The 54,935-nt window shown below is 70.5% G+C and carries 51 protein-coding genes, 1 tRNA gene and 1 pseudogene (1 of these 53 running past the window's edge); 30 read left to right on the top strand and 23 right to left on the bottom strand.

Annotated elements, in window-relative coordinates; all coding sequences use genetic code 11:
- From DRV85_RS17185 to DRV85_RS17205, 5 genes and pseudogenes are all read left to right on the top strand, one after another.
- The coding region (locus tag DRV85_RS17185; protein WP_147238879.1) for a DUF2924 domain-containing protein at positions 1-196 on the top strand (196 nt) is incomplete at its 5' end.
- Positions 193-1,503, top strand: a pseudogene (locus tag DRV85_RS17190) (recombinase family protein). The gene DRV85_RS17185 and the pseudogene DRV85_RS17190, both read left to right, overlap by 4 nt.
- Positions 1,500-1,880, top strand: a complete 381-nt coding sequence (locus DRV85_RS17195; RefSeq protein ID WP_113290710.1) for a hypothetical protein — start codon at positions 1,500-1,502, stop codon at positions 1,878-1,880. The pseudogene DRV85_RS17190 and the gene DRV85_RS17195 overlap by 4 nt, the downstream one beginning before the upstream one ends.
- Positions 1,881-2,181: 301 nt before the next feature.
- Positions 2,182-2,433, top strand: a complete 252-nt coding sequence (locus tag DRV85_RS17200) for a hypothetical protein (RefSeq protein WP_113290711.1) — start codon at positions 2,182-2,184, stop codon at positions 2,431-2,433.
- A gap of 14 nt (positions 2,434-2,447) precedes the next feature.
- The gene (locus DRV85_RS17205; RefSeq protein WP_113290712.1) at positions 2,448-4,577 is read left to right on the top strand and encodes a hypothetical protein; all 2,130 of its coding nucleotides are present in this window, start codon (positions 2,448-2,450) and stop codon (positions 4,575-4,577) included.
- Between the two features lie 102 nt (positions 4,578-4,679).
- On the opposite strand, the gene DRV85_RS17215 is transcribed toward DRV85_RS17205, so the two are convergent.
- Both DRV85_RS17215 and DRV85_RS17220 read right to left on the bottom strand, forming a co-directional pair.
- A complete protein-coding gene (locus DRV85_RS17215) occupies positions 4,680-5,900 on the bottom strand; it encodes a DNA-methyltransferase (protein WP_199526069.1) in 1,221 nt (406 codons plus the stop codon).
- Positions 5,901-6,384: 484 nt separating this feature from the next.
- Positions 6,385-6,474, bottom strand: a tRNA-Ser gene (locus tag DRV85_RS17220).
- A 207-nt stretch (positions 6,475-6,681) separates the two neighbouring features.
- On the opposite strand from DRV85_RS17220, the gene DRV85_RS17225 reads away from it, so the two are divergent.
- The 7 genes from DRV85_RS17225 to DRV85_RS17255 all read left to right on the top strand — a co-directional run bounded on the left by DRV85_RS17225 (position 6,682) and on the right by DRV85_RS17255 (position 13,166).
- Positions 6,682-7,569 (top strand): SPOR domain-containing protein, encoded by an 888-nt coding sequence (locus DRV85_RS17225; protein WP_113290714.1) that lies wholly within the window; start codon positions 6,682-6,684, stop codon positions 7,567-7,569.
- Positions 7,570-7,673: 104 nt separating this feature from the next.
- On the top strand, positions 7,674-8,861 hold the full coding sequence (locus DRV85_RS17230; protein ID WP_113290715.1) for a D-alanyl-D-alanine carboxypeptidase family protein: 1,188 nt from the start codon (positions 7,674-7,676) through the stop codon (positions 8,859-8,861).
- Positions 8,858-9,484, top strand: coding sequence for a dTMP kinase (tmk, locus tag DRV85_RS17235; protein ID WP_113290716.1), 627 nt, complete (start codon positions 8,858-8,860; stop codon positions 9,482-9,484). The genes DRV85_RS17230 and tmk overlap by 4 nt, the downstream gene beginning before the upstream one ends.
- Positions 9,481-10,605, top strand: a complete 1,125-nt coding sequence (locus DRV85_RS17240) for a DNA polymerase III subunit delta' (protein ID WP_113290717.1) — start codon at positions 9,481-9,483, stop codon at positions 10,603-10,605. Before tmk ends, DRV85_RS17240 begins: the two co-directional genes overlap by 4 nt.
- A gap of 35 nt (positions 10,606-10,640) precedes the next feature.
- A complete protein-coding gene (locus DRV85_RS17245; protein WP_113290718.1) occupies positions 10,641-11,426 on the top strand; it encodes a TatD family hydrolase in 786 nt (261 codons plus the stop codon).
- Entirely contained in the window at positions 11,423-12,223 is an 801-nt protein-coding gene (locus DRV85_RS17250; protein ID WP_113290719.1) for an MBL fold metallo-hydrolase, read from the top strand. The genes DRV85_RS17245 and DRV85_RS17250 overlap by 4 nt, the downstream gene beginning before the upstream one ends.
- A gap of 16 nt (positions 12,224-12,239) precedes the next feature.
- Positions 12,240-13,166, top strand: a complete 927-nt coding sequence (locus DRV85_RS17255) for an AEC family transporter (RefSeq protein ID WP_113290720.1) — start codon at positions 12,240-12,242, stop codon at positions 13,164-13,166.
- A 330-nt stretch (positions 13,167-13,496) separates the two neighbouring features.
- Here DRV85_RS17255 and DRV85_RS17260 read toward each other — a convergent pair whose 3' ends face one another.
- Positions 13,497-14,432, bottom strand: coding sequence for an MBL fold metallo-hydrolase (locus tag DRV85_RS17260; RefSeq protein WP_113290721.1), 936 nt, complete (start codon positions 14,430-14,432; stop codon positions 13,497-13,499).
- A gap of 142 nt (positions 14,433-14,574) precedes the next feature.
- Here DRV85_RS17260 and DRV85_RS17265 point away from each other — a divergent pair, with 142 nt between their 5' ends.
- Both DRV85_RS17265 and gltX read left to right on the top strand, forming a co-directional pair.
- Complete coding sequence (locus DRV85_RS17265; RefSeq protein ID WP_113290722.1) at positions 14,575-15,003, top strand: DUF1801 domain-containing protein; 429 nt, start codon at positions 14,575-14,577, stop codon at positions 15,001-15,003.
- A gap of 60 nt (positions 15,004-15,063) precedes the next feature.
- Complete coding sequence (gene gltX / locus DRV85_RS17270) at positions 15,064-16,389, top strand: glutamate--tRNA ligase (RefSeq protein WP_113290723.1); 1,326 nt, start codon at positions 15,064-15,066, stop codon at positions 16,387-16,389.
- Positions 16,390-16,648: 259 nt separating this feature from the next.
- Here the strand turns inward: gltX and DRV85_RS17275 are convergent, their stop codons facing one another.
- Positions 16,649-18,067 carry a protein adenylyltransferase SelO gene (locus DRV85_RS17275; RefSeq protein ID WP_113290724.1) on the bottom strand — a complete coding sequence of 473 codons (1,419 nt, stop codon included), beginning with the start codon at positions 18,065-18,067 and terminating at the stop codon, positions 16,649-16,651.
- Positions 18,068-18,174: 107 nt separating this feature from the next.
- Here DRV85_RS17275 and DRV85_RS17280 point away from each other — a divergent pair, with 107 nt between their 5' ends.
- A complete protein-coding gene (locus tag DRV85_RS17280) occupies positions 18,175-18,711 on the top strand; it encodes a CBS domain-containing protein (protein WP_113290725.1) in 537 nt (178 codons plus the stop codon).
- Between the two features lie 78 nt (positions 18,712-18,789).
- Here DRV85_RS17280 and DRV85_RS17285 read toward each other — a convergent pair whose 3' ends face one another.
- Genes DRV85_RS17285 through mazG form a run of 3 tightly spaced genes read right to left on the bottom strand, consistent with a single transcriptional unit; the run spans position 18,790 to position 21,044 of the window.
- Positions 18,790-19,239, bottom strand: coding sequence for a GNAT family N-acetyltransferase (locus DRV85_RS17285; RefSeq protein WP_113290726.1), 450 nt, complete (start codon positions 19,237-19,239; stop codon positions 18,790-18,792).
- Positions 19,236-20,177, bottom strand: coding sequence for a nucleoside hydrolase (locus DRV85_RS17290; protein ID WP_113290727.1), 942 nt, complete (start codon positions 20,175-20,177; stop codon positions 19,236-19,238). Before DRV85_RS17290 ends, DRV85_RS17285 begins: the two co-directional genes overlap by 4 nt.
- A gap of 54 nt (positions 20,178-20,231) precedes the next feature.
- Positions 20,232-21,044 carry a nucleoside triphosphate pyrophosphohydrolase gene (mazG, locus tag DRV85_RS17295; RefSeq protein ID WP_113290728.1) on the bottom strand — a complete coding sequence of 271 codons (813 nt, stop codon included), beginning with the start codon at positions 21,042-21,044 and terminating at the stop codon, positions 20,232-20,234.
- 60 nt (positions 21,045-21,104) lie between these two features.
- Here mazG and DRV85_RS17300 point away from each other — a divergent pair, with 60 nt between their 5' ends.
- From DRV85_RS17300 to DRV85_RS17325, 6 genes are all read left to right on the top strand, one after another.
- Positions 21,105-22,262, top strand: coding sequence for an amidohydrolase (locus tag DRV85_RS17300; protein WP_113290729.1), 1,158 nt, complete (start codon positions 21,105-21,107; stop codon positions 22,260-22,262).
- Positions 22,263-22,267: 5 nt separating this feature from the next.
- Positions 22,268-23,239, top strand: coding sequence for an agmatinase (speB, locus tag DRV85_RS17305; protein ID WP_113290730.1), 972 nt, complete (start codon positions 22,268-22,270; stop codon positions 23,237-23,239).
- Positions 23,240-23,298: 59 nt separating this feature from the next.
- Entirely contained in the window at positions 23,299-23,724 is a 426-nt protein-coding gene (locus DRV85_RS17310; RefSeq protein ID WP_113290731.1) for a DUF1499 domain-containing protein, read from the top strand.
- Positions 23,725-23,794: 70 nt separating this feature from the next.
- Positions 23,795-24,844 (top strand): peptide chain release factor 1, encoded by a 1,050-nt coding sequence (gene prfA, locus DRV85_RS17315; RefSeq protein ID WP_113290732.1) that lies wholly within the window; start codon positions 23,795-23,797, stop codon positions 24,842-24,844.
- Positions 24,841-25,689, top strand: a complete 849-nt coding sequence (gene prmC / locus DRV85_RS17320; RefSeq protein WP_113290733.1) for a peptide chain release factor N(5)-glutamine methyltransferase — start codon at positions 24,841-24,843, stop codon at positions 25,687-25,689. The genes prfA and prmC overlap by 4 nt, the downstream gene beginning before the upstream one ends.
- A 231-nt stretch (positions 25,690-25,920) precedes the next feature.
- Positions 25,921-26,511 carry a DUF4167 domain-containing protein gene (locus DRV85_RS17325; protein ID WP_113290734.1) on the top strand — a complete coding sequence of 197 codons (591 nt, stop codon included), beginning with the start codon at positions 25,921-25,923 and terminating at the stop codon, positions 26,509-26,511.
- A gap of 3 nt (positions 26,512-26,514) precedes the next feature.
- Here the strand turns inward: DRV85_RS17325 and rsmA are convergent, their stop codons facing one another.
- From rsmA to lptF, 6 genes are all read right to left on the bottom strand, one after another.
- Positions 26,515-27,354: a 16S rRNA (adenine(1518)-N(6)/adenine(1519)-N(6))-dimethyltransferase RsmA gene (gene rsmA, locus DRV85_RS17330; RefSeq protein ID WP_113290735.1), complete on the bottom strand. Its 840-nt coding sequence runs from the start codon at positions 27,352-27,354 to the stop codon at positions 26,515-26,517.
- A 97-nt stretch (positions 27,355-27,451) separates the two neighbouring features.
- Complete coding sequence (gene pdxA, locus DRV85_RS17335) at positions 27,452-28,423, bottom strand: 4-hydroxythreonine-4-phosphate dehydrogenase PdxA (RefSeq protein ID WP_113290736.1); 972 nt, start codon at positions 28,421-28,423, stop codon at positions 27,452-27,454.
- Positions 28,420-29,673, bottom strand: a complete 1,254-nt coding sequence (locus tag DRV85_RS17340) for a peptidylprolyl isomerase (RefSeq protein ID WP_113290737.1) — start codon at positions 29,671-29,673, stop codon at positions 28,420-28,422. Before DRV85_RS17340 ends, pdxA begins: the two co-directional genes overlap by 4 nt.
- Entirely contained in the window at positions 29,664-31,802 is a 2,139-nt protein-coding gene (locus DRV85_RS17345) for an LPS-assembly protein LptD (protein WP_113290738.1), read from the bottom strand. Before DRV85_RS17345 ends, DRV85_RS17340 begins: the two co-directional genes overlap by 10 nt.
- A complete protein-coding gene (gene lptG, locus DRV85_RS17350) occupies positions 31,802-32,893 on the bottom strand; it encodes an LPS export ABC transporter permease LptG (RefSeq protein ID WP_113290739.1) in 1,092 nt (363 codons plus the stop codon). Before lptG ends, DRV85_RS17345 begins: the two co-directional genes overlap by 1 nt.
- Complete coding sequence (gene lptF, locus DRV85_RS17355) at positions 32,890-34,023, bottom strand: LPS export ABC transporter permease LptF (RefSeq protein WP_233495571.1); 1,134 nt, start codon at positions 34,021-34,023, stop codon at positions 32,890-32,892. The genes lptG and lptF overlap by 4 nt, the downstream gene beginning before the upstream one ends.
- Before the next feature lie 135 nt (positions 34,024-34,158).
- Between lptF and DRV85_RS17360 the strand changes: the two genes are divergently transcribed.
- Together DRV85_RS17360 and DRV85_RS17365 are read left to right on the top strand one after the other, a co-directional pair.
- Entirely contained in the window at positions 34,159-35,640 is a 1,482-nt protein-coding gene (locus DRV85_RS17360) for a leucyl aminopeptidase (RefSeq protein WP_113290740.1), read from the top strand.
- Positions 35,641-35,753: 113 nt separating this feature from the next.
- Complete coding sequence (locus DRV85_RS17365) at positions 35,754-36,212, top strand: DNA polymerase III subunit chi (protein WP_113290741.1); 459 nt, start codon at positions 35,754-35,756, stop codon at positions 36,210-36,212.
- A gap of 145 nt (positions 36,213-36,357) precedes the next feature.
- On the opposite strand, the gene DRV85_RS17370 is transcribed toward DRV85_RS17365, so the two are convergent.
- The gene (locus tag DRV85_RS17370) at positions 36,358-37,245 is read right to left on the bottom strand and encodes a hypothetical protein (RefSeq protein WP_113290742.1); all 888 of its coding nucleotides are present in this window, start codon (positions 37,243-37,245) and stop codon (positions 36,358-36,360) included.
- Between the two features lie 260 nt (positions 37,246-37,505).
- On the opposite strand from DRV85_RS17370, the gene DRV85_RS17375 reads away from it, so the two are divergent.
- The gene (locus DRV85_RS17375) at positions 37,506-38,093 is read left to right on the top strand and encodes a TetR/AcrR family transcriptional regulator (protein WP_113290743.1); all 588 of its coding nucleotides are present in this window, start codon (positions 37,506-37,508) and stop codon (positions 38,091-38,093) included.
- A 154-nt stretch (positions 38,094-38,247) separates the two neighbouring features.
- Here DRV85_RS17375 and DRV85_RS17380 read toward each other — a convergent pair whose 3' ends face one another.
- From DRV85_RS17380 to DRV85_RS17405, 6 genes are read right to left on the bottom strand one after another with little or no spacing between them, the layout of a single operon-like run.
- Positions 38,248-39,627 (bottom strand): FAD-dependent oxidoreductase, encoded by a 1,380-nt coding sequence (locus DRV85_RS17380; RefSeq protein ID WP_233495572.1) that lies wholly within the window; start codon positions 39,625-39,627, stop codon positions 38,248-38,250.
- Positions 39,624-40,493, bottom strand: a complete 870-nt coding sequence (locus DRV85_RS17385) for an isocitrate lyase/PEP mutase family protein (protein ID WP_113290744.1) — start codon at positions 40,491-40,493, stop codon at positions 39,624-39,626. Before DRV85_RS17385 ends, DRV85_RS17380 begins: the two co-directional genes overlap by 4 nt.
- A complete protein-coding gene (locus DRV85_RS17390) occupies positions 40,493-41,113 on the bottom strand; it encodes a cysteine hydrolase family protein (RefSeq protein WP_113290745.1) in 621 nt (206 codons plus the stop codon). Before DRV85_RS17390 ends, DRV85_RS17385 begins: the two co-directional genes overlap by 1 nt.
- On the bottom strand, positions 41,110-43,176 hold the full coding sequence (locus DRV85_RS17395) for a hydantoinase/oxoprolinase family protein (protein ID WP_113290746.1): 2,067 nt from the start codon (positions 43,174-43,176) through the stop codon (positions 41,110-41,112). Before DRV85_RS17395 ends, DRV85_RS17390 begins: the two co-directional genes overlap by 4 nt.
- The gene (locus DRV85_RS17400) at positions 43,173-44,864 is read right to left on the bottom strand and encodes a hydantoinase B/oxoprolinase family protein (RefSeq protein WP_113290747.1); all 1,692 of its coding nucleotides are present in this window, start codon (positions 44,862-44,864) and stop codon (positions 43,173-43,175) included. Before DRV85_RS17400 ends, DRV85_RS17395 begins: the two co-directional genes overlap by 4 nt.
- Positions 44,861-45,427 carry a nuclear transport factor 2 family protein gene (locus DRV85_RS17405; protein ID WP_113290748.1) on the bottom strand — a complete coding sequence of 189 codons (567 nt, stop codon included), beginning with the start codon at positions 45,425-45,427 and terminating at the stop codon, positions 44,861-44,863. Before DRV85_RS17405 ends, DRV85_RS17400 begins: the two co-directional genes overlap by 4 nt.
- Positions 45,428-45,570: 143 nt before the next feature.
- Here DRV85_RS17405 and DRV85_RS17410 point away from each other — a divergent pair, with 143 nt between their 5' ends.
- The 6 genes from DRV85_RS17410 to DRV85_RS17435 all read left to right on the top strand — a co-directional run bounded on the left by DRV85_RS17410 (position 45,571) and on the right by DRV85_RS17435 (position 51,382).
- The gene (locus DRV85_RS17410) at positions 45,571-46,374 is read left to right on the top strand and encodes a GntR family transcriptional regulator (protein WP_113290749.1); all 804 of its coding nucleotides are present in this window, start codon (positions 45,571-45,573) and stop codon (positions 46,372-46,374) included.
- Positions 46,371-47,783, top strand: coding sequence for a 3-isopropylmalate dehydratase large subunit (leuC, locus tag DRV85_RS17415; RefSeq protein WP_113290750.1), 1,413 nt, complete (start codon positions 46,371-46,373; stop codon positions 47,781-47,783). The genes DRV85_RS17410 and leuC overlap by 4 nt, the downstream gene beginning before the upstream one ends.
- On the top strand, positions 47,780-48,403 hold the full coding sequence (leuD, locus tag DRV85_RS17420) for a 3-isopropylmalate dehydratase small subunit (RefSeq protein ID WP_113290751.1): 624 nt from the start codon (positions 47,780-47,782) through the stop codon (positions 48,401-48,403). The genes leuC and leuD overlap by 4 nt, the downstream gene beginning before the upstream one ends.
- An 86-nt stretch (positions 48,404-48,489) precedes the next feature.
- A complete protein-coding gene (dctP, locus tag DRV85_RS17425; RefSeq protein ID WP_113290752.1) occupies positions 48,490-49,509 on the top strand; it encodes a TRAP transporter substrate-binding protein DctP in 1,020 nt (339 codons plus the stop codon).
- 65 nt (positions 49,510-49,574) lie between these two features.
- Positions 49,575-50,081, top strand: coding sequence for a TRAP transporter small permease (locus tag DRV85_RS17430; RefSeq protein ID WP_113290753.1), 507 nt, complete (start codon positions 49,575-49,577; stop codon positions 50,079-50,081).
- Positions 50,081-51,382 carry a TRAP transporter large permease gene (locus tag DRV85_RS17435; RefSeq protein WP_113290773.1) on the top strand — a complete coding sequence of 434 codons (1,302 nt, stop codon included), beginning with the start codon at positions 50,081-50,083 and terminating at the stop codon, positions 51,380-51,382. Before DRV85_RS17430 ends, DRV85_RS17435 begins: the two co-directional genes overlap by 1 nt.
- Before the next feature lie 36 nt (positions 51,383-51,418).
- Here DRV85_RS17435 and DRV85_RS17440 read toward each other — a convergent pair whose 3' ends face one another.
- The 3 genes in view from DRV85_RS17440 to DRV85_RS17450 are tightly spaced (at most 56 nt apart) and all read right to left on the bottom strand, a layout consistent with a single transcriptional unit that may run on beyond the window.
- Positions 51,419-52,060, bottom strand: a complete 642-nt coding sequence (locus tag DRV85_RS17440; protein WP_113290754.1) for an ATP-binding cassette domain-containing protein — start codon at positions 52,058-52,060, stop codon at positions 51,419-51,421.
- Entirely contained in the window at positions 52,053-53,732 is a 1,680-nt protein-coding gene (locus DRV85_RS17445) for an ABC transporter permease (RefSeq protein WP_113290774.1), read from the bottom strand. Before DRV85_RS17445 ends, DRV85_RS17440 begins: the two co-directional genes overlap by 8 nt.
- A 56-nt stretch (positions 53,733-53,788) precedes the next feature.
- Positions 53,789-54,935: the 3' portion of an ABC transporter substrate-binding protein gene (locus DRV85_RS17450; RefSeq protein WP_113290755.1), read on the bottom strand. 50 nt of this gene lie beyond the right edge of the window; 1,147 of the gene's 1,197 nt are visible here — the last part of the coding sequence; its start codon lies off the right edge, out of view; its stop codon occupies positions 53,789-53,791.

Below are 54,935 nucleotides of genomic sequence, written 5' to 3' on the forward strand. Positions count from 1 at the left end.
CACCATGCCCATCGCCGGCACCCGCCTGATCCGCGAGTGGCAAGGTGTCGAGCACATCGTCACTGTCACCGCCGACGGCTTCGAATGGCAGGGGCGGCCCTACAAATCGCTGTCCGCCATCGCGCGCGCGATCACCGGCACGCGCTGGAACGGCTGGGTCTTCTTCGGCTTGCGCAGCCGGAGGTCGCGGACATGACCAAGCCCATCGTTCGCAAACAGCGCTGCGCCATCTACACCCGCAAGTCCTCCGAGGAAGGGCTGGAGCAGGAGTTCAACTCGCTCCACGCCCAGCGGGAGGCGTGCGAGGCGTTCATCGCCAGCCAGCGCGCCGAGGGATGGGTGCTCGTCCGCGATCAGTACGACGACGGCGGCATCTCCGGCGACACGCTGGAACGGCCCGGGTTGAAGCGGCTGCTGGAGGATATTGAGGACGGGCTTGTCGACGTGGTCGTGGTCTACAAGATTGACCGCCTCAGCCGGTCGCTCGCGGACTTCGCCAAGCTGGTCGAGGTGTTCGACCGTAACGGCGTGACCTTCGTTTCGGTCACGCAGTCCTTCAACACGACGACTTCCATGGGACGGCTGACGCTGAACATCCTGCTTTCCTTCGCCCAGTTCGAGCGCGAGGTTACCGCCGAGCGCATCCGCGACAAGGTCGCCGCCAGCCGCAAGAAGGGCATGTGGATGGGTGGCGTGCCGCCTTACGGATACCGGGTCGAGAACCGGAAGCTGGTGATCGATGACGAGCATGCCGATCACGTTCGCTGGATCTTCGCCCGCTTTCTCGAGATCGGATCCGGGACGGAACTGGCGCACGAGGTCGGCGTACGCGGCATCCGCACGCCGCGCGGAAACCGGATCGACAAGAAGTACCTGTACCGGTTGCTGAACAACCGCGCCTATATCGGCGAGGCGGTCCACAAGGGCGAAAGCTACCCCGGCGAGCACGACGCGATCATCGACCGCGAGACATGGGACCGGGTGCATGCCATCCTGAAGGAGAGCCCGCGCAAGCGGGCGATGCGGACCCGCGCCGAGACGCCCGCCTTGCTGAAGGGCCTGCTGTTCGGCCCGGATGGCGCGGCGTTCTCGCCGACCCACACGCGCAAGGGCGACAGGCTCTACCGGTACTATGTCAGCCAGACGGTGCTGAAGCACGGCGCGGGATCGTGCCCGGTGGGCCGCGTGCCCGCAGGCGAGATCGAGGCTGCCATCATCGACCAGCTCCGCGCCGTTTTTCGTCAGCCCGAGATCGTGGCAGGGACATGGAAAGCGGCGCGTGCCCACGCCAAAGATGTCACTTAGGCCGATGCACGCGCAGCCTTGCAGCAACTCGATCCGCTGTGGGACGAGCTCTTCCCTGCCGAGCAGGCACGCATCGTGGCACTTCTGGTCGAGCGCGTCGACATCGGCACCGATGGGCTCAACGTCGCCCTGCGTGTCGACGGGCTCGGCGGCCTCGCCCGCGAGATGCTGGCCGGCGGCATCGAGGCTGCCGCATGACCCGCGAGGCTCCGATCCCGGAGACCGTGACTCTCCACGTCCCGTTCCGCATCGTGAAACGCAGCGGGAGAAAGGAGATGCAGTTGCCCGAAGGGGCCGCGCAGCCTCGGCGGACCGACAACACGCTGATCAAAGCACTGGCGCGGGCATTTCGCTGGAAGAGCATGCTGGAGTCGGGCGAGTTCGCCACCATTGCCGAACTGGCCGCGCGCGAGGGGATCGCACCCTCCTACATGACCCGCGTCCTGCGGCTCACGCTGCTCGCGCCTGACATCATCGAGGGCATCCTGGACGGGAAGCAGGGGCCGGAGGTGACGTTGGCGCGCGTGCTAGAGCCGTTTCCCGTGGAGTGGAAGCGACAGTTTACACGTGGCTGAGGCACGTCAAGGCCGACGGGGCCCACTCCAAGCGCCGAGAGCATAGAAAGCACCTCTAGTGCTCCGGTATTATTCATTTTCAACAGATACTTAGGGCGAAACCAGCATGCCTTGTCGCGTTGGCATTCGACCCACTTTCAGAAGCATATTCGCTACTCCTGCAGCGCTATACTCCCACAGGATCGCAGCATATTTAGAGAATATTTCGTCGAAATGATTGACAAACTGCGCGCTGGTGCGCAGGTTTGCGATGGTCAGACCGTCGCATATGTGACGGATTCGCTATCGCAAGGAGGCGAACATGGATGGAAGCAGCCACGAAACAAGCGGCGTGAGCGCCAAACATCAGAAGTTTCGCGACCTCGCGGAGAGCCGAACGAACAAGGCCCTCGATGCCATTGGGCGGATCGGAAACCTATCGAATCGCTCGATCTACGAGTGGGACGACGCTGAGGTTCGAAAGGTCGTCAAAGCCCTCAAGGATGCCGTGTCCGAGGTCGAGGCGCGCTTCGCTTCGCCCAAGGGCAAAGTCGGCGCGAAGTTCAAGCTGTAAGCGGGGAGGAGCAGATGGATAACCGAGAGTTCCTGGACCGACTCATGGCCGCCGAAAAGGTTGAGGAAGTCAGAGCGGCGTTGGCGGAGTACAGGGAACACCCGAATGTCGACCTCGTACCTTTCGGTCGGAGGGACAACAATCGAGGTGCGATTGAGGTCGCAAGCGACCCGGCTCGTTCCGCCATCGAAAGGGTAACGAACGCACACGATGCGATCCTCGAGTACGAGCATGACCAGCACGGCGGCAAACCGAAGAGCGGCTCACCGCGTGAGGCTGCGGCCCACTGGCTGGGCGTCCCAATGAAAGGGGGGCTGTCCGCGCTCGGTCCAGGCGACAGGCAGCGGCTTGCCGCTGAGACCGTAGTTCGCCTTGAGGAGGGCGAGGGTTGGCAGTCTCGGCTCCTGACCGTGATCGACAGGGGTACGGGGATCGCACCGGACCAGATGGAAGGCACGATCCTAAGCCTCAATGAGAGCAACAAGATCCAGAAGCACTACCTTGCCGGAACATACGGACAGGGTGGTTCGAGCACCTTGGTGTTCTCCAAGTATGTACTGATCGTCTCCCGCGCCGCCGGGTCCGACGAAATTGCTTTCACGGTGATCTGGTATCAAGACTTGCCGGCTGAACAGTACAAGACGGGCCGATATGTATACCTCACCCGGGACGGTGGGCTGCTTGTTGCCAAGGCGCGCGACGGAGACCCGGAGCGTGGGACGGTGGTGAGGCACTTTGGCTACGACCTGTCCGGCTACACATCGTCCATCGGACCAAAGAGCCTCTACGGTGCGCTCCAGCGGGTACTGTTCGACCCTGTGGCACCTATCCGGTTCGAGAACCAGGTTCACGGCTGGAACCGGACGATCAAGGGTTCACGGAACGCTCTGAATGGCGCTGTGGACGACGGAGACGAGGGCAGCGGTAAGGGGCCCGATATCGACTACCGGCTCCCGACCTTCAACGTTTCGCTCGGCGACCACGGGGAGATCGGGGTCGAATACTGGGTCCTCTCCAGAAAGATGAAGAAGGACGGCAAGCCCTCCAACGAGGCGCCTTCGCGGGCCTTCGTCGACAACACCAAGCCCGTCGTCCTGACGCACAACGGTCAGAACCAGGGCGAGATCACGGGACGCCTTATCCAGAAGGACGCCGACCTGTTCTACCTGCAGAAGCAGGGGCGCCTGATCGTCCATGTGAACTGCGACCGCCTCTCCGCACAGGCGAAGCGGATGCTGTTCTCTTCCACGCGGGAACAGTGGCGAGAGGGCTTTATCCAGAGCACTATTCAGGAGGAAATCGTCAGCCTGCTCAAGGCGGACGACGAGTTGCGCCGCCTTAACGAGAAGGCCCGAGACGAGAGCCTTCGCGACAAGGACGACGCGGCAGAGAAGCAAATTCAGCGGCAGGTGGCCCGTCTGCTCCGCATTACCGGTCCGGCCGTGGCCGAGGTCGGCGGCGCGACGGCGTCCACCGCCGGCGACGACAAGCCAAAAGGCGGCGGGGGTGAGTCAAAGCCGCCAGAGCCGATCGAACCCAGCGACCCGCCCACCTTTGTGCGAATCGTCGCAGAACCGGACAAGCCAATCAAGTTCCACGCGGGACAACGGCGCATGGTTCGCCTGGAGACCGACGCGAACTCCGATTACCACGACCCGGACGACCCCGCGAAGAACAGGCTGAACGTCATCGTGGGCGACGACCTCGAAGTCTATGCCACGAGCCCGATCATTGGCGGCCGCTTCCGCATCGGCGTGAGGGCCAAGACCGAAATCGCACTCGGCAGCTCAGGCAGCATCCGCGTCGAACTCTATCGGCCGGGAGCGACGACCCTGAGCGACGAGCGAGAGTATTCCATCGTTGAGCAGCCGAAACCCAAGGAGGGGCAGCGGAAGAACCCCTTCCCACAGTTCCGTTTCGAACCGGTCGGGGGACCGGACGACGAGAACTGGCTCTACGTGGCGGGCGAGGCGGAAGACAGGGACGTGCGTCGGCATGCCAGCTCGGCTGAGATGACCTCGGAAGGTGTCCTCATTGTCTACTACTCCACGGCCTTCCCCAGGTTTGCCAATGAGAGGCGAAAGCTGGAGCAGCGAAGCCCAGCGATGGCCCTGTCCTTCGAGCAGCAGCTTGCTGAGTCGTAGCTTGAACTGCTAGCTAGCAGCGAAAAGGAGTTGGAATGGCAAATCGTGCGGACTTGGTCGCCTGGGTCGAAAATGCGCTGCATGCGCTCGGCGGCGAAGCAACTATTGTCGATGTTGCGAAGCACCTTTGGTCCGAACACGAGGACGAGCTTCGAAGATCAGGCGACCTCTTTTACACTTGGCAGTACGACATGCGTTGGGCGGCATTGAAGCTGCGTAAAGACGGGAAACTGGCGGACGCCAATCGCTCGAAGCGAGGGACTTGGGCACTTCGCTAGCTTGGGTCGCTTTCCATGTGACGCGCCCGATCGGGTGAGCCGCGTAGGTCCAATCCGCCTCGATCGACAGCCAGCGGCGACCCAAGCCCTCCGCCACGGCCCCAGTGGTATTGCTGCCGGCAAACGGATCCAGGACAAGGTCGCCCTCGTCGGTAAGAAACTTGACAAAGAACTCAACCAGGGTGGATGGCATTCGCGCCGGGTGGACTGGGGCACCACGGTCAAGGCAAAACATGCGGTAGCCGTCGCTGGAGAGCGTGTTGGCTGCCTTCAGCAGGTTGGTTGTCTCCTCGAGGTACTCCGCGAATCCCTTGGGGGTGATGACGCCATCCATGGAGGGGAGCGCGTCGACGCCACCGACGTTGGGCGGGATCGCCCCATTATTGTCCGCCTTGAAGCTCTCCGCGCCGATGTGGTGCTCAGACGGACGAGCCCCGGCGTTGTATTTGCCGGTCTCGATGAGGCGCTTCATGCTGGGACTGTACTCCCGCAGCACCTTCCGGTTGTCGGCCTTCGGACGCGGGTTCGGCGACATCCACCAGATGCGGGTGAAGGCGTCCTTGACCCGCGACCGCTCCTTGTTCACCCACTCTATAGGAGACGGCAGCCGGGCCGGGTTGTACCAGATGAACTCCTGGCAGAGGTGCAGGTCACCCTTCTTCAGGAAGCGCAGGAACGCCTCCAGGACGTGGGTGGACATCGTCGGCTGGCCAGGCATCCAGGCGTTGCCGATCTCAATTACGATTGAACCGTCGTCGGTCACCATGTCCCGCAGGAGGGGAGCGAACTTGGCAAACCAGCGAATGTATTCCTCCCCCTGCAAGTTGCCGTAGCTCTTCTTGGTGTTCAGGGGGAATGGCGGCGATGTGAAGGCGAGCTGTACCTTGCCCGCGCGCTCCTGCAGAGGTCGGCTTTTTAGCACCTTAAGGGAGTCACCACAGTAGGCCGCCCCGAGGTCCGTCTCGTAGATCGGCGTCGAAGCGCGGCGCCCCTCCCTGAGCGCCTCTGCGATCGCTACATCGTGTGTCTTCCCCCATTCCGCCATGTCGTGAATCTGTCTCCGTGCGCTTCCAGCCCACAATATATACGGTGCCAGCTGCCGTAAACTCCGAAATCTGGTCAGCTGAGCCTGTTGCGACGGTTCCTGCTCACCTGATCGACATCTACGCAGTGATGCTGCAGGCGCGTCTCTCCAATGCGTGAGACCGGCCGCTGCGCGCTACCTCGCCCCGAGCGCACCATATGCCAACTTCTCACACACCACTGCGTTCGATCCCGGTCGCAGCAGACGCAAACGCGACTCCAATCCAAGCAATTTTGAAGACTAGATTTTATCACTATCTTACAAAGTCTTATAAGAAATTCACCAAACCGGCGCAGTCATGAGGTCCGGAGAATATCGGCCCCGAGAGACCGCTTCCGGGCCACCTGGCTGCAAGGGTAGTGCTCAGCCCCGCCCGCATAACCCTCGAAAACAACGGAAAAATCCGGCCGCAGCCGGATCGGAAGAACGCTTTCGCGAGGGCAAGTGGCGGAGGAGGTGGGATTCGAACCCACGATGCGCTTTCACGCATGCCGGTTTTCAAGACCGGTGCAATCGACCGCTCTGCCACTCCTCCATAGGCCCCCAGATAGGCCGCGCCCGGCGATTCTGGAAGGCGGCTCGGCGCGCTGCGGCCTTTTCTTGCGCGCTCAGACGGGGTATCCTCGCATCGCCGGCCGTGATGCGGCGGGCGTGCGGCGCGCGGTGAGGCATGCGGGCCGCAGGGGCGAAAGGGCGGCGGACCGGGGTCAACCCCGGCCATCAGCAGGCAAGGGACGAGCTCATGACATATCGCGAGAGAGGCCTCCGGTCCCGGTCGGCGGGGCGCGCTGCGCTGGTTGCAGGGATCGCGCTGGCGCTGGCGGGCTGTGGCGACGAGGGCGCGCTGGGCTTTCTCGGGGGCGAGCGGCCCGAGGCGTCGGCGGACGCCGAGGTCTCGCGCTCGGTCCGGCTGGTCGAGCGCGACGTCGAGGCGCCGGAGGTCTTCCAGGTCGCCGAGGCGGGGCTGTGGGACGGGCGGCCGTCGCTCGGCGGCGTCTGGGTCGCGCACCCCGAGGTGGCGGAGCCCGAGCGCGTCATCATCCGCAACACCGCGAACGGCAAGTTCGTGATCGGCGCGCTCTTCCGGCGCGAGCGCGAGATGACGGGGCCCCGGCTTCAGGTCTCCTCCGACGCGGCCGAGGCGCTCGGCCTGCTGGCGGGGCAGCCGCAGCGCCTCGAGGTCACCGCGCTGCGACGCGAGGAGGTGGCCGAGGGCGGCGAGGAGGCCGCCGAGGCCGGGGCCGAGGCGGGCGAGGCGGCGCTGCCGGCCGCGGCCGAGATCACCGAGTCTTCGCTCGAGCCGGTCGATGCCGCCGCCGCCGCGCTCGACGAAGCGGCGTCCGAGCCGGTGCAGACGTCGGCGCCGGCCTCTCAGCCCGAGCGGCGCGCGGGCGCGCCGGAACGGCCCTACGTCCAGATCGGCATCTTCAGCGTGGAAGAGAACGCCAGCAACACCGCGACCGCGATGCGGCAGGCGGGAATGGTGCCGACGGTCAAGAAACAGTCGAGCCAGGGAAAGACGTTCTGGCGCGTGCTCGTGGGCCCCGCGCCCAATCAGCGCGACCTTTCCGCGCTGCTTGACAAGGCGCGCGAACAGGGCTTTGCCGATGCCTACGCGGTGCGGGACTGAACCCCGCGCCGTCCGAGCCGTCCAGTCACCGGGCGCAGCGCCGGCCTGTGCCTGAAGTCCTGCGGCGCCGCCGCGCCGCGCTGCCAGAGGAGGTCCGTCGGGGGATGCGCCTCTCCATCGCTCTTGACGCCGCCCGCGGTCTGATCGCCGCCACGGCACTGCTGCTCTGCGGCCTTGCCGCTGCGCCGCTCTGGGCCTTCGACACCCAGGCCGAGGCGGCCTATGTCATCGACTACAACACCGGCACGGTGCTTCTCGAAAAGAATGCCGACGAGCCGCTGCCGCCGGCGTCGATGTCCAAGCTGATGACGCTCTACATGCTCTTCGAGGGGCTGCGCGACATCGACTCGCTCACCCTCGAGACGCGCTTTCCGGTCTCCGAGCGAGCCACCGCGATGGGCGGGTCGTCGATGTTCCTCCAGACCAGCGACCGACCCACGGTCGAGGAGCTGATCCGCGGCATCGTCGTGCAGTCGGGCAACGACGCGACCGTCGTCGTGGCCGAGGGCCTCGCCGGGTCGGAGGAGGCCTTCGCGCAGCTGATGAACGACCGCGCCGAGATGCTGGGCATGACGGAGTCGCATTTCGAGAACGCCAGCGGCTGGCCGCATCCCGACCACGAGATGAGCATGCGCGATCTCGGCACGCTGGCGGTGCGGCTGATCCGCGACTTTCCCGAGTACTACCCCTATTTCGCCGAACAGAAGTTCGAGTTCGACGGCCGGGTGCCGTCGAACCATTTCAACCGCAATCCGCTGCTGTCGCTCGACATCGGCGCCGACGGCCTCAAGACGGGTCACACCGAAGAGGCTGGCTTCGGCCTCGTCGGCTCGGCGGTGCAGGGCGGCCGCCGCGTGGTCTTCGTCGTCAACGGCCTGCCCACGCGCGAGGCGCGCGCGGCCGAAAGCCAGCGCATCCTCAACTGGGCCTTCCGGCAGTTCGTCGAGCGCGAGGTCGTCGCCGAGGGGCGCGCCATCGCCGAGGCGCCGGTCTGGATGGGCGCCGAGGAGAGCGTGGGCCTCGTCGCCGCCGAGGGGCGCACGATGCTCCTGCCGGTGCTCGCGCAGGACGAGGTGCCCGGCGAGGTCGTCTTCGACGCGCCCGTGACGGCGCCGATCGCGGCGGGCGACGTGCTGGGCGAGCTCATCCTGCGGCCGGAGGGGCTGCCGGAGGCGCGCGTGCCCCTGGTGGCCGACCGCGACGTGCCCGAAGGCGGCTTCCGCCAGCGCGTGCAGACCGTGGGCATGCTGCTGCTCGAGCGGCTGGGCGACCGCGCCGGGGACGCGCTTTGACCGGCAGGGGCCGGTTCGTCAGCTTCGAGGGCATCGACGGCTCGGGCAAGTCCACGCAGGCCCGGCTGCTGGCGGAGCGGCTGCAGGCGCAGGGCCGCGACGTGGTGCTCACGCGCGAGCCGGGCGGCTCGCCGGGCGCCGAGGAGATCCGCGCGCTCCTGCTCACCGGCGCGCCCGACCGCTGGTCGGCGGAGACCGAGATCCTGCTCTTCACCGCTGCCCGGCGCGACCATCTGGAGCGTCGGATAGACCCCGCGCTCGCGAAGGGGCAGGTGGTGATCTGCGACCGCTTCGCCGACAGCACGCGGGTCTATCAGGGCGCCACGCGCGGCGATCTGCGCGGGCTCGTGGACGAGCTGCACGCGCTGATGATCGGGCGTGAGCCGGATCTGACGATCCTCATCGACATCGACCCCGAGACCGGCTGGCGCCGGGCGACGGCGCGCCCGGGCGGCGAGGCGCGCTTCGAGGAGTTCGGCGCAGGCATGCAGGCGCGGCTGCGGGCCGGCTTTCTCGCGCTGGCCGAGGAGGCGCCGGAGCGCTTCCGCGTGATCGACGGACGGGGCAGCGAGGCCGAGGTGGCAGAGGCCGTCGCAAGGGCGGCGGCGGAGGCTCTGGCGTGAGCGCCGAGGTGCTCGACCTGCCCGAGCCCGACCGGCTGGAGGGCGTCCCGCATCCGCGCCACACGCCGCGGCTCTTCGGACAGGACGCGGCCGAGCGCAGCTTTCTCGCCGCGCATGCCGCGGGGCGGCTGCATCACGGCTGGCTTCTGACCGGGCCGCGCGGGGTGGGCAAGGCGACGCTCGCCTGGCGCATCGCGCGCTTCCTGCTCGCGCAGCCGGCGGAGGGCCACGGCGGCCTCTTCGGCGGGCCCGAGACGCCCGCGAGCCTCGACATCGATCCCGAGCACCCGGTGGCGCGGCGGGTGGCCGCCCTGTCGGAGCCCGGCCTGTTCCTGCTCCGCCGTGGCGTCAACGCGAGCGGCAGCGGGCTCTCGGACGCGATCCGCGTCGAGGAGGTCCGAAAGCTCAGGAGCTTCTTCGCGCTCTCCAATGCGGAAGGCGGGCAACGGGTCGTCATCATCGACGCCGCCGACGAGATGAACACCAACGCCGCCAACGCGGTGCTCAAGCTGCTCGAGGAGCCGCCGCCGCGCGCGACGCTGCTGCTCGTCAGCCATCAGCCCGCGCGGCTCCTGCCCACGATCCGCTCCCGCTGCCGGACCTTGCCGCTCGCCCCGCTGGGGGAGGCGGATCTGGCGGCCGCGCTGGAGCAGGCCGGCGTCGAGGCCGAGGGCGGCGCCGGCGCGCTGGCCGCGCTGTCGGGCGGCTCGGTCGGCGCGGCCGTGGCGCTTGCGCAGGGGGGCGGCGCGGAGCTCTACGCGGACCTCGTGCGCGTGCTCGCCTCGCTGCCGCGGCTCGACCGCGCGGCCGCGATTGCCCTGTCCGAGCGCGCGGCGGGCCAGGGCGCCGAGGCGCGCCGCGATCTGCTGTTCGACCTGATCGAGCACGCCCTCGCGCGCCTCGCGCTGGCCGGCGCGACCGGCCGCGCGCCCGCGCCGGAAGCCGCGCCGGGCGAGGCCGAGACGCTGCGGCGGCTCTCCCCGGATGCGCAGAGCGCGCGCGGCTGGGCCGAGCTCGCGCCGCTCGTGGGCGGGCGGCTGCGGCACGGCCGGGCGGTCAACCTTGACCCTGCTTCGCTCATCCTAGATACCCTGCACAGCATCGCCGACAGGGCCCGCTGAAGGCTGCCCCCAGCGCCAACATAGCCGCAGAGATCATGCCGTCGCGCATCACCGACAGCCATTGCCATCTGGATTTTCCCGGTCTCGTCGAGGACGTCGGTGACGTCGTCGCCCGCGCCCGTGCGACCGGCGTGCATCGCATGGTCACGATCTGCACGAAGCTTCGCAACCGCGATGCCGTGAGGGCGATCGCCGCAGCGCACGAGGGCGTGTTCTACGCCGCCGGCACGCATCCGATGAGCGCGGCCGAAGAGCCGATGGCGAGCGTCGAGGACCTGGTCGCGCTGGCCGACGATCCGCTCTGCGTCGGCCTGGGCGAGAGCGGGCTCGACTATCACTACACCGCCGAGAGTGCCGAGGCGCAGCAGGAAAGCCTGCGCCGGCACATCGAGGCCGCGCAGGAGACGGGCCTGCCGCTCATCATCCATGCGCGCGACGCGGACGAGGACATGGCGCGCCTGCTCGCCGAGGGACACGCGCGCAAGCCCTATTCCTGCGTCATGCACTGCTTTTCCTCGGGGGCCGGCCTGGCGCGGGCCGCGCTCGACCTGGGCTTCTACCTGTCGATGTCGGGCATCGCGGCCTTCCCCAGATCCACCGCGCTGCGCGAGATCTTCGCCGCGGCGCCGCTCGACCGCATCCTGGTCGAGACCGACAGCCCCTATCTCGCGCCGCCGCCCCATCGCGGCAAGCGCAACGAGCCCTCTTACGTCGTGCACACCGCGAAGGTGGGCGCGGAGCTTTTCGGTCTGTCCTACGAGGACTTCGCCGCCGCGACCGAGGCCAATTTCGAGCGCCTCTTTCCGAGGGCCGCGGCGTGAGCGGGGAGCTGCGCTTCACGATCCTCGGCTGCGGCTCCTCGGGGGGCGTGCCGCGGCTGGGCGGGCACTGGGGCGCCTGCGACCCGAAGAACCCCCGGAACCGCCGCCGCCGCTGTTCGATGCTGGTCGAGCGCGAGACGCCGCAGGGCGTGACGCGGGTTCTGATCGACACCTCGCCCGACCTGCGCCAGCAGCTGCTCGACGCGGGTGTGGGCGAACTCGACGCGGTGGTCTACACCCACAGCCACGCCGATCACGTCCACGGCCTCGACGACCTGCGCATGATCGTCTTCAACATGCGGCGCCGTCTGCCGGTCTGGGCCGACGGCGACACGCAGAACGACCTCTTCTCGCGCTTCGGCTACGCCTTCGTGCAGCCAGAGGACAGCCCCTATCCGCCGATCCTCGACATGCACACCATCCACGGCGACGTGCGCGTGGAGGGGCAGGGCGGAGAGCTCAGCCTCACGCCCTTCAAGGTCGGGCACGGCTCGATCGACGCGCTGGGGTTCCGGATCGGCCCGCTCGCCTATCTGCCCGATGTGGCGGAGATCTACGACAAGGCCTGGGCCGCGCTGGAGGATCTGGACTGCTGGGTTCTCGACGCGTTGCGCCGCACGCCGCATCCGACCCACGCCCATCTCGACCGTTCGCTCGAGTGGATCGCGCGCGTGCGACCGGCGCGCGCGGTGCTGACGAACATGCACATCGACATGGACTACGCGGAGGTGGACCGCGACACGCCCGAGCATGTCACCCCCGCGCACGACGGGATGGTGATCCGCTACCCGCTGTGAGCGGCGGGACCGCCCCGTGCAGGCGCTGATCGAGGTCATCCTGCCCGTCTTCCTGGTGATGGGCTTCGGCTACGCCGCCGTCTGGCGCGGGCTCTTCCCGGACTCGGCGGTGGACGGTCTGATGACCTTCACCCAGAGCTTCGCGATCCCCTGCCTGCTGTTCCGCGCGATCTCGACCCTCGACCTCGGGCAGGAGTTCGCGCCTGCGCTGCTCGTCTCCTTCTATGCCGGCGCGCTCGCGGGCTTCGCCGCAGGGCTGCTCGGCGCGCGCTGTCTCTTCGGCCGCGACTGGGAGGATGCCGTCGCCATCGGCTTCGTCGGGCTCTTCTCGAACTCGCTGCTGCTGGGCCTGCCGATCACCGAGCGCGCCTACGGAAGCGAGGCGCTGGCCGGCAACTACGCCATCGTCGCGCTGCACGCGCCCGTCTGCTACGGCGTGGGCATCGTGGCGATGGAGGTGGCGCGCGCCCGCGCCGCCCCCCGCGCGCTCGTCCGGCAGGTCGCCGGGGCCCTGCTGCGCAACGCGCTGGTGATCGGCATCCTGCTGGGTTTCGCGGTGAATCTCTCGGGGGTGACGCTTCCCGCGCCTGTCACCGACGCGCTCGACCTGATGATCCGCGCCGCTCTGCCGGCGGCGCTCTTCGGGCTGGGTGGCGTGCTCTACCGCTACCGCCCCGAGGGCGACATGCGCGCCATCGCCTATGTCGTCGCCGTCTCGCTGGTGCTGCATCCGCTGGTGACATGGTCGCTCGGGCGGGCGTTCCAGCTCTCCGAGGCGGGGCTGCGCTCGGCGGTGATGACGGCGGCCATGGCGCCGGGGGTCAACACCTATATCTTCGCCAATCTCTACGGCCGCGCCCGGCGCGTCGCGGCCTCGGCGGTGCTGATCGCCACGGCGCTGTCGGTGGTCACGATCTGGATCTGGCTGCACATCCTGCCCTGAGCAAAGAGCGCAAGCCCCGCCGCCAAAGGTAGGGTGCGTGATCTCACGCACCCGGCCGCGCCCTGACGACGGGCCAGAAGCGCGTCGCCGTCCATACGGACGCATGAGGTCAGTGTAGGGTGCGTGATCTCACGCACCCGGCTGTGCCCTGACGACGGGCCAGCTGCGCAGCGCCGTCCATACGGAGGCATGAGGTCAGTGTAGGGTGCGTGATCTCACGCACCCGGCCGCGCCCTGACGACGGGGCCAGCTGCGCAGCGCCGTCCATTCGGACGCATGAGGTCAGGGTAGGGTGCGTGATCTCACGCACCCCCCAATCGGTCCAGCCGCTCACTCCGCCATGGTCAGCTGGTAGCTGTGCGGCACGTAGCGGAAGCCGTCGCCCGCCGTCTCGACGTATCCCAGCCCGGGGAAGGGCATGTGATAGCCGATGAAGGGCACCTTGTCGGCCGAGAGCATGCCCAGCAGGCGCCGGCGCGTCGCGGCCGCGGCCTCCTTGTCGCGGTCGAAGCGCACCTCCCAGTCGGGATGCGCCAGCGACCAGACGTAGTGGTTGGCGAAATCCGCCGCGATCAGGAGCTGCTGCCCCTCGCTCTCCAGCATGTAGACCATGTGCCCCGGCGTGTGGCCGAAGGCGGCCATGGCGGTCACGCCCGGCGCGACGCTGGCGCCGTCCTCGACGAACTCGATCTTGCCGGCGTCCGAAAGCGGGCGGACCTTCACCTCGAAGGTCTCGTTGCCCGACATGTCCCAGGCGTCGAATTCCGCCGCGCCGGTGAGATAGCGCGCGCCCGCGAAGGTCTCGGTCTCGCCGTCCATGAGCCCGCCGATGTGGTCGCCGTGCATGTGCGTGATGACGACGTGGCCGATCTGATCGGCGGAGTAGCCTGCGGCCTCCAGCGCGGCGCGCGTGCCGGCCGGCGCGAGACCGGTGTCGAAGAGGATCAGCTGGGAGCCGGTGTTGACCACGGTGGGGGTGAAGAAGAAGCGGCTCGCGTCGGTGGGGATCATCGCGGCCTCCGACGCCTCGGCGAAGGCCTCTTCCGAGACGTTCAGCCCGAAGATCGTCTGCGGGTCCGGCACGATGCGTGTGCCGGCGAGCAGCGTGGTGACCTCGAAGCCGCCCAGCCTGAAGCGGGCATGGGTCGGGATCTCGGTGCCCATCATCGGCGCTGCGGCATGGCCGCGCGAGGCGCCGGCGGCGGCGAGCGGCAGGGCTGCGGCGCCGGCGAGCGCCTGGCGGCGGTTGAGCGTGGGGTAGGTCATCTGGTCCTCCGCATGTTGTCCCGGCGGCAAGATAGAGGTTTCGGAGGCCGCGCGTCGTGCGGCGATGCACATGCGCTGTGTTGTCACGCGACTGTGAACGGCGGGCGGTCTTCGCGGCAGCATACTGGCGCGCGACGAAACCATGGCCCGGACCCCGAGCCCATACGACGACAGCGCGCCGGAGGCGCTGCTTTGCGCCGTGGAGCCTGCGCGACGGCAGGCCGAGGCACGCCGCCTCGATGCGCTCTTCCGCGCGGTCACCGGCTGGCCGCCCAGGGTCTGGGGCGGCAGGATCCTCGGCTACGGACAGTATCGCTACACCTACGGCAGCGGACTCAGCGGCACCTGGCTGGCCACGGGCTTCGCGTCCGGCAAGGCGCGGCACTCGATCCACATCATGCCCGGCTATGCCGGTTTCGGTGCGATACGCGCCCGGCTCGGCCGGCATCGCGCGGGCAAGGCCTGTCTCTACGTCGTCCGGCTGGAGGACATCGACCTCGCGGTCCTGGCCGAACTGGTCCGCGCGGGGCTCGACGACCTCTCCCGGCAATGGCCGGTGGAGCCCGGATGAGCGCGCTGGACAAGGCGGGGCCCCTGTGACAGGGGAAGCGCCGGACAGGAGAGCCCGGCGATGACCACCACCCGTTTCGCCCCTTCGCCCACGGGGTACCTGCATGTGGGCAACCTGCGAACCGCGCTGATGAACCATCTCATCGCGCGCAAGGTCGGCGGCACCTTCATCCTGCGCATCGACGATACCGATCCCGAGCGGTCGAAGGAGGACTACGTCGAGGCGATCAAGGAAGACCTGACCTGGCTCGGCATCACCTGGGCGCGGATCGAGCGGCAGTCGGCCCGCCTGCACCGCTACGAGGAAGCCGCGGACCGGCTGCGCGGCATGGGCCGGCTCTACGAGTGCTTCGAGACGCCCGAGGAACTGGAGCTCAAGCGCCGCAAGCAGCTCGCCATGGGCCGTCCGCCGGTCTACGACCGCGCCGCGCTGGCGCTGTCGGACGAGGAGAAGGCGCGGCTGCGCGCCGAGCGCGGCGCGGGCCACTGGCGCTTCAAGCTCGATCACGCGCGCATCGAGTGGGAGGACGGGATCCTCGGGCATCGCTCGATCGACGCGGCCTCGGTCTCGGACCCGGTGCTGATCCGGGCCGACGGGCAGGTGCTCTACACCCTCGCCTCGGTCGTGGACGACACCGAGATGGCGGTGACGGACGTGGTGCGCGGCTCGGACCATGTCACCAACACCGCCACGCAGATCCAGATCATCGAGGCGCTGGGCGGCAAGCTGCCCCGGTTCGCGCATCACTCGCTGCTCACCGGCCCGCAGGGCGAGGCGCTGTCGAAGCGGCTGGGCACGCTGAGCCTGCGCGACCTGCGCGCGCAGGGCGTCGAGCCCGCGGCGCTCGTGAGCCTCATGGCGCGGCTCGGCTCCTCGGACCCGGTGGAGCTCACCGGCGACCTGGACCGGCTCGCGGCGGACTTCGACCTGTCGAAATTCGGCGCCGCGCCCACGAAGTTCGACGTCAACGACCTCTTCCAGCTCTCTGCCCGGCACCTGCATTCGCTGCCCTTCGCGGCCGTGCGCGCCGAGATACGCGTCCTCGGCGTGCCCGACGACCTGGCCGAGCGTTTCTGGACCGTCGCGCGCGAGAACATCGAAACCCGCGCGGATCTCGCCCAATGGTGGGCGCTCTGCCACGACGGGGCGGAGCCCGTGATCGCGCCAGAGGACGAGGACTTCGTGGCCGAGGCCATGGCGCTGCTGCCGGATCCGCCCTACGGGCCGGAGAGCTGGGGCGAATGGACGGCAGCCGTGCGCGAGAAGACCGGCCGCAAGGGCAAGGCGCTCTTCATGCCGCTGCGCAAGGCGCTGACCGGGCGCGCGCGGGGGCCGGAAATGGCCGACCTCATGCCGCTCCTTCAGCGGGTGCGCGCGAAGGAGTGAGTGCGGCGCGCGTCGCGGATCACGCTGTCTTGCGGCACCAACGCCCATGCGCGCCGGCCGGCTCGCCGCCTTCCTCGTCGCGGAACGTGACAGTCCACCGCACCCGGCGGCGCAGGAGCCCGCAGAGCGCCGCGGGCGCCGCCCCGGTTCCTTCTTCTTGGCGAAAATATCCCGCGGGGGTGTGGGGGCGCGAAGCCCCCACCGGCACCGGCGCGGCAGCCGGGCATTCGCCCTGCCGGCCGGTCCGCCGTGCCGGAGCTCAGGTCCCGCAGAAGGTCGCGGCCACCCGCTCTTCCGGCCGCGGCGGCGTGACGAGCAGGGGGCTCTCCGGCGTCTCGTAGGGCGTGGCCAGCGTCTCCATCAGCGTGTGGAACGGCCCCATGTCACCGCCCACGGCCGCCTCGATCATGTGCTCGATCCGGTGATTGCGCGGGATCACCGCCGGATTGGCGGCCAGCATCCGCGCCTCCGGATCGCCGGACTCGGCCTCGAGCCGCGCGCGCCACTTCGCCTCCCACGCGTCGAAGGCGGCGGGGTCGCTGAACTCCCGCCGCGCCGTGCCCTCGGCGAGCCCGCGGAAGGTGTTGGTGAAATCCGCGCCCTGCGCCGCCATGATGTCCAGCAGCTCCGAGATCAGCGCGCCGTCGCCGTCCTGCTCGGTCTCCAGCCCCAGCTTGGCGCGGAAGCGCGCGCGCCATTCGGCGCGCAGCAGCGCGGGCATGGCGTGGACCGAGGCAGTGAAGGCCTCGACCGCCTTGTCGCGGTCCGGCATGAGCGGCACGAGCGCGGTCGCGAACTGCGCCATGTTCCAGACCGCGATGTCGGGCTGGTTCGCATAGGCGTAGCGGCCCATCCGGTCGATGGAGGAAAACACCGTCTCGGGGTGGTAGTCGTCGACGAAGGCGCAGGGCCCATAGTCGATCGTCTCGCCCGAGATCGCGCAGTTGTCGGTGTTCATCACGCCGTGGATGAAGCCCACGGACATCCACTGCGCCACGAGCCGCGCCTGCGCCGCGATCACCGCGTCGAGAAGCGCCTGCGGCCCGTCGGCCTGCGGGTAGTGCCGCTCTATCGTGTGCTCGTAGAGCGCCTTCAGCGACGCGATATCCTGCAGGGCGGCGAAGATCTGGAAGGTGCCGACGCGAATGTGGCTCGCGGCCACGCGGGTGAGCACCGCGCCGGGCAGCACCGCCTCGCGCACCACGGGCTCGCCCGTCGCCACCGCCGCGAGCGCGCGGGTGGTGGGCACGCCCAGCGCGTGCATCGCCTCGGAGACGACATACTCCCGCAGCACCGGGCCCAGCCAGGCGCGGCCGTCGCCCATGCGGGAATAGGGCGTGCGGCCCGAGCCCTTGAGCTGGATGTCGCGGCGGCGGCCGTGCCGGTCGATCACCTCGCCCAGCAGATGCGCCCGCCCGTCGCCCAGCTGCGGGTTGAACTGGCCGAACTGGTGGCCCGCGTAGCGCTGCGCGATGGGAGCCGCGCCCTCGGGCACCTCGTTGCCGGCGAAGACGCGCGCCAGCTCGTCCTCCGCGCCCGGCGTGATGCCGAGCTCGCGGGCCAGCGCGTGGTTGAAGGCCAGAAGCTGCGGCGCCTTCACGGGCGTGGGATCGATCCGCGTGAAAAGCGCGCCGGGCAGCGTCGCATAGCTGTTGTCGAAGGGAATGGCGAGCGTCATGCCCCGGATATAGGCGCCTGCGCCGCACCGTGCCAGCCCGCCCCCTTGCCGCCGGCTGCATCGGGCTAGGCTCTTGGACCGACCCGAGGACGACACAGGAGGACGTGATGACGGCTTCGACCCATGTCGGGATGCAGCTGCGCGACCGCCCCGAATACGCGAGCAAGCCCGCGCCGCTGACCTTTCGCGCGGACGCCAGCGTGGCCGAGGCTGTCGCGGCGATGAGCGATCGCGGCTACGGATCGGTGATCGTGACCGACCAGGACGGCACCGTGACGGGCGTCGTGACGGAGCGGGACGTGATGCGCCGGCTGGTCAACGCAGGCCGCGACGCGCAGGACACCCGTCTCCAGCAGATCATGACCCGCGAGATCCGCGTGGCGCAGGAGACCGACGAGATGCTCGACTGGCTGCGCATCATGTCGAACGAGCGCTTCCGCCGGCTTCCGGTGGTCGACGAGGACGGCCGGATCAAGGCCGTGTTCACGCAGGGCGATTTCGTCTCCTACACCTGGCCCGACCTGCTCTATCAGGCCAGGGAACTGACCAAGGCGAGCTTCGCGCGCAACTACGCGCTCTGGCTCATCGTGGGCGGGATCATGCTCTACTCCGTGCTCATGGTGATCGTGGTGGGCAGCCTCTGAGCCAGCGCAAGGGCCTTTGAAGGCCCTTGCAAGCCGCTTCGAAGCGGCTTGCAAGCGGTTTTCAAACCGCTTGCCCGCTCACAGCTTCCGCGACATCAGCATGTAGCGTTCGCGCGGCGCGAAGCGCGCGCGGGCGTAGAGGCGGCGCGCGGCGGCGTTCTCGCGGTCCACCTCGAGATGGAGCGCCACCACGCCCGCCTCGCGCAACGCCCGCGCCAGCGCGTCGAGCGCGTCGCCCGCGATGCCGCGGCCACGCACCGCGCGGCGGACGTAGAGCTCGTCGATGAAGCCGTCGAGCCCGCCGAACTCCACCGACCAGCCGAAGGTGACGATCACGTAGCCGATGGGCGCCCCGCGCGGGCCGATCAGATAGACCGCGCCGTGCGGCGAACCCTCGAGCAGGGGGGTGAGCGCGTCGCGCCGTCGCGCCTCGTCCTGGTCTATCTGCGCTTCGGCGTGCATGGCCGCGACGAGAGGCAGGAGGCGCTCCAGGTCGTCGGGCCGGGCCAGATGCAGCGCCGCGCTCATAGCCGCGCCAGCCGCTCGGTCAGCAGGGCGAAATAGCCCTCGGCGTCGATGTCGCCCATGAAGGTCGCGTTGGGCGCGCGATCGGTCACGCGCCACCAGTCGGCCACCGTCATGCCCATGGTGAGCTCGGAGGTCGTCTCGATCTCCACGTTGATGTGGCGCCCCGAGAAGAGGTCGGGCCGGATCAGGTAGGCCGTGACGCAGGGATCGTGCAGCGGCGCGCCTTCGGAGCCGTATTTCTCCTTGTCGAAGCGCTCGAAGAAATCGGTCATCTGCGCGACGGCGAGGCCCACGGGCGTGCCCAGCGCGCGGAAGGCGTCGTTGCGCGCCTTGGTCACCAGCGCCTTGTGCGTCACGTCGAGCGGCATGATCGTGAGCGGTACGCCGGATTTGAAAATGATTTCAGCGGCCTGCGGGTCGACGTAGATGTTGAATTCGGCCGCCGGCGTGATGTTGCCGACCTCGAAGTAGGCCCCGCCCATCAGCACGATCTCTGCCACGCGCCCGACGATATCGGGCGCGCGCAGGAAGGCGGTGGCGATATTCGTGAGCGGCCCGAGGGGGCAGAGCGTGACGCTGCCCGCAGGCTCCCGGCGCAGCGTTTCGACGATGAAATCGACCGCGTGCGCCTCTTCCAGCGCCATGCGCGGCTCGGGCAGTTCGGGGCCGTCGAGGCCGGTGCGGCCGTGCACGTGCTCGGCGGTGACCAGCGGACGCTCCAGCGGCCGGTCGCAGCCGGCGAAGACGCGGATATCGGGGCGCCCGGCCAGCTCGCAGGTGATCCGCGCGTTGCGCGCCGTCAGCGGCAGGGGCACGTTGCCGGCGACCGCCGTGATCCCCAGCACTTCGATTTCCTCGGGGCTTGCCAGCGCGAGCAGGATCGCCACGGCGTCGTCCTGCCCGGGATCGGTGTCGATGATGATGCGGCGCGGCGGCATGGCTGTCCTGTCGTGGTTCGCGTCAGAAGTGACAGAGGCGGGCGTGCCGCGCAATCACCCCGCGCGCTCGGCCCGCTTCGCCGCCTCCCAGAGCGCGTCCATCTCGGTCAGGTCGGAGTCCTCCGGGCGCTTGCCCTTTGCCTCAAGTGCGGCCTCTATCGCCCGGAATCTTCGCGTGAACTTGGCATTTGCGCCGCGCAGCGCTTCTTCCGGGTCCACGCGCAAGTGCCGGGCGAGATTGGCCATGACGAAGAGCAGGTCGCCGAATTCCTCGGCGATCTCCGCCTGGCTCAGACGCTCACGCGCTTCGGCCAGCTCCGCGGCCTCCTCGGCGATCTTGTCCAGCACCTCGCCCGCATGCGGCCAGTCGAAGCCCACCCTTGCGGCGCGCTTTTGCAGCTTCACTGCGCGCATCAAGGCGGGCAGCGCCAGCGCCACGTCGTCCAGCACGCCGCCACGCGCCTTCGCCGCCCGTTCGGCCGCCTTCACCGCCTCCCAGTCGCGGGTCTGCTGCTCGGCGGATTTCTCGCGGCTTTCCTCGCCGAAGACATGCGGGTGGCGGTCCACCATCTTGTCGGCGATCTTCTGCGCGACCGAATCGAAGTTGAAGAGCCCCGCCTCCTCGCCCATCTGCGCGTGATAGACCACCTGCAGCAGCAGATCGCCCAGCTCGCCCTCGAGCTCGTCCCAGGCCGCGCGCTCGATCGCGTCGGCGACCTCGTAGGCTTCCTCGATGGTGTAGGGCGCGATGCTGGCGAAATCCTGTTCGATGTCCCAGGGGCAGCCCGCCTCCGGGTCGCGCAGGCGGGCCATGACGGCGCGCAGGCGGTCGAGCCCCGCGAGGCCGGGAAAGGGATCGTCGGGCATTGCGGCGTGTCCGGTCTTGCTGTTTGAAGGGGAGACTGGCCCGCGTCATAGGGGGAGTCCATGCCCGTCATCAACCGCATCGCCGCGCTCTCGGACGAAATGGCCGGCTGGCGACGGCATCTGCACGCGCATCCCGAGCTCGGCTTCGACTGCCACGAGACGGCGCGCTACGTGGCCGCGCGTCTGCGCGACTTCGGCGTGGACGAGGTGCACGAGGGGATCGCGCGGACCGGCGTCGTGGGCGTGATCCGCGGCCGGGGCGAGGGGCCCGCGATCGGGCTGCGCGCCGACATGGACGCGCTGCCGATGCCGGACCAGAGTGGGGCGGCGTGGACCTCGACCGTGCCGGGACGGGCCCATGCCTGCGGCCACGACGGGCATACCGCGATGCTGCTGGGCGCGGCGAAATACCTCTCCGAGACGCGCAATTTCGCAGGCCGCGCGGTGGTGATCTTCCAGCCCGCCGAGGAGGACGGCGGCGGCGGCGGCGTGATGGTGGAGGAGGGCGTGCCCGACCGCTTCGACCTGCGCGAGGTCTATGCGCTGCACAACCGCCCGGGCCTGCCGGTGGGCCAGGTGGCCACGCGCGCCGGCCCGATCATGGCGGCGGTGGACGACTATCGCCTGACCTTCCGGGGCGAGGGCGGCCACGCGGCGCGCCCGCACGAGGCCCTGGATCCGATCCCGGCGGCGCTCGCCGCGGCGCAGGCGATCCGGGCGCTGCCCTCCGAGGCCGATCCGCGCGCCGAGTTGCGCATCGCGCTCACCCAGGTGCAGGCGGGGACGACCACCAACGTGATCCCCGGCGAAGCCCTGATCGCCGGCACCGTCCGCAGCTTCGATCCGCACTGGCGGGACTGGGCGGAGGAGCGGGTGCGCGCGATCGCCGAGGGCGTCGCAGCGGCGCACGGGCTGCGCGCGGATCTCGACTACGATCGCTGGTATCCGGCGACGGTCAATCACCCGCGCGAGACCGCCTTCGCGGCCGAGGTCGCGCGCGACATCGTGGGCTGCGCGGTGGATACCGAAACAGAGCCCAGCATGGGCGCGGAGGACTTCGCCTATCTGCTGGAGGCGCGGCCCGGCGCCTACCTGCTGGTGGGGCAGGGAGAGACGCCGATGTGCCACCATCCTGCCTATGATTTCAACGACGAGATCGCGCCGGTGGGCGCGAGCCTCTACGCCCGGCTCGTCGAGCGGGCGCTGCCGGTGGAGTGACGCGGATGGCTCTCGAGGACGCCGGCAAGCAGATCGACCACGCCTTCACCCGCGAGGATCTGAAGGGCGCGAGCTTCGAGAACACCTTCGCGGGCGCGACCTCGTTCCTGCGCCGGCGCTACACCAAGGATCTCCGCGGAGTGGATATCGCGGTGACCGGCGTGCCCTTCGATCAGGCGGTGACGAACCGCCCTGGCACGCGCCTTGGCCCTCGCGCCATCCGCGAGGCGAGCACGCTTCAGACCTACGACCCGCCCTGGGGCTGGGGCGGCTGGAACCCGATGGAGACGCTGGCCATCGCGGATTACGGCGACCTGGCCTTCGACTACGCGCGTCCGGCCGAGTTTCCCGCCGCGCTGCGCGCGCATGTCGCTGGCATCCTCGAGGCCGGCGCGGCGAGCGTCACGCTGGGCGGGGATCATTCGATTTCTCTCCCGATTCTGGAGGCTTATGCAGCGAAGTTCGGACCCCTGGGGCTGTTGCAGTTCGACGCGCACACCGACACCTGGGCCGACGACGACGCGGGCCGCATCGACCACGGGACCATGTTCTACAAGGCCGTGAAGCGCGGGCTGATCGATCCCGCGCGTTCGGTGCAGATCGGCATCCGCACCTACAATCCCGACCCCCTGGGCATCGCCATCGTCGATGCGCGCGAGGTGCACGAGAACGGCGTCGCGGAGGTGGTGCGCAAGGCCCGCCGCATCCTGGGCGAGGGGCCTGTCTATCTGAGTTTCGACATCGACGCGCTGGACCCGGCCTTCGCGCCCGGCACAGGCACGCCGGTCTGGGGCGGGCTCGCCTCGTGGCAGGCGGCGGCGATCCTTCAGGGTCTGCGCGGGATCGACGTGAAGGGCGGCGATGTCGTCGAGGTCTCGCCGCCCTTCGACACCACGGGCGCGACGGCGGTCGCCGGCGCGCATGTGGCCATGGAGTTGCTCTGTCTCGTCGGTCAGGCGCGGCTGGCGCGTCGCTGAAGGCCGGCGGCCCGACGGGCCTGCGGCGGGACCACCTGGGTCAGGAAGAAGGACGGGGGATGGTGAAGGTGCTGTTCTGGTTCGGTGTTCTGCTGGTGCTGATCGTGGCGAATTTCGCGGCCTGGGTGCGCTTCGCGCCCACCGACCCCGCGCGCTGGCACGTGGCCCCGGACGTGACCGGCGACGCGGATCTCCAGGGCGGGGTCAAGCGCCGGGTGGAAGGGGCGGGGCCGGATGCGCTGGCACGCTTCGACGCGATCGCGCGGGCCGCGCCGCGCACGCAGGTGCTGGCAGGCTCGGTGGCCGAGGGCATGGTGACCTACGTCACCCGATCGGCGCTCTGGGGCTTTCCCGACTACACGACCGTCCGGCAGGCGGGCGACGATCTGCTGGTCCATGGCCGGCTGCGCTTCGGCAGCTCCGACATGGGGGTGAACCGCGCGCGCGTGGACGGCTGGATCGCGGCCCTGCGCGAGGCGCGGTAGCCGGCGCAGCGCGCTGCGCCGGCCCGGGCGCGCTCTTGACCAGCCGCGCGCGATGGAGGATGCACGCGCCATGATCCCCGAGGACAGGCTGGAGCAGATCGCCGAGCGGTTCGCCTATGTCGAGGCGCGGCTCGCGGAGGGGGGCGGCGATCCGGTCGCGCTCGCGCGCGAGCATGCCGAGCTGCGCCCGGTGATGGAGTCCATCGGCCGCTGGCGCGCGCTGCGCGACGAGCTCTCCGAGGCCGAGGCGATGCTGGACGACCCCGAGATGGCCGCGCTCGCCCGCGAGGAGGTCGAGCGCCTGCGCGCCGAGCTGCCAGAGGCCGAGCAGGCCGTCCGCCGCGCCCTGCTGCCCCGCGACGCGGCCGACGCCCGCCCCGCGGTGCTGGAGATCCGGCCCGGCACGGGGGGCGAGGAGGCGGCGCTCTTCGCCGCCGATCTGCTGCGGATGTACCAGCGCTACGCGGAGGGGAAGGGCTGGCGCTTCGAAATCGTCCAGCTGGCCGAGAGCGAGCTCGGCGGCGTGCGCGAGGCGGTGGCGCGCGTGGTGGGCGAGGGCGTCTTCGCGCGGCTGAAATACGAGTCCGGCGTGCACCGGGTACAGCGGGTGCCGGCGACGGAAGCCGGCGGTCGCATCCATACCTCGGCCGCCACGGTCGCCGTCCTGCCCGAGGCGCAGGAGGTGGATGTCGAGATCGACCCAGGCGACCTGCGCATCGACACGATGCGCGCGTCCGGCGCGGGCGGGCAGCACGTGAACACGACCGACTCGGCGGTGCGGGTCACCCATCTGCCGACGGGCATCGTGGTGACGAGTTCGGAGAAGTCGCAGCACCGCAACCGCGAGATCGCGCTGCAGGTGTTGCGCGCGCGGCTTTTCGACATGGAGCGCCGCAAGGCTGCCGAGGCACGCGCCTCGGCGCGGCGCGCGCAGGTGGGATCGGGCGATCGGTCCGAGCGGATCCGCACCTACAATTTCCCGCAGGGGCGGCTCACGGATCACCGGATCGGGCTCACGCTCTACAAGCTCGATCAGGTGATGCAGGGCGATCTGGACGAGGTGATCGACGCGCTGCAGGCCGAGGCGCAGGCGGCGCAGCTGGCCGAGATGGAGGGATGACCGTCGCCGAGGCGCTGGCCGCCGGCCGGGCGCGGCTGGCCTCGGCGGGAATCGAGGGCGCGGCGCGCGACGCGCGCTGGCTCCTGGCCGAGGCGATGGGGGTCGCGCCGGAGCGCATCGGGGTGATGGGGCCCGATGCGGTCGGCCCCGCGGCCGCGGCCGCCTATGACGCGATGATCGCGCGGCGCGCCGCGCGCGAGCCGGTGGCGCGCATCCTGGGCCGCAGGCAGTTCTGGGGCCGCGATTTCCGGGTGACGCCTGAGGTGCTGGATCCCAGGCCCGAGACCGAATGCCTGATCGCCGCCGCGCTCGAGGAGCCCGCGCGCCGCCTGCTCGATCTGGGCACCGGGTCCGGGATCCTCGCCGTGACCCTGCTCGCCGAGTGGCCCGAGGCGACCGGCGTGGCGACGGACCTGTCGTCCGCAGCGCTCGAGGTCGCCCGCGCGAACGCCGAGCGGCACGGCGTCGCGGGCCGGCTTCGCCTCGTGCAGGCCGACTGGGCCGAGGGGATCGAGGGGCCTTTCGACCTCGTCGTGTCCAACCCCCCCTATCTCGCGGAAGCGGAGTTGCGCGACATCGCGCCGGAGGTGCGCCACGACCCCGGGATGGCGCTCTCTCCGGGCGGCGACGGGCTCGCCGCCTATCGCGCGATCGCGGCCGCCGCGCCGCGGCTGCTCGCGCCCGGCGGCCGGCTGATCGTCGAGATCGGAGCGACGCAGGGCCGCGCGGTCGCCGGCATTTTCTTGGCCGCGGGGCTTGACGATGTGGCCGTCGGACCCGACCTTGATGTCAGGGACCGGGTGGTTTCCGCCCGACGGTTCCGTGAACGGCAACGCTTGACCTGATCCGATGGCGTTGCAGATTTGCGCCGAATGCGCCCGATATCGGTATATTGCCTCTTGTAACGCCGGCGGCGACGTGTTTAGTCAGCTTCAAGCCGGGTAAGGAGACGCCCAGTTCGGCGCGTCGCCACCGGCCCCAAGCCAAAAACACCGCCCGGCATCAGAGCAAGGCGCGTGCATCGCGCGGAAGCGCCGCACAGGGCGGGATCGGACTTAAAGGCTGGACAGGACTGCATGAGATCTTCCAAAACCAGGTCGCGGTCGAAATCGAACCGCTCCCGTTCGGTGGGCAATGTCGTCAACCGGGTGTTCGACAGTTCGGGCCCCGAGGGCAAGGTGCGCGGCACGCCGCAGCAGATCATCGACAAGTACAACCAGCTCGCGCGCGACGCGGCGCTGGCGAACGACCGGGTCGCGGCCGAGAACTTCCAGCAGCACGCCGAGCACTATCTGAGGCTGCTGGCGGAGGCGCAGCGCGAACAGGACGCGCGGCGCGAGCAGCAGGAACGCGAAAACCGCGAGCGTCAGGCGCAGCGTGACCGCGAGCGGGCCGAACGGCAGGAGCGCGACTCTCCGGACCAGAAGAGCGAATCGTCGCAGCAGGCCGATCCCGGCAGCGCGCCGCAACCCGACATCGCCGAGCGCGACAGCGCAGAGAGCGACAGCGGGCTCGTCGAGACGCCGGAAGAGGCGCCGAAGCCCAAGCCGCGCTCGCGCCGGTCGCGCGGCCGCAAGAGCGAGGGCGGCGACGCCTCCGCGCAGGACGGCGAGAAGGGCGCGCAGGGCCGCGGCGCCGGCGAGGGCGGCCGCGAGGCGGCCGAGTAGCGGCTATTCCTCCAGCGACCGGGCGAGCGCGCAGAAGCGCTCGATCGACACGGTTTCCGCCCGCGCCGTCGGATCGATCCCGGCTGCCTCGAGATGCGTCTCGATGTCCGGGGCGAGGCCCTTCAGAGCCGTGCGCAGCATCTTGCGCCGCTGGTTGAACGCCGCGGCGGTCACGCGCTGCAGGGTCGCGGCGGGCGCGGGATGGCGCGGCGCCCCCAGCGCCTCGATGTGGACCACGGCGGAAGAGACCCTGGGCGGCGGGGTGAAGGCCGCGGGCGGCAGCGCGAAGGCGATGCGCGCCTCCGCACGCCACTGCGCGAGCACCGCAAGCCGCCCGTAGGCGCGGCCGCCGGGCCTGGCGACGATCCGTTCCGCCACCTCCTTCTGGAACATCAGCGTGAGGCTCGCCCACCAGGGCGGCCAGTCCGCAGGCGTGAGCCAGCGCACGAGCAGTTCCGTGCCCACGTTGTAGGGCAGGTTCGCGACGACGCGGATCGGCGGCGCCAGATGGCGCGTCGGATCCACCTGCAGCGCGTCGCCCTGCAGAACCGTCAGCCGTCCCGGTGCGGCCGCGGCGATTTCTTCCAGCGCGGGCAGGCAGCGCGCGTCCTTCTCGACCGCCAGGACATGGCGCGCGCCCTCCATCAGCAACCCGCGCGTGAGCCCGCCGGGGCCGGGGCCGACCTCGAAGACGTCCGAGGCCGAGAGGTCGCCGGCCGTGCGGGCGATCCGGCGGGTCAGGTTCAGATCGAGGATGAAGTTCTGCCCCAGCGCCTTGCGCGCCGCGAGCCCGTGCCGCGCGATCACCTCGCGCAGCGGCGGCAGGGTCTCGAGCCCGCTCATCGTTGCGGCCCGGCGCCGCGCGAATTTTCGTACGAAAATTCGCCACCTGCCGGGGGCTGCCGAAAATTCTTCGGACGAAGAATTTTCTCCGCCGCGCTCATGCGTCGCCTTCGGCCAGTTGTGCCGCCAGCCGCAGCGCCTCCAGCGTCGACGCAGGGTTCGCCCGGCCCGTGCCCGCGATGTCGAAGGCGGTGCCGTGGTCGGGCGACGTGCGCACGAAGGGCAGGCCGAGCGTGAGATTCACCCCTCGGTCGAAGTCCAGCGTCTTGACCGGGATCAGCGCCTGGTCGTGGTACATCGCCACGGCCGCGTCGTAGGTCTCCCGCGCGGCGGCGTGGAACATCGTGTCCGCCGACAGCGGGCCGCGCAGCTCCATGCCCGCCGCCCTGAGCCGCTCCAGTACCGGCGCGATGATCTCGATCTCCTCCCGCCCCATGCGCCCGCCTTCGCCGGCATGCGGGTTGAGCCCGGCCACCGCGATGCGGGGCCGGTCGAGGCCGAAGCGGTCGCGCAACCCGTCGTGCGTGATCCGCAGAACGCGCTCGAGATGCGGCTGCGTCAGCGCCCCGGGCACCTCGGCGAGCGGAATGTGGATGGTGGCCGGCACGACCCGCAGGCGTGGCGAGACCAGCATCATCACGACATGCGCCACGCCGGCGAGCGCGGCGAGGTATTCGGTATGCCCCGGAAAGGCGAAACCGGCGCCCTCGGCCAGCGCCTGCTTGTGGATCGGCAGGGTGCAGACAGCCCGCGCCGTGCCGGACTGCACCAGATCGACCGCGCGGGCGATGGTGGCGACCACCTCCTGCGCGTTGCGTGCGTCCGGACGCCCGGGCGTGGCGGGCGCCGGGAAGGGATGCGGCAGGACCGGCAGCGCCCGCGCGGAGGCCTCCGCGGCCTCCTCGGGGGCCGCGATCTCTGCGACCGGCGTGCCCCCGGGCAGATGCCGGGGGTCGCCGATCAGGAAGAATGGCAGATCCGCGCCCAGCGCGGCCCAGGCTTTCGCCGCGAGTTCCGGCCCGATCCCGGCTGGCTCGCCGCAGGTCACGGCGACCGGCCGCCCGGTCATGGCGCGACGATGCGCGCGTTGGCCTTGAGCTGCTCGAGATAGCCCTGGGCGAGGGTCTCGATCCGGCGGTTGCGCAGCGCGTTGGCGACCTCCTCGCGGGGGGTGTCGGCCACGGCCTCGGGCGTGCGTTCGCAGAGCATCAGCAGCATCAGCGCCGGCGCGCCGGTCGCGTCGGTCCGGGTCAGCGCCGTGGAGATCTCGCCCGCATCGAGCTTGGCCAGCTCCAGCGCGATGTCGCGGGGCAGCGCCTCGGGCGCCACGCTTTCGCGGCGCAGCCGCTCGGCGGGCTGACCCTGCGCGATGCCGTAGAGATCGTCGCAACGGTCCACGCTGCTGCGGATGCGCTGCGCCTCGGCGCGCGCCGCCTCGCTCCGGCCGCCGGGGATCAGATAGGCGGCATATTCGATCTCGGCGTATTCGGGCGGCTCGTAGGCGGTCTCTTCCACCGCGCGCAGCTGAAACAGGACGATCCCGTTCTCGACCGGGATGGGATCCGTCACTTCGCCCGGGGCGAGCGAGAGCAGAACCTGCCGGATCTGCGGCGGAAAGCGGGTGATGTCCTGCCAGCCGAGCCGGCCGCCCGCCTCTGCCGAGCCGCTGGCCGAGAGCGCGCGCGCCGCCTGCGAGAACTCGGAGAAGGAGGTGATGGAGGTGAGACGGGCGGCCTGCGCGCGCGCCTCCGCGGCGCGGTCGGGCGGCGCGGGCAGGATGATCTCGGACAGCAGGATGCGCAGGTTCGCCCGGCCGCCCGCGCCGGCGATGGCGCGGTCGATCTCGGCCTCGGACGGCGCGGCGCGCTGGCCGAAGCGGGCGCGCACCACGTTGCGCCAGGCGACGCCCGCGCGCACGAAGCGCTCGAAGGTGTCGGGCGCGACGCCGCCCTGCTCCAGCAGTTGCAGGAACGCCTCCGTGTCCAGGTCGGCGCGGCCGGCGAATTCGGCCATGCCTTCAGCCACGGCCTCCTCTTCCGGGAGCAGGCCCAGCCGCGCGGCCTCCGCCAGCTTCAGCGTCTCCTCGACGAGCTGCTCGCGCGCCTCCTCCTCGGGGGTGCCGGGGGCGTTGAGCAGCGTCAGGAAACGCGCGCGCTGCTGAAGGTCGAAGGTCGAGATCACCTCGTCGTTGACGACGAGCGCGGGCGAGAACAGCCCCTGCGCCGCCGCGCCGCCGGCCAGCGTCGTGGCGAGCACGAGCGCGGCCAGACCGGCGGCCGCGAGACGTCGGAGACTGGCTGTCAGTCGCGTCAGTTGCATGTGCGTCGGTACTCCCTGGCGCTGCCGCCCGTGCTAAACCCTTTCAGCGCGACCGTCAGCCCGAAATCCGTGCCGGGGTCGAGGTTAGCCGAAGTGGCGAAGCTCCGCGAGGCGGAAAGCCGCACCTCGACGCACTCGTTGCGATAGGCGAGGCCGACGCCCGCCTTGGCGGAACGGTCCGCCGCGATGTCGTAGCGCCATTCGGCCGACCCCGTCCAGTGCCGTCCCATCCGGTAGGTGCCGTCGAAGCTCCATTCGGAGAGCGGATCGGGGCGGTTCTCGACCGTGTCGCGCGGCAGCAGGACATAGGTCGCGGCGAGGTCGAGCCGTTGCGTGCGCCAGAGCGCGCGCGCGGCGGCCTTGGTGACGTCGAACCCGCGTCCGAAAAGGCCGCGCGCCTCGAGGCGCAGGCCCTCGCGCAGCGCGAGCTCGCCCGCCACCAGCCAGTCCGAGCGTTCCCCCGTCAGGCCGGAACTCGGGCTGAAGGCGTCGTCGGCCTCCGCGCGCCAGACGCGCCCGGCCGTCACGCCCAGGCTCCAGCCGCCGGGATCCTGCCGCAGCCAGCGCAGACCCGCGGCCGCGCGCCAGCCCCGCTCCTGACGGTCGGCGGCCGGGAACCGGTTGAGCGCGAACAGGTTGCCCTCGTCGAATTCCGCACCGGTGCTGGCGTCGTTGGGCACGTCGGGCCGCGTTCCGCCCGTCCAGGCCAGCATCGCGACCGGCTCCAGCAGATGCACGGCCCCGCCGCGCCCGGCGCGCGCGAGCGGCCAGCGCAGCTCCAGCGCGGCCTGCGGCGTCAGCACCGTCTCCGTCGGATCGGAGGTGCTGTCCTGCCAGACGCCGAAGCTGTCGGCCCTGAGCCCCGCCATGAGGCCCAGCCGGACCCCGGCAGGCCCCGTCCAGCGACGCGTCCAGAGCGCGCCGGCGGACAGGCGGCCCACGTCCCGCCCGACCACGTCGCTGTCGGAATAGCGGTAATGCGCATGCGCCCCGCCGAAGAGCCGCAGCTCGCCGCCCGGCCTGCGGGGGAAGAAGCGGCGCTCGTGAAAGACGTCGAGCACCAGCGAAGGCTGGGTCGCGTTGTCCTCGTTCTCGCGCAGGGACTGGTAATGCGCGAGCCCCGCCTCCAGAAAACCGCCGGGGCGGATCTTCGAGAGCGTGATCTCGCTGTCGAGCCGGTCCTTGCCGGAATAGCCGTAGTCGGAGAGATAGGCTTCGTCCGAGGTCGTCTCGACATCGAAGCTCAGCCGGTAGCCGCGCCCCAGCGCAAAGTCGCCCGACCCGAACAAGTAACCGCGCACGCCTTCCTCGGGCAGCGAATCCGAACTGAGCGCGCCGCGCAGCAGGAGATCGCCGCGCACGAAGGCCTGGCGGTAGCGGAACTCGAGCGTACGCGTCTCGGTCGAGAGATAGGGCGTCAGCGTGATGTCGCGGTGCGGGCCGATCGGCACGAAATAGGGCAGCTTGAGTCCGAGGCCCAGATCCGAGGTGTTGCGCACCTCGGGCAGCAGGAAGCCGCGTGCGCGCTCCTGCGTCGGGTCCGGCAGGCGCAGACGCGGCAGATAGAACACCGGGACGTCGAGCACGCGCAGCTGCGCGCCGTCGAAATAGAGCTGGCGCGCCTCGCGGTCGTGGATCACCTGGCGCGCCCGGATCTGCCACAGCGGCGGGCGGCCGGTCTCGCAGACCTGGCAGGAGGTGACGGCCGTGTTGGTCAGAACGGTATAGCGGTCCCGGACCCGATCGACCCGCGCCGCGGCGAGTTGCAGCTGGCGGTCGAGCACCAGCCGCGCGCTGCGGATAAGGCCGTCACGCAGGTCGCGGTCGAGTTCGGCGGCCTCGGCGACGAGCACCGTGGCGTCGTCGCCCTCGGTCAGCCGCAGCGGCCCCTCGATCTCCAGCCGCCCGGATTCCTCGTCGTAGACGATGCGGCTGGCCTCGAGCCGTCGGTCGCCCTGTACGACCTCGATCGCGCCCTCGGCCACCAGACGCGACTCGCCCTCGACGAAGACCCGGTCGGCGACGAGGATCGCGGGGGCCGGCTCTTCCTGCCTCTCCTGCGCCGCGAGCGGCGGGGCGCCGAGCGCGAGGGCCAGCGCCAGCGTGACGGCGCTGAGCGCGCCGCGCATCAGCCCTCCTCCCGCTGCAGCACCAGCCCGAGCGCGAGCAGCAGCGCCGCCACCGGCGGCGTCCAGGCGGCGATCCAGGGGGTCAGTTGCCCCGTCTCGCCGAGGATCTGCGCGAAGTTGCGGATGTAGTGCAGCCCGAACCCCAGCAGCACGGCCGCCAGAACGTAGATCCCCGTGCGCCCGGCGCGCGGGTGCCGCATGGTGAAGCCCGCGGCGACGATCACCAGCGCGACGAGGAAGAGCGGCCGCGCGAGCTCCATCTGCAGCCAGACGGCATGGCGCCGGGCGGAAAAGCCCGCATCCTCGAGCTGGCCGATGAAGTCCGGCAGCCGCCAGATCGCCACGGCCGAGGGTTGGCCGAAGCTGTCGCGGATGCGGTCCTGTGTCAGCGAGGAGGGCACGGTGAGCAGGTCCAGCCGTTCCGCGGCCGCCTCGGGATTGACCCCTTCTCCCAGAGGCCAGACCTTGGCCTCGCTCAACTGCCAGGCGCCGTCCCCGAGCTCGGCCCGCGCCGCCTCGATCCGGCGCACGGGGCCTTCGTCCGCGAGGTATTCGACGAAACTCACGTCAAAGAGCACCGTCGCCTCGGGATTGGTGCGCGCGGCCCGGATCACGGTCTGCCCGCGCGCGTCGCCCTGGCGCAGCCACAGTCCCTCGCGCCCGATCGAGAGCACCGAGCCGCCGCCCTCGTAGGCCTCGCGCAGCTCGGCATAGCGCGTCGATGTGGCGGCCACGACGGGATTGAGCATCGCCACCGCCAGCGCGCCGATCAGCGCCGCCACGATCGCCGGCCCGACGAGCGCCGCCAGGCCCGAGCGCCCCGCGGCCCGCGTCACCACGAGTTCCGAGGACCGTGCCAGGCCCATGAAGAGCGCGATCGCCGAGAGGATCACGATCAGCGGCAGGAACTCGTAGATGCCCGAGGGCAGGTTGAGCAGCGTGAGGCCCAGCACCTGGCGGAAGGTCATGTCGCTTTCGGCGCGGCGGACCTGTTCGACCAGATCCACGAGACCCACGAAGAGCGTCACCGCCGTCGCCGTCGCGAGAAACAGGAAAGCGAAGCGCCGCGCGAAGTAGAGATGCAGCGTCATGCCGCGGCCTCCGGGGCGGGCCGCGCCCCGCGCGGCCGGCGCGGCCGCGCCGCGAACCAGAGCAGCCCTCCCGCCATGGCGAGCCCCATCGCGCTGGGCAGATAGATCAGCGGCCAGGCCCAGGCCTCGGTCCGCACCAGGTTGCCGAGCGCGCCCTCCACCATCTTGACGGCGACCAGCAGCAGCACGGCGAGCGCCACCTGCGGGCCGAGGCCCAGCCGGTTGAAGCCGCCCGCGAGCAGCGTGGCCGCGCCGACGAGCGCCGCCACGACCGCCAGCAACGGCTGCTGCAGGCGCATATGGCCTTCCTCGAGAACCCGCGCGCGGCTGTAGCCGGTGCGCGCCATCGCGTCATCCGGGCTGAGCAGCAGGTCCGCGGTCGACAGATGCGCCGGGCGGTCGCGCGGCGGGCGCGCCGCCTCGATCAGCCGGCTCACATCGTAGGCGAACTCCTCGAAATTCGTCACCGACAGACGCTGGTCGTCGGCGTCGAGGGTCTGGGCGAGCCCGTCGACCATCACGAGCTGCGTCCTCTCGCCGTCGCGCAGCAGAAAGGCGCGTTCCGCCGTGTAGGTCACGGGGCGACCCTCGCGCCGGCGGTCCGAGAGATAGACGTCGCGCAACTCGCCCTCGGGCGTGATCTCGCGGATGAAGAAGGTGACGCCGCGCGCTGGGTTGAGAAAGACGCCATCGCGCAGCAGCCGCGCCGAGACCGAGGTGGAGATTTCGGACTCACGCTTCTCGAGTTCGGCGCTGGCGGCAGGCAGCAGGACATTGGTCAGCATCGCCATCATCGCCGCGACGATCAGCCCGAAGATCAGCACGGGCCGCGCGATGCGCCACGGCGAGAAGCCGGTGGCCTGCATCACGGTGAGCTCGCTCTCCGAGGCGAGGCGGTTGACGACATAGACCGTCGCCGCGAAGGCCGCCATCGGCAGCACCATCGCGATGACCTTGGGCAGCGCCAGCATGGTGAACTCCAGAAACACCATCGCCGAGTGCCCGTCGGCCAGCAGCTGGTCGAAGAGCACGACCGCCCGGTTGACCCAGTAGACACCCACCAGGACAAGCGCGAAGAAGCCGAACAGCACCATGAGCTGCCCGATCAGATATCGGTCGAATCTCGCCAAGCGGCCCCCCGGATGCGCGCGCTGCGGCGGGCAGACTAGCGGAAAGGGGCGGGGGGGCAAACTCCCATCTGGCCAATCGGCGGGCCTCGCTCTAGGACTCGGGGCCAGCTCGCAGAGACGCCAGAGGAGACGCCCATGACCGATCCCGCCGCCGTGACCTTCGCCGCCCCCGACACCGAGGCCCTGGCCGGCCTCGAGGGCCGGATCGCCGTGCTGGCGGAGCCCGGCGCGCGGCTCGATCAGGTGGCGCGGCGGCTCAACCGCCTCGCAAAGGGGGCTGTTGAACGCGCCGTGGCCTCGCCGGCCTTCGCCAGGCTCAAGCGCGGCGACTCGATGACGTTGGCCTGGCCTGCCGGCGTGGCCGCCGAGGCGATCGAAGTCGTCAACCTGCCGCCGCGGCCGACGGCGGCCGAGGCGCGCAAGGCCGGCGGTGCGCTGGGCCGCGCCGCCAAGGGCAAGCCGCTGACCGTCATCGGCGCGAACCGCCGGCAGCTGCACGAGCTCGCCCTGGGCGCGGTGCTGCGCGGCTACGCCTTCGCCGAGCACAAGTCGAAGGGAGATGAGGCGGAGGAGACGTCGGAGGCCGCGATCACGGTCTGGACGAACAAGCCCGAGGAGGCCCGGGCCGCCTGGGCGCGCAACGCCGCCCTCGCGGAGGGCGTCTTCTTCACCCGCGATCTGGTGAACGAGCCCGCCAATGTGCTCACCACCACCGAGTTCGCCCAGCGGCTGACGGCGCTGGCCGACCTGGGGCTCGAGGTCGAGGTGCTCGAGGAGGCCGATCTCGAGAAGCTGGGCATGGGCAGCCTTCTGTCGGTCGGGCAGGGCTCGGCCTCGCCCTCCAAGGTCGTCGTGATGCAGTGGAAGGGCGGCGAAAAGGGCGCGGCCCCGCTCGCGCTCTGCGGCAAGGGGGTGGTCTTCGACACCGGCGGGATCTCGCTCAAGCCCGCGCAGGGCATGGAAGAGATGACCATGGACATGGGCGGCGCCGGCGTCGTCTCGGGGGTGATGAAGGCGCTCGCGCGGCGCGGCGCCAAGGCCAACGTCGTGGGTCTCGTGGGCCTTGTCGAGAACATGCCCTCGGGCACGGCCACCCGCCCCGGCGACGTGGTCAAGTCCATGAAGGGCGACACGATCGAGGTCATCAACACCGACGCCGAGGGGCGGCTCGTGCTGGCCGACGTGATGTGGTACGCGCAAGAGCGCTTCAAGCCCGCCGGCATGATCGACCTCGCCACGCTCACGGGCGCCATGATCATCGCGCTGGGCAACGAGAAGGCGGGCCTCTTCTCCAACGACGATCCGCTCTGCGGCGCGCTGCAGAAGGCGGCCGACGCCGAGGGCGAGGGCGCCTGGCGCCTGCCGCTGGGCGAGGCCTACGACGAGCTGCTGAAATCCGACATCGCGGACATGAAGAACGTGGGCGGCCGCGCGGCGGGCTCGATCACCGCGGCGCAGTTCCTCGGCCGCTTCGTGAAGGAGGACACGCCGTGGGTGCACATCGACATCGCTGGGGTGGCGCGGCTGTCCAAGGACACGCCTCTCGCGCCGAAGGGCGCGACCGGCTGGGGGGTCATGGCGCTCGACCGGCTGGTGGCGGACCGCTTCGAGTCATGAGGCGGTGCGGACACGGCGACCGCGCGCCGGGCGGCGGGGTCTCGGACACCGCCAGCGCCGCCAGCGCCGCAATGCAGCCATTCGGCGCCCTCCGCCGCGCCGCGCGGATCTGAATGGGCGAGGCCTATTTCTACCATCTCACGCGCCGCCCGCTCGAGGCGGCGCTGCCTCAGCTGCTCGAGGCCTCGCTGGCGCGGGGCTGGCGCGTCGCGGTGCGCGGCGGGGATGCCGAGCGCCTCGCCTGGCTCGACGAGAAGCTCTGGCTCGGGCCGGAGGACGGCTTCCTGCCGCACGGGCTCGCCGGGGGCGCGCATGACGCGCGCCAGCCCGTGCTTCTGACGACCGGGCGCGAGATGCCCAACGGCGCGGCCTGCCTGATGGCGGTGGACGGCGCAGAGGTCGCGCCGGAAGAGGTCGCGACGCTCGACCGGGTCTGCGTGCTCTTCGACGGCAACGACGCCGCTGCGCTCGAGCGCGCGCGCGGCCAGTGGGCGGCGCTCACCAAGGCGGGGTGCCGCGCGCAGTACTGGTCCGAGGAGTCGGGCCGCTGGGAGAAGAAGGCCGAACGCTAGAGCGTGGTGCGGCGGGTCGGATTCACCTGCCCGTCGCGCCCGCGACGGGCACGCGCCCGCCCGCCCCCAAGGCGGGCGCGTTCCGCGCCCACCCGGGCGGTCGCGCGCCCGTCGTCGAACCGTTTCCGATTAAACGCAACACGCCCTAACCTTCGGCCGAGAGCAGGCGCACGCCCTCCATCTCGGCGATCGCGGCGACGTCGGCCTCGTAGGCGTCCGTCATCGCCGTCACGGTTTCCTCGGTCCAGCCGGGGATGTCGAGCTCTTCCTCAACCATCTCGTCGAGCGCGAACTTGTCGAGAAAGGCCGCCATGACCCGCATCTTGAGCGGCTCGGTCAGTTCGGGATGCTTGGCCAGATAGGCCCGGAAGCGTTGCATGCCCTCCGCCGACATGATCTCGCCCAGAAGGTCGAAGGCCCCCGCGATCTTCGTGCCCTGCTCCAGCCCCGCCATTTCGCGCAGGATGGTGCCCCACAGGATCGGGCTGTCCTCGTAGCACCACAGCGTGATCGGCACGTCCGGCACGCCGTCGCGCAGCCGGGCCACGAGGTTCGACCAGCGCATCTCGGAGGGCGGAAGCCCCTGCATCATCTCCTCGAGCGTGGCGCCCTTGAGGCTCGAGAGCACCGCCGGCAGGAAAGTGGCCGGATTGCGCACCGCGAGATAGAGTTCCAGCCCGTCGTCTGGGAAGAGCCGCCGCATGTTGGCCAGCCGCTCCTCCGCCTGCGGAAAGAGCACGCCGCCCGCGAAGGCCTGCTGCGGCGCCGCGAAGAAGCGCTCGTTGGACAGGATCAGGCGCTCGACCTCCTCGGGCGCGCGGTCGAGCATCGTGTCGAGCAGCACTTCGCGCGCATCGGGCGCCGGATCGGCCCGGCGCATGGACACCAGCGTGTCGCGCAGCAATTGCCGGTAGCGCGAGGGCCCCGGAACCGCCACGCCGCGCGGCGCCAGATGGTCGATGTTGCGCAGTAGCGTCTTGATGAGCCGGTCCTCGTCGGTTGCGAGCGACCCGGCGTGGAGGACGATCCGCATCCCTGCTGCCCTTGCCTGCCTTCGCGCCGAGTATAGACAGGTTGCCGCGGGCAGGAAAACCGGGAATGCCGCGCTGGTCCGCGGCGGCGCTCCTCGTTTCGTAAGACGAAACTGAAGGACGAAATCCGCCAAATTCGTAATTACGAAGATTTCGTCGCCTGAAATCCCCGCTTGCAGGTCAGAACGTCTTGCTTAAAGGGGGCGGATCGGGAAAATAGTTTCGACCGGACAGTCGTTTTGATTGCTAGATCCCCAGCGTCATGGTGCAGAGAAAGAAACCGGAAATCCGCGCCGCCATCATCGACGCCGCAGATGGTCTCTTTCGCAAGAACGGCTACGCCTTTACGACCATGTCGGCGATCGCGCGACAGGCGAATACCTCGCCTGCGAATATCTACGTCTATTTCGACTCGAAGCTGGACATCCTTCTCGCGGTCTATGAACCTTGGCTGAAGGCCAGGATCGAGATGCTGGCCGAACACGCACGACAGTTCACGGAAGCGGAGACCCGGCTGAAGGTCGTCCTGAAGGCTATCTGGCACGAGATTCCCTCTGACGACAACTGCTTCGCCAACAATCTGGTGCAGGCGCTGGCCGTCGTTCGGTCGCAGGGCGCCCTTCCGCGCAATCTCCTGCGGTGGTGCGAGAGCCAGATCACCGAGGTGATCTGCGAGGCGCTGCCCGAAGAGCGGCGCCATATCGCAGAGGACGGCCATCTCGCGCATCTGGTCTTCATGGCCTATGACGGATTCGCCGTGCATAACAATCTCTCCGGCCCCTCGGACCGCATCGACGATGTCGTGGAGCTTGCGACCGCGCTCATTCTTGGGCGCGATCGCGCCGCCTGAGCCGATTTCGTAGCCGCGTGCCGTCTCCCATCGCCGCGATCTCGCGCCCGAGTCCGGCGAATTGCGACCCATCCGATCGGTGCCTTTCGCTGCTCGTTGGGGCTGTGCGGCTTGGAGGGATTGCCGCGTCGAGTCGGCGTTGGCAGACGGCATTTCAGAGCGGCTGCCGCCCCGCGATCCGGCCCAGGCCCACCGCCGCGAGCAGGCCGTTGCCCGAAAGATACCCCGAGTCGCCCGAACCCGAGACGCCCACCGCCGCGCCGCCGGCGGCGAAGAGGCTGTGCATCGCCCGGCCATCCGCGCGCACCGCGCGCGCCTCGGGCGTCACCGCCAGGCCGCCCTGGGTGTGAAACAGCGCGCCCGTGACCCGGACGCCGCAATAGGGCGGGGCGAGGGGCGGTGTCGCGCCGAAATGGCGGCCGAAGGTATCCGCCGCGCCGCTCGCGCGCGCCGCCTCCGCTTCGGCCATCGTGCGCGCCAGCGCCTCGGCCGGCAGATCGAACAGCTTCGCCAGCGCTTCGGGCGTCTCGGCCCGCCGCACCGCGCCCTGCGCCTCGGCCGCGCGGAAGTCGGCGAACTGTCGGGCCACGCCGGCGATTCGCGCGTCGAAGATCGTGAATGCCTGCCCGCCGGGCTGGGCCAGCACCGCGCGTGCCGCCTCTGAATACCCTTGCGCCTCGTTCCAGAAGCGGCGGCCCTCGGCGTTCACCTGCACGCCGCCCTCGGTGATGACGGCCCAGGTGATCAGGATGCCGTGCGGGTGGGCCACATTGCCGTGCCCCTGGTAGGCGCCCAGCTGCGCCGTCTTCAGCCCGAGCGCCTCGGCCCAGCCCAGCGCCTCGCCGGTGTTGCCGGCATGCCCGAAATAGAGCGCCTCGGCGATCTGCGGCATGTGCCGGGCGACGCGGGCCTTGTCGCCGCCATAGCCGTTGCAGGCGAGGATCACGCGCCGCGCGCCGATCTCTTCCGCGGTCCCGTCCGGCAACCGTGCCGCCGCGCCCGCCACCTCGCCGGCCGCATCCGTGAAGAGCGTCTCGACGCGCCGGTCGCAGACGATCGGAATGTCGCGGGCCTCGCAGAGGCTGCGCAGCGCGTCGACGAGCGAGGCGCCGGCACGGTCGGGCAGCCCGTGCATCCGCCGGCGCGAGTGGCCCGGATAGTCGAAATCCTCGACCAGCGTGAGCGGCAGGCCGAGGCCGTCGGTGAGCCAGGCGACCGCCTCGGGGATCGCCTCCGTCAGCGCCCGGACGAGGGCCGGATCGGCCTCGCCGTGTGCCTTGCGCTGGATGTCCTCGGCGAAGCGGGCAGGGCTGTCCTCGATCCCGGCGGCGCGCTGCTGCGCGGTGCCTGCCGCCGGGATCAGCCCGGCCGAGAGCGCCGTGGAGCCCGCGGGCACCGCGTCGCGTTCGAGCACCAGCACCTCCTGGCTGGCCTCCTGCGCCGAGAGCGCCGCAACCATGCCCGCCGCGCCCGCGCCGATCACCAGCGTCTCGACGGAGACCGGAAAGCTCTGCGGCGCAGGGCGGGTGCTCACTCCTCGCCTCCGTCGTAGGCGCGCCCGGCCTCGAGCATTTCTGGCGTGCCGATGCGGGCGTTGAGCTCCTTGAAGTCGAACATCCGCGCGGCGAAGGGCCGGTTGGAGCCGTGGGCGTGCAGGCTGGCGTAGTACTCCTCCGCCGTCTTCGCCAACGCCCGGACGATGCCGCCGGGAAAGATGACGAGCGCATAGCCCATCGCCTCGAGATCCTGCGCCGCGCTGACCGGGGTCACGCCGCCCTCGACCATGTTGGCCATCAGCGGGACGCGCCCCGCGAAGCGCGCGGCCACGGCACGCAGTTCCTCGCCCGAGCGCGGCGCCTCGACGAAGAGCGCGTCCGCACCTGCGCCAACATAGGCTTCGGCGCGCTCCAGCGCCGCCTCGAAGCCCTCCACCCCGATCGCATCCGTGCGCGCGATGATGAGCGTCTCGGCGCTCTCGCGCGCGTCGGCCATGGCGCGGATCTTGCCGGCCATCTCGGCCGCCGGGATCAGCCGCTTGTCCGAGAGATGCCCGCAGCGCTTCGGAAAGCTCTGGTCCTCGACCTGGAGCGCGCTGGCGCCGGCGCGCTCGTAGGCGCGCATGGTGCGCTGCGCGTTGAGCGCGTTGCCGAAGCCTGTGTCGGCATCGACGATGACGGGCAGCGCGGTCCGGTCGCGGATCAGCGCCAGCGTGTCGGCCATCTCGGACATCGTCGTGAGCCCGATGTCGGGCCGTCCGAGCCGGGTATAGGCGACCGCCGCGCCCGAGAGGTAGAGCGCCTCGAAGCCGGCCGCCGTGGCCAGGGCCGCGGTGAGCCCGTCGTAGACGCCCGGAGCGAGCAGCACGGGACGGCGGGCGAGGCGGGCGCGCAGGCTCTCCATCACGCGAGCCCCGGTAGGCGGCGCGCGCTTTCGCAGCTTTCCTGCTCGGTGACCGAGGCCAGCGCGACCAGCGTGGCCTCGTGCACCTCCGGCTTGAAGGCGCCGCAGCCGTCGGCGAGCAGGATCGTGCGGTAGCCGCGCATGTGCGCGTCGCGCACCGTGCTGGCGACGCCGCCGTTGGTCACGATGCCGCCCACGATCAGCGTCTCGATGCCGAGCGCCTTCAGAATGTACTCGAGCCGCGTCTGATAGAATGCTGAATAGGCGACCTTTTCCACGGTGTAGTCGGGTGGCTGGAGGAGGTCTACCGCGGCGTTACCCCAGCCGCCGGGCGCGAAGTCGCCGGTCGTCAGGAAGGGCCGCAGGGCCTTGAGATGCGGCGCGATCAGTGGCTCGGCACCGCCCGGCCGCGGCACCAGCGTGAACTGCGCCGAGACAAAGACGCCGCCCTTCGCGCGCACGGCGTCGATCACGGGCTTCACCCTTGCGGGCAACTCCGGCAGGCCCGGCCCGGTCTGCCCGGCGCGGCCGTAGGCGCCGTCCGGGTGCAGAAAGTCGTTCTGCAGGTCGATCGTGAGCACCGCGGTGCGCGTCGGGTCGAGGGGGCCGTCGTGGCTCATGCCGCGGTCTCCTTGGCTGTCAGAAGGACGTTGCCGTGCGCGTCCACCTCGGCCAGAAGCCAGGGCTCGACGAAGATGGTCGCGTCGGGCTGTTCCAGCACTGCGGGGCCGTCGATGCGCGCGCCCACGGGCAGGGCGAGCCGGTCGAAGACCCGCGCCTCGTGCCAGGCGCCCTGCGCATAGACGGGACGGGCGCCCTTCGCGGCGGCCTCCATGTCCGCCTCGGGGCCGGGCGCGAGCGTGGCGAGGTCGAACTTGGGCCGCTTGCCGAGCACCGCGCTGCGCAGGTTGAGCACGCGCATCGGGCTGTTCAGCAGGCGGCCGTAGAGCCCGCGGTAGGTCTCTTCGAAGGCCGCCCGGATCGCGCCGGCCGAAAGCGGCTTCACCGTGCCGCCGTCCATCTCGACCGTGACCGGAACGGCGACGGTATGGGTCTGGCCCAGATAGGCCATGTCGAGCTCGAAGCGTGCCTCGCGCGCGGCGAAGCCCGTGTCGGCCGCGTCGAGAGTCGCGTTGCCCTGATCGAGGTGCTCCTGCATGCGCGCGCGCAGATCCTCGAAGTCGAGCGCGTCCAGCATCGTGCCCAGCGTCTGTACGAAATCCTGCCGCATGTCGGCGATCACGCAGCCCATCGCGGAGGTGACGCCGGGATAGCGCGGCACCAGCGCGCGGGCGAGGCCCACCTCGGCGATCATCGCGCCGGCGTGCAGCGCGCCGCCGCCGCCGAAGGGCATGAAGACGAAGCGTTCGGGGTCGAAGCCGCGCTCGATCGAGACCAGGCGGATGGCGCCCGCCATCGCGGAATTTGCAATCCGTACAATGGCTTCCGCGGCGTCCATCACGTCGAGCTTCAAGGGCTTGGCGACGTGGATTTCGATCGCGCGTTTCGCCGCCTCGAGATCCAGGGCGCCCAGCCCCTCGCCGAGCGGGCGCGCCGGGTCGATCCGGCCCAGGACGATGTTGGCGTCGGTCACCGTGGGCCGGTCGTTGCCGCGCCCGTAGGCCACGGGGCCGGGATCGGAGCCCGCGCTTTCGGGACCGATCTGCAACAGACCGCCGGCGTCCACGCTCGCGATGGAACCGCCGCCCGCGCCGATGGTCGCGATCTCGATCATGGGCGTGCGCACCACGAGGCCGAAGTCGATGGCCGTCTGCGGCGAGAGCACCGTCTCGCCCCCCGCGATCAGCGACACGTCGAAGCTGGTGCCGCCCATGTCGCCGGTGATGACGTTGGAAAAGCCCGCGCTCTCGGCGATGTAGCCGGCGGCGATCACGCCCGCGGCCGGGCCGGAGAGCGCCGTGCGCACCGGCAGGCGGCAGGCGGTCTCCACCGACATCACGCCGCCGTTCGACTGCACGATCAGGAACTCGCCGCCGAAGCCGTCGCCCTTCAGCGCCCCTTCCAGGCGGTCGAGGTAGCCAGCGACCTCGGGCTGCAGGTAGCCGTTGAGCGCGGTGGTCGAGAAACGCTCGAACTCGCGGATCTCGGGCAGAATCTCGGACGACGCCGCGACATGCGGGTTGGGCCAGATCTCGCGCAGGGCGGCCGCGGCGCGCGCCTCGTTTTCGGGGTTGGCGTAGGCGTTGACGAAGAGCACGACGACCGACGCGCAGCCTTCCTCGAGAAGCGCGCGGCCGGCGGCGCGCACCGCGTCGAGGTCCACCGCCCGCTCCACCGTGCCGTCGGCCAGCACCCGCTCGGGCACCTCGAGGCGCAGGTCGCGCGGCACGACCGGCACGAAATCCCCGCGCAGGCCCCAGGTCCGCGGCCGGTCGCGGCGGCGCATCTCGAGAACGTCGCGGAAGCCCGCGGTCGTGATCACGCCCGTCTTCGCGCCCTTGCGCTCCAGCAGCGCGTTGGTCCCCGCGGTGGTGCCGTGCACGACCGTCGCGATGTCGCCCAGGCTTTCGACCTCGTGCCGGAGACCTGCGAGAAAGCCGCCCGACTGGTCGGGGCGCGTCGTCGGCACCTTGGCGACGCCGGCCTTTCCGCTCTCCATGTCGAGCGAGAAGACGTCGGTGAAGGTGCCGCCCACGTCCACCCCGATGATCCGCCGGCTCATGCTCGCGCCTCCCGCCAGGCGGCGCCGTAGGCGGCGTCGGCCTCGTCCGCGGCGATGTAGCCCTGCGCGACGTCGCGGGCCACGGCCTTGGCAGGGCGGTCCCCGGGCGGCCCGTAGCCGCCGCCACCGGGGGTCTCGAGCCGCACGCGCTCGCCCTGTTTCAGCTTGATCCCGACCATCTTGGACACCAGCGGCGGCGCTTCCCAGGCATCGCCCTGCTGGAAGGTGAAGCGGTTGCGGGCGGCATCCCCCCCGCCCGCAACCCCCTTCGGCGAGAACCGTCCCCGCTCGCCGAAGAAGAAGGCCTCGGCGCCCATCTCTTCGAGCACCTCGATCTCGTAGATCGCGCCGAGGCCGCCGCGGTGCGCGCCGGCGCCCGCGCTGTCCGGCCGCAGCGCCCATTGCCGGAAGGCGACCGGATAGGCGGATTCGAGGATCTCCACCGGCGGGATCGTGGCCATGCTGATCGGCGCGTTGCCGTGGTTGAGCCCGTCGCTGTCGCGCGTGGCCCCGTGCCCGCCGCCGTAGAAGCTGAACATCACCCAGCGGCCCCCGTCGCGCCGCTTGCCCGCGATGGAAAGCGCGTTGATCGTGCCGTAGGCGTTGGCGATCGCGCGCTCCGGCGCGGCCTCGGCCGCGGCCAAGAAGATCACGTCGATCATCCGCAGGATGGTTTCCGTGTAGCCGCCCGTGGGTGTCGGGAACTCCGCCGAGAGCAGGCAGTCCTCGGGGATCGCGATGTCGATGGGCCGCAGCACGCCCGCGTTGGCGGGCAGGCTCGGGAAGAGGTGCTTGATCGCCACGTAGACGCAGGCGATGGCCGTGGGCCGGGCGATGTTGATCGGCCCCGCCACGCCGCCCGCCGTGCCCGCGAAGTCGAGGCGCAGGCGCTCGCCCTCGATCTCGAGCGCCACGCGAATCGGCAGCGCCTCGGGCGCGATGCCGTCGTTGTCGAGGAAGTCCTCGGCCTCCCACCGCCCGTCGGGCAGCGCCGCCACCTCCTGCCGCAAGAGCGTCTCGGCCCGATCGCCGAGCGCCGCGAGCGCGGCCTGCACGGTCTCGGGGCCGTATTCGTCGAGCAGCGCGTCGAGCCGCTTCACGCCGAGGTCGAGCGCGCCGAGCTGCCCGTTCAGGTCGCCCTCCGCCGACATGGGCAGGCGCGTGTTGCGCATCAGGATGTCGAGCACGTCCGATTGCAACTCGCCCCCGCGCACGAGGCGCACGGGCGGGATGACGACCGCCTCCTGAAAGGCCTCCGTCGCGGCGGGGTTGTAGTTGCCCGGCACCGCGCCGCCCACGTCGTGCCAGTGGCCCACGGAGGCGAGCCAGCAGAAAAGCTCCCCCTCGCGGAAATAGGGCCGCACGAGCCGCATGTCGGAGAGATGCGTGCCGCCCATGTGCGCGTCGTTGAAGATCCAGACGTCGCCCGGCTGCGGGCCGCCCTGTTCCGCGGCCTTGTCGATCACCGCCTTCACGGCGAAGGCCATGACGCCCACGAAGATCGGCAGGCCGGTCTTGCCCTGCACCAGCGTCTCGCCCGTCTCGGCGTGGTAGAGCCCGTGGGAGGCGTCGTGCGCCTCGGCGATGATCGGGTTGAAGGCGGCGCGGAAGAGCGTCGCGTCCATCTCGTCGGCGATCTGCTCCATGCGGCCGGCGAGCACCGCGAGGGTGATGGGATCAAGGCTCATGCCGACCGCGCCTTCGCTTCGGCCATGTCGTTCCAGACGTCCTGCCGGGTGAAGCGGCCGCCCTCGATCTCGAAGCGGTCGATGAAGCGGATGCCGTCGAAGGGCGTGCCGTCGAGCCACTCGCCCGAGAGCGTGCCGAAGCAGTAGCAGATGGCGGTCTGCCCGTCCTGGAGCGAATCGAATCGCTCGTAGGTCTTGCGCACGAAGCGGTAGCGCGGCTTCGACCATGCGACGAGCTCCTCGAGCGTGGTCATCCGCTGCGCGCCCGGGAAGGTCATGGTGAAGCCCGGCGCCAGCATGGCGCGCGCGGCGTCGAGGTCGCGCGCCTCCATCGTCTCGAGGAAGCGGCGCACGAGTTCGGCGGGATCCGGGCGCGGCGCGCCTGGCTGGCGGGGCGCTCCGCCGCGCATGTAGCTCGCCGGATCCATCTCGGGCATCATCACGGTGATCCCCTCGGGCGGCGCGTCGATCACGCCGGCCACGGCGTTGGTCAGCGCCGTGCCGATCCGCCGGCGCGTCGCGGCGTCGTAGCCTGTCATCAGATGAATCGTGACCACCGGCATCGCCGCCCTCCCGAGTTGACCTGTATTATGGATAGGACAGGTAGCCGCGCAAGAAAAGAACAAATTCTTCGACCCGGATAAGACAAAATTCTTGCATTGCCGCTGTGGCGGACTAACCATCAGCCCAGACGAGGAGGCAAGGCGTGCCCGACGACCGCCATCGCAGCAATCTGCCGGAAGGCAGCAAGGCGCACCGGATCTTCCTGCTCTTGCAGGAGGATATCGCGCAGGGCGTGCTCGCGCCCGGGGCCGTGCTGCCGGGCGAACTGCGCCTTGCGGAGGATTACGGCGTGAGCCGGGTCACGATTCGCCGCGCGCTCGAAGCGCTGGAGGCGCAGGGCATGATCGAGCGCCGCGCCGGCAGCGGCACGGTCGTGCGCGCCCGCGCCGGCGACGGGGTCCGGCTCGCCGGCGATCTGGCGACGCTGATGCCGCAGCTCGTGGAGATGGGGCAGAAGACCGAGGCGCGGCTGATCGACTTCTCCTACACCCGCGCCGCGCCGCTTGTGGCCCGCGCGCTCGGGCTGCGGGACGAGGACCGGGTGCAGCGCGCGGTTCGGGTGCGGCTGGTGGAGGGGCTGCCGTTCTCGCATCTGACCACCCATGTGCCCGCCGACATCGCGGCGAATTATTCCGAGGCCGACCTGGCGACCACGCCGCTGTTGCGGCTGATGGAGCGGGGCGGCGTGCGGATCGGCCATGCCGAACAGGAGGTGACGGCCACGCTCGCCGCGCCGCAGGTGGCCGGCGCGCTCGAGGTCGAGGTGGGCGCGCCGCTCATCTCGCTCACCCGGATCGTGCGCGACGAGCACGGCCGCGGCGTCGAACATCTCTCCGCGCTCTACCGGCCCGACCGTTTCCGGCTGCGGATGGAGCTCGACCGCGTCGGCGCGGGCGAGGCGCGGCACTGGGCGCCGGCAGTCCTGACGCAGGGAGCGGCGGAATGAGCGCGCCGCAAACGCTCTTCGCCCGGCTCTGGGATGCGCATGTCGTGACTTCGCAGGGCGACGAGGATCTGCTCTGGGTGGACCGGCACTTCGTGCACGAGGGCTCGCATCACGGCTTCGCCAAGCTGGCCGAGCGCGGGCTGCCCGTCGCCGAGCCGGAGCTCACCATCGGCGTCGCCGATCACTACGTGCCCACGCGCCATCGCGAGCGCCCGATCGGCGACCCGGACATCGCGCGCATGGTCCGTACGCTGGAGGAGAACGCCGAAGCGCACGGGTTCCGCCTGTTCGGACTGAACGATCCGCGGCAGGGGATCGTGCATGTCGCAGGCCCCGAGGCCGGTCTCACGCTGCCCGGCTGCCTCGTGGTCTGCGGCGACAGCCACACCTCGACGCACGGCGCCTTCGGCGCGCTCGGGTTCGGCATCGGGGCGACCGAGGTGGCGCATGTGCTGGCCACGCAGACGGTCTGGCAGAAGCGGCCCAGGGCGATGCGGCTGACCATCGAGGGCCCGCTCGGCCCCGGCGTGGGCGCCAAGGACATGGCGCTCGCCTGGATCGCGAAGCTGGGCGCCGACGGCGCGCGCGGCCATGCCGTGGAATACGCCGGCAGCGCGGTGCGGGATCTGTCGATGGCGGGGCGCATGACGCTGTGCAATCTCTCGATCGAGGGCGGCGCCCGCATGGGGATGGTCGCGCCCGACGAGACGACCTTCGCCTGGCTGGAGGGCCGCGCCTTCGCGCCCGAGGGTGCGGCGTGGGATGCGGCGATGGCGTGGTGGCGCACGCTGCGCTCGGACGAGGACGCGGTCTTCGACCGCGAGGTGACGCTCGACGCCGCCGAGATCGCGCCGGTCGTCACCTGGGGCACCAGCCCGGAGGACGCGCTGCCCATCACCGCGACCGTCCCCGACCCGACCCGGGAGCCCGACCCGGCGCGCGCGGCCAAGATCCGCGCGGCGCTCGACTACATGGGGCTCGTGCCGGGCCGCCCGCTCGAAGGCACGCCGATCGACCGGGTCTTCATCGGCTCCTGCACCAACGCGCGGCTCGAGGATCTGCGCGCGGCCGCCGCGATCCTGAAGGGCCGGCGCGCGCGCGTGCCCGGCATGATCTCTCCGGGCTCCAGCGCGGTGAAGGCGCGGGCCGAGCAGGAGGGGCTCGACGCGATCTTCCGCGAGGCCGGGCTCGACTGGGTCGATTCGGGCTGCTCGATGTGCGTCGGCATGAACGGAGACCTGGTGCCGCCGGGCGAGCGCTGCGCGTCCACCACCAACCGCAATTTCCGCGGCCGGCAGGGGCCGGGCGCGCGCACCCACCTGATGTCGCCGATGATGGCCGCCGCCGCCGCCGTCGCCGGGGCGCTGACCGACGCGCGGCCCTTGCTGAAGGGGAGGGCGGTCGCGTGACCGGCTGGAGGACGCATAGCGGCAAGGCGGTCGCGCTGCCGGTCGAGGGCATCGACACCGATCAGCTGATCCCCGCCCGCTTCATGTCGCGGCCGCGTTCGGCCGGGTATGGCGACTACCTGCTGCACGACATGCGGCGCGACGCGGAAGGCCGGCCCGATCCCGACTTTCCGCTCAACCGCCCCGAGGCCGAGGGCGCCTCGATCATCGTGGCGCGGCGCAACTTCGGCGGCGGGTCGTCGCGCGAGGCGGCGGTCTACGCGCTCAAGGACGCGGGCGTGCGGGTGATCGCGGCGCCGAGCTTCGGCGACATCTTCGCGGGCAACGCGATAAACAACGGCCTGCTGCCCGCGCAGCTCGCCACTGAGGACGCCGAGGCGCTGATCGCGACGCTCACCGAGAAGGGGCCGCAGGAGGCCCGCGTCGATCTCGACGCGGGCACGCTCGCCCTGGGCGCGCTGCGCTGCAGCTTCGCGCTCTCGGACGCGGAGAGGGAGAAACTGGCGAACGGTTGGGACGACATCGACCTGACCCGCCGCCATCACGAGGCGATCGCCGCGCACCGCGCGGCGCTTGCGGCAGCCCGGCCCTGGCTATGGCCAGCGAAGGCGCGGGAGTAGGACGCGGCCGCGGCCGCGCGACGGGGCGCGAGGGCCCCGGCAACACAGGGAGGGGCCGGCAGGCCCGCAACGAAGGAGATGACGCGATGACACTCACCATCAGGGCCGGACTTCTGGCGGGCAGCGCGCTCGTGGCCGTGCCGGCCGCGGCAGAGGACGTGCTGACCGCCGTTCACGCCTTTCCGGAGACGCTGATCTACACCAAGAGCTTCCTCGAGTTCGTCGACAAGGTGAACGAGCGCGGCGAGGGCGTGGTGCGCATCGACGTGCGCGGCGGCCCCGAGGCGATCGGCATGTTCCAGCAGCCCGAGGCCGTGCGCAACGGTGTGGTGGACATGGTCTACACGCCGGGCAGCTTCTATCCCGGCGCGCTGCCGGAAAAGGATGCGCTGGTGGCCGCGAACGTGACCGCCCCGGAGGCGCGCGAGAACGGCGGGATCGACCTGATCGACCAGATCCACCAGGAAAAGATGGGCGTGAAATACCTGGGCTGGTTCGACTCGGGCGTGAGCTACAACCTGTGGACGGTGAACGAGCCGCAGCTCGATGCCGAGGGCAATCTCGACGTCTCGGACTGGAAGCTGCGCGGCAACCCCGTCTACAACGCCTTCTTCACCGAGTATCTCGGCGCGAGCGTGATCGACATCCCGACGACCGACGTCTACTCGGCGCTCGAGCGCGGCATCGTGGACGCCACCGGCTGGACGCAGATCGGTCTCATCGACCTGAAGTGGAACGACTTCGTCAACTACCGGATCGAGCCCGACTTCTTCTCGACCGACCTCGGCGTGATCGTGAACCTCGACACCTGGAACGGCCTCAGCGAAGAGGCGCGCACGATCCTGCAGGAGACGGCGATCGAGCACGAGAAGTCCAGCGCCGAGGCGCTGGCGGAGCTGCGCGACGAGGAGTTCGCCCAGCTCGAAGAGGGCGGCATGCAGGTGGTCGAGCTCACGGGCGAGGCGGCGCAGAACTACCTCGACGCCGCGCGCCAGAAGACCTGGGACCGGATGCGCGAGCAGATGGAGCAGCATCCCATGGGGCTCGAGCACTACGACGCGCTGATCGAGCACTTCTACGACCCTTCCAAGGACCCGGGCAGCTGATCCCGGTCTGACCGGCGCGGCGCCAGAAGGCGCCGTGCCCATTCTTCCGTCCGGAAAGGCGCCCCATGAAGCCCGTCCTGCGGCTATACGACGGTCTGCTGTCCGCCTTCGCGCTCGTCGCGGGGGGGCTGCTCGTCTGGCTGATGGTCTCGATCCTGATTTCGGTCACGATGCGCAATCTGGGGATGCAGCCCTTTCCGTGGCTGTTTCTCTCGGGGGAATACGGCCTTTTCTACCTCACGATGCTCGGCGCGCCCTGGCTGGTGCGCAAGCGCGGCCACGTCCATGTGGAACTCGTCACGGCGATGCTGCCTGATCGCGCGCAGGCCGCGCTCTCGCGCCTCGTCGCCTTCGGCTGCGTGGTGGTCTGCCTGATCCTCGCTTGGGCGGGCGTCGAACTCGTCGCACGCGACATCGCGCGGTCCAACTTCGACGTGCGGGCCTATTTCACACCGAAATGGCTGCTCACCATCGCCTTCCCGGTCTCCTTCGGGCTGATGGCGGTGGAATTCGGGCGCTTCGTCTTCGGGCACGAGCTCATGCACACGGGCGAGGCGGGGATCCACGAATGATGGAGTGGTACTGGGCGCTGGCGCTGCTGATCGGCGGCATCGTCTTTCTCATGGCGCTGGGAATGCCCGTCGCCATCGCCTTTCTCGCCGCCAACATTGCCGGTGCCTGGGTCTTCATGGGCGGCTTCAATGCCGTGATCCTGATGCTCGACAACGGCTTCGGCGCGCTTTCGCGTTTCGCGCTCATCCCGATCCCGCTGTTCCTGCTGATGGGCGAGCTCTTCTTCCACACCGGGCTGGGCGCGCGGATGTTCAACGCGATCGACCGTCTGCTGGGCCGGGTGCCGGGGCGGCTGTCCTACGTCACGGTGCTGGGCGGCACGGGCTTCGCGACGCTCTCGGGCTCGTCGATGGGCTCCACCGCGCTTCTGGGCTCGCTCATGGTGCCGGAGATGCAGGCGCGCGGCTACCGCAACAAGTTCTCCATCGGCCCGATCCTCGGCACCGGGGGGCTGGCCATCATCATCCCGCCCTCGGCGCTCGCGGTGCTTCTGGCGACGCTGGCGCAGATCGACGTGGGCGCGCTCCTGATCGCGGGCGTGCTGCCGGGGCTGGTGCTGGCCGCGCTCTACGTCGGGCTGATCTGGTTGCAGACGCGGCTCGATCCCGAGGGCGCGCCGGCCTACGAGGTGCCGCAGGTCGCGCCCTTCGAGAAGCTGCTTCTGGTCCTGCGCGACATCGTCCCCATGGCCGGGGTCATGGTGGTCGTCGTGCTGATGATGCTCTACGGCTTCGCCACGCCCTCCGAGGCCGCGGCCTTCGGCGCGCTGGGGGTTGTGCTGCTGGGCCTCGCGTTCCGCTGCCTGACCTGGGAGGCGATCCGCAAGTCGGTCGAGGGCGCGCTCAAGGTCACGCTGATGGCCTATCTGATCGTCTTCGGCTCGGCCACCTTCAGCCAGCTTCTGGCCTTCTCCGGTGCTTCCTCGGGACTCATCCGCTGGGCCACCGGCTTCGAGCTGGAGCCCTTGTGGATGCTCGCCGCGATGTTCGCGGTGCTGCTGCTGCTGGGCATGTTCATGGAGCAGATCTCGATCATGCTGCTCACCGTGCCGATCTTCTTCCCGCTGGCGCAGAGCCTGGGCTTCGACCTGATCTGGTTCGCGCTCATCATGCTGCTGGCATTGGAGATCAGCTTCACCACTCCGCCCTTCGGGCTGCTGCTCTTCGTGATGAAGGGAGTTTCGCCGCCCGGCACCACGATGCGCGAGATCTACATGGCCGCGCTTCCCTTCATCGGCTGTTCGCTGTTGCTCGTGGGACTTCTCGTGATCTTCCCGGACCTGGCCCTCTGGGCGCGGTAGCCGGGGAAGCCGGAGATGATCGCAGCGCGGCGCGCGTCAGTCGTCGCCGATCCGCACGACAGGTCCGCCCGCCGCCTCCGCGTCGGCCGGGTCGTGGGTGACCATCAGAACCGGAAGGCCGCGCGCCCGCGCCCGGTCGAAGACCAGCCGGCGCATCCGCGCGCGCCGGTCCTGATCCAGGCTCGCGAAGGGCTCGTCGAGCAGGAGCGCGCGCGGCTCGGCCAGAAGCGTGCGCATCAGCGCCGCGCGCAGCCGTTCACCGCCCGAGAGCGTCGCGGGGTCGCGCCCGGCCATGCCGCCGAGGCCTGCCTCCTCCAGCGCATCCTCGACCGCCGCCTGCCGCGCCGCCCGGCCGCGCAGGCGGCGCGAGAGCCCGAAGGCGAGGTTCTCGCCCAGCGACAGATGCGGGAAGAGCAGGTCGTCCTGGAACAGGATGCCGATGCCGCGCCGCTCGGGTGGCAGCGCGGTGACGTCGCGCCCGCCGAGCACGACCCGGCCGCGCAGGTCGAACGGCGCGCCCAGCGTGCCCATCACCGCCGCGAGCAGGGTGGACTTGCCCGCGCCGGAGGGCCCCATGACCGACGCCACCGTGCCGGGCGCGACGGCGAGATCCAGCGCGACGAGCGGACGCTGCCCCTGCGCGATCCGCAGGCCCTCAAGCCTCAGACCCTCATCCATGCTGCATCCCCCGCCGGTTCCGCCAGACCAGGCGGGGCACCGCCAGCGCGAGCGCGAAGGGCAGAAGCGCCGCCGCCGTCTGGGCCAGGGCGTGCACGCCGATCGCGCGCCGGTCGCCGCCGGCTGCGAGCGCTACCGCCTCGGTCGTCACCGTCGCCACGCGCCCGCCGCCCACGAGCAGCGTGGGCAGATACTGGCCCACCGAGACCGCGAAGCCCACCGCGAAGGCGGTGAGCAGGGGGGCCAGCAGCATCGGCAGCCGGACGCGCCAGAGCACGCCTTCGGGCCCCGCGCCCAGCCCGCGCGCGGCCGTGCCGAGCCGCCTGTCCCAGGCCCGCCAGGGATCGCCCAGCGACAGGAAGACATACGGAAAGACGAAGACCAGATGCGCGGCCGTGACCGCCCAGATCCCGCTCTGCGCGCCGGACCAGAGCAGCGCCGCCTGCAATCCCGGCAGGAAGGCCACCTGGGGCACGATCAGCGGGGCGTAGAGCAGCCAGAGCCCGCCGCGGCCGATCCGGAGGCCATAGCGCTCCTCGGCCTCGAGGCAACCGATGGCGAGCAGGAGCGCGATCAGCGCCGAGAGACCCGCGATGGCCCCCGTGGTCAGCAGCAGGTCGACAAGCTCCGGCCCGTGCCGCGCCCAGCTGCGCAGCGTGAGCGCGTCGGGCCAGGCCTGCGGGAAGCTCCAGAGCGCCGCCACAGACCAGAGCGCCAGCAGGGCGAGGCCCGCCAGCACCGCCGTCGCCGACAGCCCGGCGAGCGCGAGCGAGAGCGCCGGCAGCCAGGGCCCCCGCGGCCCGCGCCGCCCCGAGCGCACCCAGGCGCGGCCGATCCCGGCCAGCGCCGCCTCGGCCAGGCGCCACAGACCGAGCGCCGCAACCACCAGGAGCAGTTGCACCACCGCGCCCGCTGCGGCCTGCAGCCGCAGCGCGAGGTCGGGGTCGTTCATCCAGCGCACGATCTGTACAGACAGCGTGGCGGGCGTGTTGGGCCCGAGGATCGCGGCCACGTCCACCACCGTCATGGAATAGGCCAGCACGACATAGACCGGCAGCCGGATCTGCCGGTAGAGCCGGGGAAAGACGGTGCGGAACCACGCGCCTTCGCGTCCGTAGCCGAGGCTGCGGGCGACGGTCAGCGCACGCCGCTCGTCGGTCTGCCCCAGCGCGGCGATGGACATCAGCAGCAGGAAGGGCACCTCCTTCGCCACGAGCCCCGCGATCAGGGCGAGGCCCTGCGGATCCTGCACCACCAGCCAGTCGGGCGGGCGCTCGAAGCCGGTCGCCCAGGGCGACAGCGCGCGCAGCAGCCAGCCAGAGGGCGCGATCAGGAAGGCGATACCGAAAGCGGCCGCCGCATGCGGCACCGACAGGAGCGGCGCGAGCGCGCGCCGGATCGCCGCGAAGACGCGCGTGCCGGACCAGCTCGCCACGATCAGCATGGTCACGGCGAGCGAGACCGCGGTCGCCGCCAGCCCCGTGACGACCGAGAGCCGCATCGCCGGGCCGAGGCCCGGCCAGTCCGCGAGCGCGCGGAAAGCGTCGAGGCCCGGCTCGGCGCGTCCCAGCGCGGGCATCACGCCGAAGGCCGGCAGCGCCGTGCCGACCAGGCCGGCGCCGACGGGAAGCGTCAGCAGGCCCACCGTGAGCAGCGGCACCGCCGGCAGCATCCGGACCCGGGGCAGGGGCGCGCGCACCGCGCCGCGGGCGAGGGCGCGCGCCGGCCTCACTCCGCGACGCCGTAGCGGTCGATCCAGTCGCGCTCGATCCTCTCCATCCAGGTCGGATGCGGCTCGGGCAGGGCGGGGCCCAACTCGTCGGGCGAAAGGGTGGCGATGCCCAGCTCGATCCCCTCGAAGCGCGCGCGCGCCTCCGCCGGCAGTTTCTCCATGTCGAGCACCGTGCCGTAGCCGAGGATCTCGGGGTCGAGCGCCCGCGCCTGCGCCTCGGGCGAGAGCAGGAAGTTCGCCACCACCATCGCGCCGGCCTTGGCCGAGGCGTTGTAGGGAATGGCGACGAAGCTCGCGTTGCCGATTGTGCCGCCGTCGGGGACGAAGGTGCGCACCGTGTCGGGGAGCTGGAAATTGGCGATGGCGGCAGAGGCCTCGCCCGGGCTGAAGGAGATGGCGAGGTCGATCTCGTCGTCGGCGATCAGCTGCAACTGCCGCGGCCCGGACTGCGGATAGGCGCGGCCCTCGCGCCAGAGATGCGGCGTGAGCGCCTCGACGTAGTCCCAGAGCGGCGCGGTGACGGCGGCGTAATCGGCCTGATCCGCAGGCGCCAGAAGCACCCCGGGGTCCTCCACCACGCCGTAGAGCGCCTGTTTCAGGAAGGTGGAGCCCAGGAAATCGGGCGGCTGGGGATAGGTGAAGCGGCCCGGGTTGGCCTCTGCCCAGTCGAGGATCGCCTGCATCGAGGGCAGGGGGGCCATGTCGGCGGAGTCGTACATGAAGACCACCTGCGCGGTGGCCCAGGGGCTCTCGAAGCCCTCCGTCGGCACGGTGAAGTCCACCGTCACCGGCTTGCCCTCGACATCGACGTATTGCCAGTTCGGCAGGTCTTCGGCGAAGGGGCCGAAGAGCAAATCGTTCTCCTTCATCGCGGCGAAGTTCTCGCCGTTGATCCAGACGAGGTCGATGGCGCCGCCCGCGTCCTGCCCGGCGGTCCTTTCGGCCAGCACGCGGCTGACGGCGTCGGCGGTGTCGGCGAGCTTCACGTGCTCGACCGTGACGCCGTAGTCCTCCGCCACGCGCGCGCCCACCCAGGCGATGAAGGCGTTTGTGTTGGTGGAGCCGCCCCAGGCGTTCCAGTAAACCGTCTGGCCGCGCGCCTCTTCCAGCACGGCGTCCCAGTCGGCCGGGTCGGGCCCGGCG

The organism is Rhodosalinus halophilus (genome assembly GCF_003298775.1).
Taxonomy (GTDB): Bacteria; Pseudomonadota; Alphaproteobacteria; order Rhodobacterales; family Rhodobacteraceae; genus Rhodosalinus; species Rhodosalinus halophilus.

What these genes read in the sequence shown, in the direction of transcription:
- DRV85_RS17280 (WP_113290725.1), top strand. Translation starts at nt 18,175, where the DNA reads ATGACGGCTTCGACCCATGTCGGGATGCAGCTGCGCGACCGCCCCGAA.
- DRV85_RS17405 (WP_113290748.1), bottom strand. Translation starts at nt 45,427, where the DNA reads ATGCCGGTGGTCACGATTCATCTGATGACAGGCTACGACGCCGCGACG.
- DRV85_RS17345 (WP_113290738.1), bottom strand. Translation starts at nt 31,802, where the DNA reads ATGCGCGGCGCGCTCAGCGCCGTCACGCTGGCGCTGGCCCTCGCGCTC.
- DRV85_RS17260 (WP_113290721.1), bottom strand. Translation starts at nt 14,432, where the DNA reads ATGACCTACCCCACGCTCAACCGCCGCCAGGCGCTCGCCGGCGCCGCA.
- DRV85_RS17385 (WP_113290744.1), bottom strand. Translation starts at nt 40,493, where the DNA reads ATGGAGAGCCTGCGCGCCCGCCTCGCCCGCCGTCCCGTGCTGCTCGCT.
- DRV85_RS17275 (WP_113290724.1), bottom strand. Translation starts at nt 18,067, where the DNA reads ATGACGCTCGCCATTCCCTTCGACAACAGCTATGCGACGCTGCCCGGC.
- DRV85_RS17435 (WP_113290773.1), top strand. Translation starts at nt 50,081, where the DNA reads ATGGAGTGGTACTGGGCGCTGGCGCTGCTGATCGGCGGCATCGTCTTT.
- DRV85_RS17365 (WP_113290741.1), top strand. Translation starts at nt 35,754, where the DNA reads ATGGGCGAGGCCTATTTCTACCATCTCACGCGCCGCCCGCTCGAGGCG.
- DRV85_RS17440 (WP_113290754.1), bottom strand. Translation starts at nt 52,060, where the DNA reads ATGGATGAGGGTCTGAGGCTTGAGGGCCTGCGGATCGCGCAGGGGCAG.
- pdxA (WP_113290736.1), bottom strand. Translation starts at nt 28,423, where the DNA reads ATGACCGGGCGGCCGGTCGCCGTGACCTGCGGCGAGCCAGCCGGGATC.
- DRV85_RS17360 (WP_113290740.1), top strand. Translation starts at nt 34,159, where the DNA reads ATGACCGATCCCGCCGCCGTGACCTTCGCCGCCCCCGACACCGAGGCC.
- DRV85_RS17290 (WP_113290727.1), bottom strand. Translation starts at nt 20,177, where the DNA reads ATGCCGCCGCGCCGCATCATCATCGACACCGATCCCGGGCAGGACGAC.
- DRV85_RS17245 (WP_113290718.1), top strand. Translation starts at nt 10,641, where the DNA reads ATGCCGTCGCGCATCACCGACAGCCATTGCCATCTGGATTTTCCCGGT.
- DRV85_RS17285 (WP_113290726.1), bottom strand. Translation starts at nt 19,239, where the DNA reads ATGAGCGCGGCGCTGCATCTGGCCCGGCCCGACGACCTGGAGCGCCTC.
- DRV85_RS17195 (WP_113290710.1), top strand. Translation starts at nt 1,500, where the DNA reads ATGACCCGCGAGGCTCCGATCCCGGAGACCGTGACTCTCCACGTCCCG.
- gltX (WP_113290723.1), top strand. Translation starts at nt 15,064, where the DNA reads ATGACCACCACCCGTTTCGCCCCTTCGCCCACGGGGTACCTGCATGTG.
- leuC (WP_113290750.1), top strand. Translation starts at nt 46,371, where the DNA reads ATGAGCGCGCCGCAAACGCTCTTCGCCCGGCTCTGGGATGCGCATGTC.
- DRV85_RS17300 (WP_113290729.1), top strand. Translation starts at nt 21,105, where the DNA reads ATGCCCGTCATCAACCGCATCGCCGCGCTCTCGGACGAAATGGCCGGC.
- lptG (WP_113290739.1), bottom strand. Translation starts at nt 32,893, where the DNA reads ATGACGCTGCATCTCTACTTCGCGCGGCGCTTCGCTTTCCTGTTTCTC.
- prfA (WP_113290732.1), top strand. Translation starts at nt 23,795, where the DNA reads ATGATCCCCGAGGACAGGCTGGAGCAGATCGCCGAGCGGTTCGCCTAT.
- DRV85_RS17325 (WP_113290734.1), top strand. Translation starts at nt 25,921, where the DNA reads ATGAGATCTTCCAAAACCAGGTCGCGGTCGAAATCGAACCGCTCCCGT.
- speB (WP_113290730.1), top strand. Translation starts at nt 22,268, where the DNA reads ATGGCTCTCGAGGACGCCGGCAAGCAGATCGACCACGCCTTCACCCGC.
- DRV85_RS17445 (WP_113290774.1), bottom strand. Translation starts at nt 53,732, where the DNA reads ATGCTGCCGGCGGTGCCGCTGCTCACGGTGGGCCTGCTGACGCTTCCC.
- DRV85_RS17265 (WP_113290722.1), top strand. Translation starts at nt 14,575, where the DNA reads ATGGCCCGGACCCCGAGCCCATACGACGACAGCGCGCCGGAGGCGCTG.
- DRV85_RS17225 (WP_113290714.1), top strand. Translation starts at nt 6,682, where the DNA reads ATGACATATCGCGAGAGAGGCCTCCGGTCCCGGTCGGCGGGGCGCGCT.
- mazG (WP_113290728.1), bottom strand. Translation starts at nt 21,044, where the DNA reads ATGCCCGACGATCCCTTTCCCGGCCTCGCGGGGCTCGACCGCCTGCGC.
- DRV85_RS17200 (WP_113290711.1), top strand. Translation starts at nt 2,182, where the DNA reads ATGGATGGAAGCAGCCACGAAACAAGCGGCGTGAGCGCCAAACATCAG.
- dctP (WP_113290752.1), top strand. Translation starts at nt 48,490, where the DNA reads ATGACACTCACCATCAGGGCCGGACTTCTGGCGGGCAGCGCGCTCGTG.
- DRV85_RS17375 (WP_113290743.1), top strand. Translation starts at nt 37,506, where the DNA reads ATGGTGCAGAGAAAGAAACCGGAAATCCGCGCCGCCATCATCGACGCC.
- DRV85_RS17310 (WP_113290731.1), top strand. Translation starts at nt 23,299, where the DNA reads ATGGTGAAGGTGCTGTTCTGGTTCGGTGTTCTGCTGGTGCTGATCGTG.
- DRV85_RS17395 (WP_113290746.1), bottom strand. Translation starts at nt 43,176, where the DNA reads ATGAGCCGGCGGATCATCGGGGTGGACGTGGGCGGCACCTTCACCGAC.
- DRV85_RS17340 (WP_113290737.1), bottom strand. Translation starts at nt 29,673, where the DNA reads ATGCAACTGACGCGACTGACAGCCAGTCTCCGACGTCTCGCGGCCGCC.
- DRV85_RS17230 (WP_113290715.1), top strand. Translation starts at nt 7,674, where the DNA reads ATGCGCCTCTCCATCGCTCTTGACGCCGCCCGCGGTCTGATCGCCGCC.
- DRV85_RS17215 (WP_199526069.1), bottom strand. Translation starts at nt 5,900, where the DNA reads ATGGCGGAATGGGGGAAGACACACGATGTAGCGATCGCAGAGGCGCTC.
- DRV85_RS17205 (WP_113290712.1), top strand. Translation starts at nt 2,448, where the DNA reads ATGGATAACCGAGAGTTCCTGGACCGACTCATGGCCGCCGAAAAGGTT.
- DRV85_RS17400 (WP_113290747.1), bottom strand. Translation starts at nt 44,864, where the DNA reads ATGAGCCTTGATCCCATCACCCTCGCGGTGCTCGCCGGCCGCATGGAG.
- DRV85_RS17390 (WP_113290745.1), bottom strand. Translation starts at nt 41,113, where the DNA reads ATGAGCCACGACGGCCCCCTCGACCCGACGCGCACCGCGGTGCTCACG.
- DRV85_RS17370 (WP_113290742.1), bottom strand. Translation starts at nt 37,245, where the DNA reads ATGCGGATCGTCCTCCACGCCGGGTCGCTCGCAACCGACGAGGACCGG.
- prmC (WP_113290733.1), top strand. Translation starts at nt 24,841, where the DNA reads ATGACCGTCGCCGAGGCGCTGGCCGCCGGCCGGGCGCGGCTGGCCTCG.
- DRV85_RS17430 (WP_113290753.1), top strand. Translation starts at nt 49,575, where the DNA reads ATGAAGCCCGTCCTGCGGCTATACGACGGTCTGCTGTCCGCCTTCGCG.
- rsmA (WP_113290735.1), bottom strand. Translation starts at nt 27,354, where the DNA reads ATGAGCGGGCTCGAGACCCTGCCGCCGCTGCGCGAGGTGATCGCGCGG.